Annotated in this window: 54 protein-coding genes (2 of these 54 running past the window's edge); 35 read left to right on the top strand and 19 right to left on the bottom strand. The window is 73.1% G+C overall.

The window, feature by feature from the left end; all coding sequences use genetic code 11:
- The 5 genes from ACQPYX_RS24430 to ACQPYX_RS24410 form a co-directional block, all read right to left on the bottom strand.
- Window positions 1-360, bottom strand: partial view of an SCP2 sterol-binding domain-containing protein gene (locus ACQPYX_RS24430; RefSeq protein ID WP_433799856.1) — the 5' portion only. Its footprint begins 54 nt before the window's first position; 360 of the gene's 414 nt are visible here — the first part of the coding sequence; its start codon is at window positions 358-360; its stop codon lies beyond the left edge, outside the window.
- Window positions 361-456: 96 nt separating this feature from the next.
- Window positions 457-1,086, bottom strand: coding sequence for a TetR/AcrR family transcriptional regulator (locus ACQPYX_RS24425; RefSeq protein WP_433799855.1), 630 nt, complete (start codon window positions 1,084-1,086; stop codon window positions 457-459).
- A gap of 90 nt (window positions 1,087-1,176) precedes the next feature.
- Window positions 1,177-2,343 carry an acyl-CoA dehydrogenase family protein gene (locus ACQPYX_RS24420; protein ID WP_433799854.1) on the bottom strand — a complete coding sequence of 389 codons (1,167 nt, stop codon included), beginning with the start codon at window positions 2,341-2,343 and terminating at the stop codon, window positions 1,177-1,179.
- Between the two features lie 20 nt (window positions 2,344-2,363).
- Window positions 2,364-3,548 (bottom strand): enoyl-CoA hydratase-related protein, encoded by a 1,185-nt coding sequence (locus tag ACQPYX_RS24415; RefSeq protein WP_433799853.1) that lies wholly within the window; start codon window positions 3,546-3,548, stop codon window positions 2,364-2,366.
- 95 nt (window positions 3,549-3,643) lie between these two features.
- Window positions 3,644-4,441, bottom strand: coding sequence for an SDR family NAD(P)-dependent oxidoreductase (locus tag ACQPYX_RS24410; RefSeq protein ID WP_433799852.1), 798 nt, complete (start codon window positions 4,439-4,441; stop codon window positions 3,644-3,646).
- Between the two features lie 153 nt (window positions 4,442-4,594).
- Here ACQPYX_RS24410 and ACQPYX_RS24405 point away from each other — a divergent pair, with 153 nt between their 5' ends.
- Genes ACQPYX_RS24405 through ACQPYX_RS24375 form a run of 7 tightly spaced genes read left to right on the top strand, consistent with a single transcriptional unit; the run spans window position 4,595 to window position 10,399 of the window.
- Entirely contained in the window at window positions 4,595-5,848 is a 1,254-nt protein-coding gene (locus ACQPYX_RS24405) for a cytochrome P450 (RefSeq protein WP_433799851.1), read from the top strand.
- A 41-nt stretch (window positions 5,849-5,889) separates the two neighbouring features.
- Window positions 5,890-7,179, top strand: coding sequence for an aromatic ring-hydroxylating oxygenase subunit alpha (locus tag ACQPYX_RS24400; RefSeq protein WP_433799850.1), 1,290 nt, complete (start codon window positions 5,890-5,892; stop codon window positions 7,177-7,179).
- Window positions 7,176-7,667 carry an aromatic-ring-hydroxylating dioxygenase subunit beta gene (locus tag ACQPYX_RS24395; protein WP_433799848.1) on the top strand — a complete coding sequence of 164 codons (492 nt, stop codon included), beginning with the start codon at window positions 7,176-7,178 and terminating at the stop codon, window positions 7,665-7,667. The genes ACQPYX_RS24400 and ACQPYX_RS24395 overlap by 4 nt, the downstream gene beginning before the upstream one ends.
- Before the next feature lie 13 nt (window positions 7,668-7,680).
- Complete coding sequence (locus ACQPYX_RS24390; protein ID WP_433799847.1) at window positions 7,681-7,902, top strand: hypothetical protein; 222 nt, start codon at window positions 7,681-7,683, stop codon at window positions 7,900-7,902.
- Entirely contained in the window at window positions 7,899-8,687 is a 789-nt protein-coding gene (locus ACQPYX_RS24385; protein WP_433799846.1) for an enoyl-CoA hydratase/isomerase family protein, read from the top strand. Before ACQPYX_RS24390 ends, ACQPYX_RS24385 begins: the two co-directional genes overlap by 4 nt.
- Window positions 8,684-9,487 carry an enoyl-CoA hydratase/isomerase family protein gene (locus ACQPYX_RS24380; RefSeq protein ID WP_433799844.1) on the top strand — a complete coding sequence of 268 codons (804 nt, stop codon included), beginning with the start codon at window positions 8,684-8,686 and terminating at the stop codon, window positions 9,485-9,487. Before ACQPYX_RS24385 ends, ACQPYX_RS24380 begins: the two co-directional genes overlap by 4 nt.
- Before the next feature lie 48 nt (window positions 9,488-9,535).
- The gene (locus ACQPYX_RS24375) at window positions 9,536-10,399 is read left to right on the top strand and encodes an SDR family NAD(P)-dependent oxidoreductase (RefSeq protein ID WP_433799843.1); all 864 of its coding nucleotides are present in this window, start codon (window positions 9,536-9,538) and stop codon (window positions 10,397-10,399) included.
- 1 nt (window position 10,400) lies between these two features.
- Here ACQPYX_RS24375 and ACQPYX_RS24370 read toward each other — a convergent pair whose 3' ends face one another.
- From ACQPYX_RS24370 to ACQPYX_RS24350, 5 genes are all read right to left on the bottom strand, one after another.
- Window positions 10,401-12,014, bottom strand: coding sequence for a class I adenylate-forming enzyme family protein (locus ACQPYX_RS24370; protein WP_433799842.1), 1,614 nt, complete (start codon window positions 12,012-12,014; stop codon window positions 10,401-10,403).
- Window positions 12,011-13,213 (bottom strand): acyl-CoA dehydrogenase family protein, encoded by a 1,203-nt coding sequence (locus ACQPYX_RS24365; RefSeq protein ID WP_433799841.1) that lies wholly within the window; start codon window positions 13,211-13,213, stop codon window positions 12,011-12,013. The genes ACQPYX_RS24370 and ACQPYX_RS24365 overlap by 4 nt, the downstream gene beginning before the upstream one ends.
- Window positions 13,210-14,301, bottom strand: coding sequence for an acyl-CoA dehydrogenase family protein (locus ACQPYX_RS24360; RefSeq protein WP_433799839.1), 1,092 nt, complete (start codon window positions 14,299-14,301; stop codon window positions 13,210-13,212). Before ACQPYX_RS24360 ends, ACQPYX_RS24365 begins: the two co-directional genes overlap by 4 nt.
- A 19-nt stretch (window positions 14,302-14,320) precedes the next feature.
- Window positions 14,321-15,634, bottom strand: coding sequence for a phytoene desaturase family protein (locus ACQPYX_RS24355; RefSeq protein WP_433799838.1), 1,314 nt, complete (start codon window positions 15,632-15,634; stop codon window positions 14,321-14,323).
- 70 nt (window positions 15,635-15,704) lie between these two features.
- A complete protein-coding gene (locus ACQPYX_RS24350) occupies window positions 15,705-16,238 on the bottom strand; it encodes a glutathione peroxidase (RefSeq protein ID WP_433799837.1) in 534 nt (177 codons plus the stop codon).
- A gap of 112 nt (window positions 16,239-16,350) precedes the next feature.
- Between ACQPYX_RS24350 and ACQPYX_RS24345 the strand changes: the two genes are divergently transcribed.
- The 3 genes from ACQPYX_RS24345 (at window position 16,351) to ACQPYX_RS24335 (ending at window position 17,676) form a co-directional block, all read left to right on the top strand.
- Window positions 16,351-16,749: a GAF domain-containing protein gene (locus ACQPYX_RS24345; RefSeq protein ID WP_433799836.1), complete on the top strand. Its 399-nt coding sequence runs from the start codon at window positions 16,351-16,353 to the stop codon at window positions 16,747-16,749.
- A 140-nt stretch (window positions 16,750-16,889) separates the two neighbouring features.
- On the top strand, window positions 16,890-17,324 hold the full coding sequence (locus tag ACQPYX_RS24340) for a hypothetical protein (protein ID WP_433799835.1): 435 nt from the start codon (window positions 16,890-16,892) through the stop codon (window positions 17,322-17,324).
- A gap of 91 nt (window positions 17,325-17,415) precedes the next feature.
- Complete coding sequence (locus ACQPYX_RS24335; RefSeq protein ID WP_433799834.1) at window positions 17,416-17,676, top strand: hypothetical protein; 261 nt, start codon at window positions 17,416-17,418, stop codon at window positions 17,674-17,676.
- A gap of 1 nt (window position 17,677) precedes the next feature.
- Here the strand turns inward: ACQPYX_RS24335 and ACQPYX_RS24330 are convergent, their stop codons facing one another.
- Both ACQPYX_RS24330 and ACQPYX_RS24325 read right to left on the bottom strand, forming a co-directional pair.
- Window positions 17,678-18,352 (bottom strand): DedA family protein, encoded by a 675-nt coding sequence (locus ACQPYX_RS24330; protein WP_433799833.1) that lies wholly within the window; start codon window positions 18,350-18,352, stop codon window positions 17,678-17,680.
- 88 nt (window positions 18,353-18,440) lie between these two features.
- Complete coding sequence (locus ACQPYX_RS24325; RefSeq protein WP_433799832.1) at window positions 18,441-19,718, bottom strand: cytochrome P450; 1,278 nt, start codon at window positions 19,716-19,718, stop codon at window positions 18,441-18,443.
- Window positions 19,719-19,875: 157 nt separating this feature from the next.
- Between ACQPYX_RS24325 and ACQPYX_RS24320 the strand changes: the two genes are divergently transcribed.
- The 4 genes from ACQPYX_RS24320 to ACQPYX_RS24305 all read left to right on the top strand — a co-directional run bounded on the left by ACQPYX_RS24320 (window position 19,876) and on the right by ACQPYX_RS24305 (window position 23,949).
- Window positions 19,876-20,523, top strand: coding sequence for a L,D-transpeptidase (locus ACQPYX_RS24320; protein ID WP_433799831.1), 648 nt, complete (start codon window positions 19,876-19,878; stop codon window positions 20,521-20,523).
- 43 nt (window positions 20,524-20,566) lie between these two features.
- Window positions 20,567-21,529, top strand: a complete 963-nt coding sequence (locus ACQPYX_RS24315) for an alpha/beta hydrolase (protein ID WP_433799830.1) — start codon at window positions 20,567-20,569, stop codon at window positions 21,527-21,529.
- A 61-nt stretch (window positions 21,530-21,590) separates the two neighbouring features.
- A complete protein-coding gene (locus ACQPYX_RS24310) occupies window positions 21,591-22,625 on the top strand; it encodes a helix-turn-helix domain-containing protein (RefSeq protein WP_433799829.1) in 1,035 nt (344 codons plus the stop codon).
- A gap of 145 nt (window positions 22,626-22,770) precedes the next feature.
- On the top strand, window positions 22,771-23,949 hold the full coding sequence (locus ACQPYX_RS24305) for a serine hydrolase domain-containing protein (protein WP_433799828.1): 1,179 nt from the start codon (window positions 22,771-22,773) through the stop codon (window positions 23,947-23,949).
- A gap of 43 nt (window positions 23,950-23,992) precedes the next feature.
- Here the strand turns inward: ACQPYX_RS24305 and ACQPYX_RS24300 are convergent, their stop codons facing one another.
- Window positions 23,993-25,429: an amidohydrolase family protein gene (locus ACQPYX_RS24300; RefSeq protein ID WP_433799827.1), complete on the bottom strand. Its 1,437-nt coding sequence runs from the start codon at window positions 25,427-25,429 to the stop codon at window positions 23,993-23,995.
- Between the two features lie 150 nt (window positions 25,430-25,579).
- Here ACQPYX_RS24300 and ACQPYX_RS24295 point away from each other — a divergent pair, with 150 nt between their 5' ends.
- The 10 genes from ACQPYX_RS24295 (at window position 25,580) to ACQPYX_RS24250 (ending at window position 35,320) form a co-directional block, all read left to right on the top strand.
- A complete protein-coding gene (locus ACQPYX_RS24295) occupies window positions 25,580-26,386 on the top strand; it encodes an IclR family transcriptional regulator domain-containing protein (RefSeq protein WP_433799826.1) in 807 nt (268 codons plus the stop codon).
- Between the two features lie 292 nt (window positions 26,387-26,678).
- Window positions 26,679-27,845, top strand: coding sequence for an FAD-dependent monooxygenase (locus ACQPYX_RS24290; RefSeq protein ID WP_433799824.1), 1,167 nt, complete (start codon window positions 26,679-26,681; stop codon window positions 27,843-27,845).
- Window positions 27,846-27,916: 71 nt separating this feature from the next.
- The gene (locus tag ACQPYX_RS24285; RefSeq protein WP_433799823.1) at window positions 27,917-29,059 is read left to right on the top strand and encodes a CaiB/BaiF CoA transferase family protein; all 1,143 of its coding nucleotides are present in this window, start codon (window positions 27,917-27,919) and stop codon (window positions 29,057-29,059) included.
- The gene (locus ACQPYX_RS24280; protein ID WP_433799822.1) at window positions 29,052-29,867 is read left to right on the top strand and encodes a citryl-CoA lyase; all 816 of its coding nucleotides are present in this window, start codon (window positions 29,052-29,054) and stop codon (window positions 29,865-29,867) included. Before ACQPYX_RS24285 ends, ACQPYX_RS24280 begins: the two co-directional genes overlap by 8 nt.
- Window positions 29,864-30,745 carry a dioxygenase gene (locus ACQPYX_RS24275; RefSeq protein ID WP_433799821.1) on the top strand — a complete coding sequence of 294 codons (882 nt, stop codon included), beginning with the start codon at window positions 29,864-29,866 and terminating at the stop codon, window positions 30,743-30,745. Before ACQPYX_RS24280 ends, ACQPYX_RS24275 begins: the two co-directional genes overlap by 4 nt.
- Entirely contained in the window at window positions 30,742-31,767 is a 1,026-nt protein-coding gene (locus ACQPYX_RS24270; protein WP_433799819.1) for a uroporphyrinogen decarboxylase family protein, read from the top strand. Before ACQPYX_RS24275 ends, ACQPYX_RS24270 begins: the two co-directional genes overlap by 4 nt.
- 103 nt (window positions 31,768-31,870) lie before the next feature.
- Entirely contained in the window at window positions 31,871-32,674 is an 804-nt protein-coding gene (locus ACQPYX_RS24265) for an alpha/beta fold hydrolase (protein ID WP_433799818.1), read from the top strand.
- Window positions 32,675-32,984: 310 nt separating this feature from the next.
- Window positions 32,985-33,737, top strand: coding sequence for a hypothetical protein (locus ACQPYX_RS24260; RefSeq protein WP_433799817.1), 753 nt, complete (start codon window positions 32,985-32,987; stop codon window positions 33,735-33,737).
- Window positions 33,734-34,249, top strand: coding sequence for a hypothetical protein (locus ACQPYX_RS24255; RefSeq protein WP_433799816.1), 516 nt, complete (start codon window positions 33,734-33,736; stop codon window positions 34,247-34,249). Before ACQPYX_RS24260 ends, ACQPYX_RS24255 begins: the two co-directional genes overlap by 4 nt.
- A gap of 270 nt (window positions 34,250-34,519) precedes the next feature.
- Window positions 34,520-35,320, top strand: coding sequence for a PrsW family intramembrane metalloprotease (locus tag ACQPYX_RS24250; RefSeq protein ID WP_433799815.1), 801 nt, complete (start codon window positions 34,520-34,522; stop codon window positions 35,318-35,320).
- Here ACQPYX_RS24250 and ACQPYX_RS24245 read toward each other — a convergent pair.
- Entirely contained in the window at window positions 35,317-36,780 is a 1,464-nt protein-coding gene (locus ACQPYX_RS24245; protein WP_433799814.1) for a carboxylesterase/lipase family protein, read from the bottom strand. The genes ACQPYX_RS24250 and ACQPYX_RS24245 overlap by 4 nt on opposite strands.
- 159 nt (window positions 36,781-36,939) lie before the next feature.
- On the opposite strand from ACQPYX_RS24245, the gene ACQPYX_RS24240 reads away from it, so the two are divergent.
- From ACQPYX_RS24240 to ACQPYX_RS24205, 8 genes are all read left to right on the top strand, one after another.
- Window positions 36,940-38,037, top strand: coding sequence for an alkaline phosphatase family protein (locus ACQPYX_RS24240; RefSeq protein ID WP_433799813.1), 1,098 nt, complete (start codon window positions 36,940-36,942; stop codon window positions 38,035-38,037).
- A 119-nt stretch (window positions 38,038-38,156) separates the two neighbouring features.
- On the top strand, window positions 38,157-40,550 hold the full coding sequence (locus ACQPYX_RS24235) for a xanthine dehydrogenase family protein molybdopterin-binding subunit (protein WP_433799812.1): 2,394 nt from the start codon (window positions 38,157-38,159) through the stop codon (window positions 40,548-40,550).
- A 66-nt stretch (window positions 40,551-40,616) separates the two neighbouring features.
- On the top strand, window positions 40,617-41,678 hold the full coding sequence (locus tag ACQPYX_RS24230) for an N-acetyltransferase family protein (RefSeq protein ID WP_433799811.1): 1,062 nt from the start codon (window positions 40,617-40,619) through the stop codon (window positions 41,676-41,678).
- Between the two features lie 33 nt (window positions 41,679-41,711).
- Window positions 41,712-43,688, top strand: coding sequence for a glycosyltransferase (locus ACQPYX_RS24225; protein ID WP_433799810.1), 1,977 nt, complete (start codon window positions 41,712-41,714; stop codon window positions 43,686-43,688).
- A gap of 118 nt (window positions 43,689-43,806) precedes the next feature.
- Window positions 43,807-45,549, top strand: coding sequence for a carbamoyltransferase family protein (locus tag ACQPYX_RS24220; protein WP_433799809.1), 1,743 nt, complete (start codon window positions 43,807-43,809; stop codon window positions 45,547-45,549).
- On the top strand, window positions 45,546-46,559 hold the full coding sequence (locus ACQPYX_RS24215; RefSeq protein WP_433799808.1) for an LLM class flavin-dependent oxidoreductase: 1,014 nt from the start codon (window positions 45,546-45,548) through the stop codon (window positions 46,557-46,559). The genes ACQPYX_RS24220 and ACQPYX_RS24215 overlap by 4 nt, the downstream gene beginning before the upstream one ends.
- Complete coding sequence (locus ACQPYX_RS24210; protein ID WP_433799807.1) at window positions 46,556-48,130, top strand: amino acid adenylation domain-containing protein; 1,575 nt, start codon at window positions 46,556-46,558, stop codon at window positions 48,128-48,130. Before ACQPYX_RS24215 ends, ACQPYX_RS24210 begins: the two co-directional genes overlap by 4 nt.
- Complete coding sequence (locus ACQPYX_RS24205; protein WP_433799806.1) at window positions 48,130-48,390, top strand: acyl carrier protein; 261 nt, start codon at window positions 48,130-48,132, stop codon at window positions 48,388-48,390. The genes ACQPYX_RS24210 and ACQPYX_RS24205 overlap by 1 nt, the downstream gene beginning before the upstream one ends.
- A 41-nt stretch (window positions 48,391-48,431) precedes the next feature.
- Here the strand turns inward: ACQPYX_RS24205 and ACQPYX_RS24200 are convergent, their stop codons facing one another.
- The 3 genes from ACQPYX_RS24200 to ACQPYX_RS24190 form a co-directional block, all read right to left on the bottom strand.
- Window positions 48,432-49,208, bottom strand: coding sequence for a VWA domain-containing protein (locus ACQPYX_RS24200; RefSeq protein ID WP_433799805.1), 777 nt, complete (start codon window positions 49,206-49,208; stop codon window positions 48,432-48,434).
- 125 nt (window positions 49,209-49,333) lie between these two features.
- The gene (locus ACQPYX_RS24195; RefSeq protein WP_433799804.1) at window positions 49,334-50,254 is read right to left on the bottom strand and encodes an AAA family ATPase; all 921 of its coding nucleotides are present in this window, start codon (window positions 50,252-50,254) and stop codon (window positions 49,334-49,336) included.
- Window positions 50,255-50,288: 34 nt separating this feature from the next.
- Window positions 50,289-51,407, bottom strand: a complete 1,119-nt coding sequence (locus ACQPYX_RS24190) for an NDMA-dependent alcohol dehydrogenase (RefSeq protein WP_433799803.1) — start codon at window positions 51,405-51,407, stop codon at window positions 50,289-50,291.
- Window positions 51,408-51,576: 169 nt separating this feature from the next.
- On the opposite strand from ACQPYX_RS24190, the gene ACQPYX_RS24185 reads away from it, so the two are divergent.
- From ACQPYX_RS24185 to katG, 3 genes are all read left to right on the top strand, one after another.
- A complete protein-coding gene (locus tag ACQPYX_RS24185; RefSeq protein WP_433799802.1) occupies window positions 51,577-52,908 on the top strand; it encodes an ammonium transporter in 1,332 nt (443 codons plus the stop codon).
- 83 nt (window positions 52,909-52,991) lie between these two features.
- Window positions 52,992-53,462, top strand: a complete 471-nt coding sequence (locus ACQPYX_RS24180) for a Fur family transcriptional regulator (RefSeq protein ID WP_433799801.1) — start codon at window positions 52,992-52,994, stop codon at window positions 53,460-53,462.
- A gap of 22 nt (window positions 53,463-53,484) precedes the next feature.
- Window positions 53,485-55,665, top strand: coding sequence for a catalase/peroxidase HPI (gene katG, locus ACQPYX_RS24175; protein ID WP_433799800.1), 2,181 nt, complete (start codon window positions 53,485-53,487; stop codon window positions 55,663-55,665).
- 64 nt (window positions 55,666-55,729) lie between these two features.
- Here the strand turns inward: katG and ACQPYX_RS24170 are convergent, their stop codons facing one another.
- Both ACQPYX_RS24170 and tsaA read right to left on the bottom strand, forming a co-directional pair.
- Complete coding sequence (locus ACQPYX_RS24170; protein ID WP_433799799.1) at window positions 55,730-56,524, bottom strand: MOSC domain-containing protein; 795 nt, start codon at window positions 56,522-56,524, stop codon at window positions 55,730-55,732.
- Between the two features lies 1 nt (window position 56,525).
- Window positions 56,526-56,697, bottom strand: the end of a protein-coding gene (gene tsaA, locus ACQPYX_RS24165; RefSeq protein ID WP_433799798.1) for a tRNA (N6-threonylcarbamoyladenosine(37)-N6)-methyltransferase TrmO. It continues 245 nt past the right edge of the window; only the last 172 of its 417 coding nucleotides appear in the window; its start codon lies off the right edge, out of view; its stop codon occupies window positions 56,526-56,528.

Genomic DNA, 56,697 nt, shown 5'->3' with positions numbered 1-56,697 from the left:
GTGCAGCTTCTTCGCCAGCGGTGCGAGGGCGAGCAGCTTGGCGACGTTGCCTTCGACCTTGATCTTGTTGCGCGCCATCGCGAAGGGGAGGTTGACCTTGCCCTGCCAGTAGGCGTTGGCCGTCTCGGTCGTCATCAGCAACGCGGCGTCGGGGGCGGGCGCAGGGGTGGCCTCGCCACCCGCGTAGACCTTCCCCTCCCGCATGTCGATGATCAGGGACGAGTCGGGTTCGGAGCAGCGGGTCTCGAACACCATGCCGGTGGCCGCCATCTTCGGGCCGAGCTCCGGATCGGCGAACGCCCGCTCGAAGATGCCACCGACGTAGGTGCGGAGCTCGTTCTCGTCCGCGAAGCCCGGCATGTCGACTCCCTCTCGAGGCGGATGTGACGCGGCGACCGACGCCGCTCGGCCGGACCCAAGCAGTTTTCTATTCGCCGGTCAATTTTGCGGGCGCGGTCAGGGCCGGAGGGCGTGCAGCACCATCGACTGGGCGACGACGATCAGGTCGTCGATCGGCCCGCGGTCCGGGTCCCACCACTCCGCACACCAGTTGAGCGCACCCATCACGAGCATGCGGCCCAACGACGGGTCGACGTCGTCGCGCAGCAGCCCGGCCTGCGCGAGGTCCGCCACCAGGCCTCGCCAGACGTCGAAGTAGGCGGTGAGGACGTCGAGGGCGGGGCGGCTGATGTCCGGCGGGACCTGGTTGGTGTTGCGGATGAAGGCCCGGGCGTAGTCGGAGAGTTCCAGCTCGTGCCGCAGGTGGGCCTCCACGGCCGTGGCCAGCCGGACCGAGGGGGAGCTGTCCGCCGGCAGCGCGGCCAGTCGCTCGGTCAGGTAGCCGACCATCGCCTCCGCGCCGGCCGTCAGCACCGCGCCCACCAGTTCCTCGCGGTGGGCGTAGTAGTAGTAGATCGCGGGGGCCTGGACGTGGGCCTCCTCGGCGATGTCCGAGAGCCGCGTGCCCGCGTAGCCACGCTCCGCCAGCACCTTGGCCGTCGCGTCGAGCAATCGGGCGCGGGTCCGGGCGGACTTCGGGACCGACTCCTCCGCGGTCTCGGTACGGGTCTTCGTCCGTCGGGCCATCTCGAAAGGATATTCGACTCTGCTCCGGGGCGGCCGGTGGTCGGGTGACGTTCAGGTGTCCCGGTGCAGGGGTGTGGACGGCACGGGGACTCAGTAGGAGGCGGGCAGCCCGAGGCTGCGCTGGGCGACGAAGTTCAGCACCATCTCGCGGCTCACCGGCGCCGTCTTGAGCATGCGAGCGACGAACCACAGGTCGGACAGGCCGTACTCGAGGGCCAGGCCGTTGCCGCCGTGGGTCTGCATGGCCTGGTCGAGGGTGCGCAGCGAGGAGTCCGCGGACGCGAACTTGGCGACGTTCGAGGCCTCGGCCGCGTCGGCTCCCGCGTCGAAGAGTTCCCCGGCGCGGAAGGTCATCAGGCGGGAGAGCTGGGTGTTGATGTAGGCCTCGGCGAGCGGGTGCGCGACGCCCTGGTGCGCCCCGATCGGGGTCGACCACACCTGGCGGTCCCGGGCGTACTGCGTGGCCTTCCCCAGGGCGTACAGGGCGATCCCGTTGCTGATGCACGCCGCGGTGATCCGCTCGGGGTTGAGCCCGGCGAAGACCTGGCGCAGGCCGTTGCCCTCGTCGCCGATGAGCGCGTCCCGGCCGACCCGCACGTCGTCGAAGAACACCGTGAACTGGTGCTCGGGCTGCTGGAGCGCGCACGGGATGTGCTGCCAGGTCAGGCCAGGGGTGTCGGTGGGGACCACGAAGAGCGAGAGCGGGTGGCGCCCCGACGGGCCGGCCTCCGGGGCGCGGGTGACCACGAGCACGGCGTCGGCCTGGTCGATGCCCGAGGTCCAGTACTTGGTCCCGGACAGGCGCCACCCGTCCCCGTCGGGGTGGGCGGTCGTCGTGATCGCGTGGCTGTTCGAGCCGGCGTCCGGCTCGGTGATCGCGAAGGCGACCTTCAGGCTGCCGTCGGCGATGCCGGGCAGCCAGCGCTGCTTGAGCTCGTGGCTGCCGTGCCGGTCGATGATGGTCCCGCAGATGGCCGGGGAGATGACCATCATCAGCAGCGGGCAGCCCTGGGCCGAGGCCTCCTCGACCACCACGGCGAGGTCGGACATGGTGCCGCCACCCCCGCCGTGGGCCTCGGAGAGGTGGACCCCGAGGAAGCCCGCGGCGCCGAGGTCGGCCCACAGCTCGTCGGGCTCCTCGTGCTTCGCGGCCTTCTCCATGAAGTACTCGTGGCCGTACTTGCCCACGAGTCGCCCGACGGCCTCCCGCAGGGCGGCGCGCTCCTCGGTGTCGGCGACGATCGAGGACGTGTTCATGCGGTGCTCCAGACGTGGATCTACCGACCGGTGAACTTCGGGCGGCGGCGTTCGACGAAGGCGGTGACACCCTCGAGGGTGTCGGCGGTCCGGCAGGCGGCGACGATGCTGTCCTCCTCGGCGGCGTGCTGGTCGCGCAGCGTCGCGTCGGAGCTCTGCCGCAGCAACCGGCGCATCGCCCCGAACGAGCGCGTCGGACCCGCGGCGATCTGCTCGGCCACCCGACGGGCCTCGGCGTCGACGTCGTCGGCGGGGACGACGGTGGTCACGAGGCCCCAGTCCTGCGCCTCGGCGGCGGTGAGCCGGCGGTTGGTCAGGAACATCTCCTGGGCGCGGCGCAGCCCGATCATGCGCGGCAGGTACCAGGAGCACCCGCCGTCGGAGACCATCGCGATCCCGCCGTACCCGGCGGTGAACTTCGCGTCCTCGGCGGCGACGACGATGTCGGCGGTGCACACGATCCCGAGGCCGCCCCCCGCGGCGGCGCCCCGGACGGCCGCGATCACGGGCGCGTCGAGCGAGGCGAGGCGGTCCAGGGCCGCGTGGAACGGGCTGATCATGGCGCGCAGCGTGTCGGGCAGCGCCTCCGACGGGGTGTCGGTGAACACGGTGATGTCCCCGCCGACGCTGAACATCGGCCCGGCGCCGGTGATGAGCACCGCGCGCAGCCCGTCGTGCTCCGCGAGGAGCGTGACCGCCCGCAGCAGGTCCTGCGTCACCGCGGGATCGATGGCGTTGCCCTGCTCGGGGCGGTCCAGGGTGATCGTCGCCAGACCCTCGACGATCTCGAGGCGCAGGGTGGTGAACGGCGGTGCCGCGTCGGCCCACCGAGCGGTGTCGGTGTACTGGTCCAGCGCGGTGATTCGCCCGTCGGACACCGTCACGACGTGGGCGAAGGCGGCGTCCACGGGCGCGCCGCCGCGACGCCCCCGGCCGGTGTAGCGGCCGGTCACGAGCAGGCGGCCGTCGGTCAGCGCGACGACGTGCTCGGGCTCGGCCCGGGCGGCGAACTGCCGCCCGATCCCGCCCCAACCGTCGCGGATCATCGCGTCGGCCCCGCGGTGCTCGCCGCCGACGCCGCCGGGCATCCCCTCGGCCAGTCGGCCGACGAAGTCGGGGTGCACGAGCTCGGTCAGCGCGTCCCCGTCGCCGGTGGCGAGGGCGACGTACAGCCGGCGGACCACGGCAGCCGGATCCTCGGACACGGCCGTGCTCGTGGGGTGATCCACAGGGCCTCCCAGTCGCGGTTTCTAACGGAGAGTAGGTTTTCCGCCCGCGTCGCGTCAACCGCCGTGGCCCGTCACGGCATCGTCGAACCGCCACCCACGGCGATCACCTGGCCGGTCACCTGTCGGGCGACCGTCTCCGAGGCCACCCACGCCACCGCGTGCCCGATGTCCTCGGGGGTGGTCAGGCGGCGCAGCGCCTGGGTCCGCACGATCGAGTCGACCTGATCGGGCGGGAAGAGGGTGTCCCGACCCACGGCCCACACGCTGTGCTCGCCGACGGGCACGTCCTCGGGCGGCAGCACGATCCCGGGGGCGACCACGTTCGAACGGATGCCGTAGCGGCCGTTCTCGCGCGCGATCGAGCGGGCCAGTGAGATGAGGGCCGCCTTGGTGCTGCCGTAGATCGCCTGCCGGACGGCCCCGAAGGCCGCGTCGCTGGAGAGGAAGACCAATGCTCCGCGTCCCGCCTCCTGCATGAGTGGGAGGACCGCCTGGCTGCACGCGACGGCCGCGAGCAGGTTCAGGTCGATCGTGCGATGCCAGAGCTCGGGGTCGGTCTGCTCGGTGAACCAGCCGGGCCTGCTCCAGCCGGCGTTGTTGACGAGGACGTCGACGCCGCCCCAGAGCTCGACGGCGTGGTCGACGACCCGTCGGCCGGCGTCGGGGCCGGTCAGGTCGATCGTCAGGGTGCGGGCGTCGGCGGCGCCGCGGTCCGACGCCTCGGCGGTCACCCGCTCGGCCTGCTCGCCGTCGACGTCGACCACCAGGACCCGCGCGCCCTCCGCGGCGAAGACGTGCGCGATGCCCCGTCCGATGTTGGCGGCCGCGCCGGTCACGACGACCCTGCCCCCCGCGTGCCCCAGGTCCATGCCGCTCCTCCGGTGGTCGACGCCCGCACGGTTTCGACGCCAGGTTAAACGGCCTCCGGCCCGGCCTGCCCTTCCTTGACACGGCCGATCCGCCGTGGTGTCCTCTGCCGGTTAATTGAGGTTAAAAAGCTGCTGTCAGTGCGAGGGGGAGCGATGGTGCGGACCCGGCCCGCCTACGACCCGGTGTCGGTCGGCTCGCTCGACTTCTGGGCGCTGACGCCGCGCGAGCGCGATCGGCGACTGCGCACCCTGCGCGACGAGCGCCCGGTCAGCTGGCAGCGCCCCGCGGAGGGCTCGATGCTCCCGCAGGAGGACGGCGCCGGCTTCTGGGCGGTGACCCGCCACGCGGACATCCAGGCCGTGAGCAAGGCTCCCGCGGACTTCTGCTCGGGGCAGGGCGTGATGATCGAGGACGTCCCGGACGACATCCTCGAGGCGGCCTCGTCGTTCCTGGCCACCGACGCCCCCCGGCACACCGCGCTGCGGCGGCTGGTGAGCGCGGCGTTCACCCCCCGCCAGGTGCGGCGCATCGACGAGCAGATCCGCGACCAGGCGCGGCGGATCGTCGACGAGCTGATCGAGGTCGGGGACTGCGACTTCGTCGACGCGGTGGCCCGCCGGCTCCCGATGTGGACGATCTACGAGATGTGCGGGTTGCCCGAGGAGCACCGGCTGTCGGCTGCGCACGCCGCCGACGGGATGGTCTCCTGGTCCGACGAGGAGGTCCGGGCCGGCCGGGAACCGGCCGAGCTGCTGAACGACTCGCTGATCACCCTGATCTCCATCGGCATCGAGCTCGCCGAGGACCGGCGGGCGCACCCGCGCGACGACCTGATGACGAACCTCGTCCAGGCGGAGGTCGCGGGCGAGAAGCTCACCGACGAGGACATCGCCGCGTTCTTCGTCCTGCTGTCGGTGGCGGGCAACGACACCACGCGCAACACCATCACCCGGACCGTGCAGGCGCTGACCGAGTTCCCGGACCAGCGCGCGATCCTGGCGCAGGACTTCGAGGGCACGATCGGCACGGCCGTCGAGGAGTTCGTCCGGTGGGCGAGCCCGGTCATGACCTTCCGGCGGGTGGCGACCCGCGACCTCGAGCTCGGTGGTCAGCTCATCGCCGAGGGCGACTGGGTTGTCATGTACTACGCCTCGGGCAACCGGGACGAGCGCGTCTTCACCGATCCGCACCGGTTCGACGTGCGCCGGGCGCCGAATCCGCACGTCGGCTTCGGTGGTGGCGGGCCGCACTTCTGCATGGGCAACGTCCTGGCGAAGACCCAGCTGCGGGCCATCGTCGGCGAGCTGCTGCGCCGCGTGCCCGACCTCGAGGCCGGGGAACCGGTCCAGGTGGTCGGCAACTTCGTGGACGGGGTCAAGGCGATGCCCTGCACGCTCCACCTCTGAGACCGCGGGAGGGACACGGGGATGAGACGAGAGGAAGCACAGTGACGGTTGACGTCCCCCACGCGTCCGGCGCGCGGGGTCCGGCCGCGGCCTACGACGACCTGATCGCGCCACGGCGCGTCCACGGATCCCTGTACACCTCGCCCGCGGTCTTCGCGGACGAGCTGGAGCGGATCTGGTACCGCACCTGGGTCTACGTCGGGCACGTCAGCGAGATCGCCTCGCCGAACGACTACGTGCGCAAGACCATCGGCCCGCAGGACGTCATCATGTCGCGCGGCGCCGACGGCGAGGTGCACCTGCTGCTCAACCGCTGTGCGCACCGCGGCAACCTGGTCTGCGAGGCGTCGTCCGGGAACTCCAGTTCCTTCCGGTGCCCGTACCACGGGTGGACCTACCGCAACGACGGCGACCTGCTCGGCTACCCCTTCCACCAGGGTTACGGCGGACGGCACAAGCTCGAGCTGGGCCTCGGGAAGGTTCCTCGGGTCGGGGTGTACCAGGGCTTCGTGTTCGGCAGCTTCGCCGAGGACGGGCCGAGCCTGCTGGAGCACCTGGGCGAGGCGAAGGGCGAGATCGACCGGCTCGTGCGGCTCTCACCCGAGGGCGAGATCGAGCTGACGGCCGGCTTCCTGCAGCACCGGGCCCGGGCCAACTGGAAGCTGCTCGCCGAGAACGAGACCGACGGCTACCACCCCCAGTTCGTGCACGCCTCGATCTTCAGCGTGGCCGAGAGCGGCATCGGCGCCCTCTACGGCGAGAAGTCGACGGCGGTCACGCGGGCCCTGGGCAACGGGCACAGCGAGAACGACCTGCGCCCGGAGTTCCGCCGGCTCGGCGTGCCGCTCGGGTGGTTCGGCACCACCGAGGAGAAGGTGCCGAACTACGCGGCGGCCATGCGCGAGCGCCACGGCCCCGCCGCCGAGGACATCCTCGTCGAGGGCGCGCCGCACGTCATGATCTTTCCGAACCTGTTCATCGCCGAGATCCAGCTCTTCGCCATCCAGCCGCTGGCTGCGGACCTGACGGTGCAGCACGTGACGGCCGTGCAGTTCACGGGCGCGCCTGAGATGAACAAGCGGATGCTGCAGCAGAGCATCGGGTCGGTGGGGCCGGCCGGGATGCTGCTCGCGGACGACACCGAGATGTACGAGCGCAACCAGGCGGGGCTCGCCGAGCTGCGCCCCGAGTGGCTCGACATCCGGCGCGGCGTGGACCGCGAGGAGGTCGACGAGCGCGGTCTCACGGTCGGCGCGGCCACCGACGAGACCGCGATGCGCGGGTTCTGGTCGCACTACAAGGACCTGATGACCGAGGAGCGGGGCCGGTGAGCCACGGGCGCACCGAGGTCGACCGGCCCGAGGCCGAGGACTTCCTCTACCGGGAGGCGCGGTTGGCCGACGAGCACCGCTACGACGAGTGGGAGGAGCTGTGGACCTCCGACGGTCTGTACTGGGTGCCGGCGAACGACGACGACGCCGACCGGATGACCCGGATCTCGGTCGTGCACGACAACCGCAACCGCATCGCGACGCGGATCGCGCAGTTCAAGACCGGGCGGCGGCACTCCCAGATCCCCCGCTCCCGCCTGCGGCGGGTCGTCTCCAACGTCGAGGTCCTCGGCCACACCGACGACGGCGACGTGGTCGTCGGCGCGAACTTCGTGCTCGTCGAGTCCCGCGAACGCGGGAAGGAACTGTGGGCCGGGCGCTACACCTACCACCTCCGCCGCGTCGGGGACGGGCTCGCGATGTCCTACAAGAAGGTCGCGCTGGTGGACAACGCGCGGCCCCTCGCGACCATGTCCTTCCTCGTCTGAGGGGGCGGGACGGATGCAGATTCCTCCCGACGTCGTCGGCAACGAGTTCGCCGAGGTCGCCGTCCGCGTCGACACCGAGGCCAACAGCCCCCGGCTCCGCCTCGAGGACCTGAAGACCGGCCGGGTGCGCTATCTCGACGCCCTCGAGCTCGAGACCCTGGTGTGGCTCCCCGACGGACATCTCGCCAAGCTCCTCGATCCGTCGGCCGACCGCTGGCGCGAGGACAACCCGTGATCCCCGCCGAACAGGCCCCCGTGCTCTACGACGTCGAACGGCGGGGTGAGGCGCGCATCGCGCGCCTCACCCTGAACCGACCGCACGCGCGGAACGCGATCACCGTGGAGCTGGCGGTCGCCCTGGGCGACCGGCTGGCCCGGGCCGCCGGCGAGGCGGACGTCGTCGTCGTCCGCGGCGCGGGCGGCCACTTCTGCGCGGGCGGCGACTTCGCGGAGGTCGCCCGGTTGCGGGAGCAGGGCAGCGAGGCGCTGCGGCCCCTCTTCGAGACCTTCATCGGGGCCTGCGAGTCCATCGCGACGCTCCCGGTCCCGGTCGTCGCGGCGGTCGAGGGCTACGCGATGGCCGGCGGCTTCGAGCTGATCCAGTCGGTCGACGTCGCGGTGGTCCGCTCCGACGCCGTCCTGGCCGACAACCACGCGAACTTCGGCATGATCCCCGGGGGCGGCGGCTCGCAGCGCCTGCCCCGGATCGTGGGCGTGCCCCGCGCCCTGGGGCACATCCTGCTGGGGGACCGGCTCTCGGGCGACGAGGCCGCACGGTGGGGTCTGGTCTACCGGTCGGCGCCCCCCGAGCGGTTCGAGGAGACCCTCGACCAGATCGTCGCGAACCTCGCCGGGAAGGACCGGAACGCGCTGGCCCGGATCAAGCACCTCGTGCGCGCCGGCCTGGACGCGCCGCTGGCCGAGGGCCTCGCCACCGAGGTCGAGGCGACGCTCGCCCACCTCGGCGGGGCGCAGGCCCACGCCGGCATCGACCGTTTCCTCGGGAGGGAGTCCTCGTGAAGCTCATCGAGAGCGGCATGGTCCTGCTCGACCTGGACGACGACGGGGTCGCGCACCTGCGGCTCAACCGTCCGGAGGCCGCCAACGGCATGAACGTGCCGTTCCTGCGGGCGCTCTACGACGCCGTCATGGTCGCCACCGGGCAGCGCGGTCTGCGGGCCCTGCTCCTGACCGGGGAGGGGTCCCACTTCTGCGCGGGCGGCGACGTCAAGACCTTCGCGGCGAAGGGCGAGGCCCTGCCCGACTACCTGCGCGAGGCCACCGCCTGGCTGCAGAACGTCGCGCAGGGACTGCTCGCCCTCCCCGTCCCGGTCATCACCGCGGTGCACGGCTTCGCGGCCGGCGGCGGGGGGCTCGGCCTGGTCTGCGCGTCGGACCTCGTCGTCGCCGCCGAGTCCGCCCGCTTCATGTCCGGGGCGGTGCGGGTGGGCATGGCCCCCGACGCGGGATCGTCGGCGACGCTCCCGCAGCTGGTCGGGGTGCGGAAGGCCATGGAGATCCTGTTGCTCAACCCCACGCTCACGGCCACCGAGGCCGCCGAGATCGGCCTGATCACCCGGGTCGTGCCGGACGACGAACTGCAGCGGACCGCGCTCGACATGGCCCGCACGGTCGCCGACGGGGCGCCACGGGCGCTGGGCGCGACCAAGCGTCTGGTCTGGTCGGGCCTCGGCCACCGGGTCGAGGCCCAGCTCCCCGAGGAGGCCCGCACGGTCTCCGAGCTGTCGGGGACCGCCGACGCCCGCGAGGGCCTGGCCGCGGTGCTCGAGCGGCGCCGTCCGACGTTCACCGGGACCTGAGCCCACTCCGGTCCCGTTCCGTCCACCACCACGAGGAGTTCGCACGTCATGGCAGGAGTCGAGGGTCGCGTCATCGCCGTCACCGGGGCGGGCAACGGTCTGGGCCGGCAGTACGCCCTGGTCCTGGCCGCGGCCGGCGCCCGCGTCGTCGTCAACGACCTCGGCGGAGCCCGCGACGGCAGCGGCGGGGGCTCGAGCGCCGCGGACGCCGTCGTCGAGGAGATCCGCGCGGCCGGCCACGAGGCGGTCGCGAACTACGAGAGCGTCGCCACCGAGGAGGGCGGCGCCGCGATCGTCCGGAGCGCCCTCGACGCCTTCGGTCGTATCGACGGCGTCGTCGCCAACGCCGGCATCCTGCGGGACAAGGCGTTCCACACGATGACCGCGCAGGACTGGGACGCCGTGCAGCAGGTCCACCTGGACGGCGGGTTCCACGTCCTGCGGGCCGCGTGGCCGCACTTCCGGGAGCAGCGGCACGGCCGGGTCGTGGTGGCGACCTCGACCTCCGGCATCTACGGCAACTTCGGCCAGGCGAACTACGGCGCGGCCAAGGGCGGACTGATCGGGCTGATCAACACCCTCGCGATCGAGGGCGCGCGGCACGGCATCCTCGCCAACGCCATCGCGCCGATGGCGGCCACCCGCATGACCGAGGACATCGCGCCGCCGGAGGTGCTCGCCGCCCTCGACCCCGCCCACGTGGCGCCGGTGGTCGGCCACCTGCTCACCGACGAGTGCACCGAGACCGGTGCGGTGCTCGTCGCCGGGGGCGGCCAGGTGCACCGCGTCCGACAGTTCCGGTCGAAGGGCGTGACGTTCGCCGAGGTCCCGACGATCGAGCAGGTCGGGGACCGGTGGGCGGACATCGTCGACCTCGACGGCGCGGTCCCCGGCACGAACCCCGTCGGATGACTCAGAGCTCGTCGAACTCGCCCGCGAGCGCCTGCTCGACGATGCGGAACTTCTGGACCTTCTGGGTCGGCGTCACCGGGAACTCGGACGCGACGAACCAGCGCTCCGGCAGCTTGTAGGGCGACAGGCGGGTGCGGCAGTGGGCCTCCAGGGTCGCCCGCAGATCGGCCGGTCGCTCACCCCGCACCCGGACGGCAGCTCCGACGATCTCGCCGCTGCGCTCGTCCGCCAGGCCGAAGACCGCGGCGTCGAGCACCGCCTCGTGCTCGACGAGGCAGGACTCGATCTCGGCGGGGGCGATGTTCTCGCCCTTGCGGATGATCAGATCCTTCAGGCGGCCGGTCAGGCGGACGTAGCCCCGGTCGTCCATCGCGCCGAGGTCGCCGGTGTGCAGGAAGCCGTCCCGGTCGACGGTGGCGGCGGTCGCGTCCGGGTCGTGCAGGTACTCGATCATCTGCTGGTAGCCGCGGGCGCAGATCTCGCCGGGTTCGCCGAGCCCGACGACCGCCCCGGTGTCCGGGTCGACGATGCGGACGTCGACCTGCGGCAGGGGACGGCCGACGGTCTCCAGCTGGTCGGCCCGCGTGTCACCGGGCCGCGTCGCGGTCAGCACCGGGGCGAGCTCGGTCTGACCGAACAGGTTGATCACGCTCGACCCGAAGACCCGCTCGGCGGCCTCGATCATCGAGGGCGGGACGTTCGCCGCGCCACCCATGACGGTGCGCAGCGTCGGGGCCGGCTCGTCGCCGGTCCGCTGGGCCTCGAGGAGGGCGCCGAGGACGGCCGGGACGTAGAACAGGACGGTCGCCGCCTCCCGTCGCATGAGGTCGAGGACCGGGCCCGGCGCGAACTGCTCGACGAGGATGGCCGTCCCGCCGATCCAGAGCGGCCCGAGCGTCCCGATCACGCACGACGCGGTGTGGAACATCGGCAACGGGTTCACGCACACCGCGCCGGCCTCGGCCCCGACGACGTCCAGGGTCAGCCGGGCGACGTTCACCAGGGACCGGTGTCGCAGCAGCACGCCCTTCGGCCGTCCGGTCGTCCCGGAGGTGTACTGGAGCATGACGGGCAGGTCGGGGTCGGTCGGGGCCGCGGCGACCACGCGCTCGTCCGCCACCTCCGCGCGCCACCGCCCGGTCTCGGCGAGACCGATCACCGTCAGCTTCGGGAACGTCCGGGCCATCTGCCCGGCCACCGCGGCCATGTCGTGGTCCCGACTGCGGTCGGCATGGAGCAGGACCCGGGCGCCGGAGTGGCGCAGCGCGTACTCGAGCTCCGGCTCGCGCAGGACGGGATTCAGGGCGACCAGGGTGACGCCGGCCAGGGCGGCGCCGTACTCGACGACGGGCCACTCCACGACGTTCGGAGCCCAGAGGGCCACGAGGTCGCCGGGACCGGCCAGGTCGGCGAGGGCGGTGGCCACCCGGAGGGCCTCCTCGCGCAGCTGCCCGTACGTCATCCGGACCGGTTCGCCGGTCCCGTGCCGGGTGCCGATCAGGGCGAGTCGGGCCGGATGCTCGGCGGCCCGCTCGAGGAGCAGCCCGCCCACGGTCCGCTCGACGAGCGGGATCGAGGTGTCGGCCGCGTGCTCGGCGCGGTTCCCGGGACTCACGACGACCTCCGGGTCCGTCGGAACGGGAGGTCCTTGCCCTCCTGGGGCTCCCGGGGCAGGCCGAGGACCCGCTCCCCGAGGATCGTGCGCTGGATCTGCTCGGTCCCGCCCGCGATCGACAGCGACGGGGCGTACAGCTCGCCGTAGGCCCACAGCTCGCCGCCATCGTGTCCGCGCTCCCACGCGACGGCGTCCGGTCCCGCGATCTCGAGGGCCAGGGCCGCGACCCGCTTGGCGACCCGCCCGGCCGCCAGCTTCCCGATCGAGGCCAGGGGTCCCGGGTCCTTCCCGACCCGGACCTCGCCGGCGATCCGCCGGGCGAACAGGTCGACCTGCTGCTGGGCGGCGTAGACCTCGCCGATCGCGCGGCGGACGCCGGGGTCGGCGGCGAGACCGCGGCGGCGGGCGAGGGCCACCACCGCCTCGACGGTGACCGGCGAGGCGATCGGGTTGTCCGCGAGTGCGACGCGTTCGTTCGCCAGCATGAGGGTGGCCGCCCGCCACCCACCGCCGACCTCGCCGACGACGGAGTCGCCGCCGAGGTGCACGTCGTCGAGGAAGACCTCGTTGAACTCGCTGTCCCCGGTCGCCTGCCGCAACGGGCGGGTCGTGACGCCGTCGGCCGCCATGTCCGCGACGAACATCGTGATGCCCTGGTGCTTGGGCCGGTCGGGATCCGTGCGCGCGAGGAGCAGACCGCGATCGCTGTGGTGCGCGTAGGTGGTCCACACCTTCTGACCGTTGACGACCCAGCCCGTCCCGTCGGGGACGGCGGCGGTCGCGAGGGAGGCCAGGTCGGACCCGGCGCCCGGCTCGGAGAACAGCTGGCACCAGACCTCGTCGGCCCGCAGCATCGGCGGGAGGTGGCGCCGTCGCTGCTCCTCGGTACCGAGGGTCAGCAGGACCGGGCCGCACATGCCGAACCCGATGGTGAACACGTCGGAGAACGTCTCGTAGCCGCGCGCCGCCTCGTCGAAGGCCCGTCGGGCGCCGGCGTCCAGGCCGAGGCCGCCGTACTCGGTCGGCCAGGTGATCCCGGCCAGGCCGGCGTCGTACAGCGCGCGCTGCTGCTCCCGGGCGGCGGCGACGTAGTCACCCGGGGCCCGCGAGCGGCTGGGCACCGCGTCCGGGCGCCGGCCGTGCTCGGCGAACCACGCGGCGGCGCGCTCGCGGAGGTCGGCCGGATCGAGGGTCGTCACGATGCCTCCTGCGCGGGGTCGGCGACGAGGCCCGCGGTCGTCGCGAGCCGGTCGGCGTGGGCGGCGACGTCCGCGAACAGCACCGCGGAGGCGCGCGCCCGCCGGAAGTAGAGGTGGGCGTCGTGCTCCCAGGTGTAGCCGATCCCGCCGTGCACGCGGATGGCGTCGCCGGTCACCGTGCGGAAGGCCTCGGAGCAGGTCAGGTGCGCCACGTGGGCCGCGGCGTCGAGGTCGGTGGCGGGAGCGGTCCCGGCGGCGGCGAGCGCGACGGCGTGCTGCTGCACGGTGCGGGCGAGCTCGACCTCCACGAGCATGTCGGCGAGCAGGTGCTTCACCGCCTGGAAGGACCCGACGGGTCGGCCGAACTGGACCCGGTCGCCGGCGTGGGCGGTGGACACCTCGAGCATGCGCTCGGCGCCACCGACCTGCTCGCAGGCCACGAGGACCGCGGCCAGCGCGGTCACCGCGTCGGACCAGCCGGGGTCGACGTCGAGCGTCCGCGCCCGGGCCCCGGTGAGCTCGACCCGGGCCTGGCCGCGGGTGAGGTCCATGGTCTCCAGCGCGGTGACGGTGACGCCGACCGCGGTCAGGTCCACCACCGCGCCCCGGTCCGCGGCCACGAGGACGAGCAGATCCGCGGCGTGCGCCTCGGGGACGTGGAGGAGTGTTCCCGTGACCGTCGCGTCGCGCAGGTCCCACCCCGCCGGTCCGTGACCCCCGGGGAGGTGCACCGCGGCGGTCCGCGTCCCCGCGGCCAGGTCCGGGACGAGGTCGTCCGCCACCGGACCCCCGGCCGCCTCGAGGGCCAGGGCCGCGAGCACGGTCGTCAGGAACGGCGAGGGGAGGTTCGCCCGCCCGATCTCCTCGAGGACCACCGCGAGTTCGAGGATCCCGAACCCGGAGCCTCCGCGGGACTCGGCGACGGCGAGGCCGGGCAGGCCCAGCTCGTCGCTCATCCGGCGCCAGAGCGCGTCGTCGTACCGGCCGGTCCCGAGCGTGGCCCGCACCGTCGCGCTGTCGGCCGACTTCTCGAGCAGGGCGCGGACCGCTGAGCGCAGCTCCTCGTGTTCCTCGGCGTACACGGTCATGGGCGTCTCCTGGCCGGGGTCAGACGCGGGCGCCGACGGGGAACCGGGCCGTGGCCTCGTCGACGACGAGCTTGGCGGTCTCGGCGCAGGCGGTGGTCCCGCCGTTGGCGTACTGCTTGACCGCGTCGCCGACGTTCCACAGGTTCGCGATCGGGGTGCCGTGCCCGATGTCGTGGCCGGCGACCGCGCGCTGCGGCGGCCAGTCGTCCCGCCAGACGGTCGTCGAGAGCACGCGGGCGCGCTCGAAGCCGGGGATGTGGTCGCGGAGGTCCTGGCGCAGGAGTTCGATCTCCTGCTCCTCGTCGAAGTCGCCCGTCGCCGGCTGGGGCACCGACGTCCCGTTGTAGAGGTTCCAGCCCTCGGGGGCCATCTCGGGGCAGGTCGCGGTGAAGTTGGCGACGTAGGCCATCCGCCGGGTCTTCGCGAAGCTCAGCATGCCGGGCGCCTCGACGAGGTCCTCCTGGCTGGCGAAGTTGAGCACGATCATCGAGCACGGCGTGGTGTCCACGGTCGAGACGTAGTCCGACGGCAGCCGGTCGCGACCCACCAGGTCGGCCGTGGCGGCCGGCCCGACGTCGCTGACGGCGAACCGGCACGACACCTCGACCTGCTCGCCGTCGCGGGCGACGACGGCGCCGGAGACCGAGCCGTCCTCGGCGAGCGTGACGCGGCGGACCTCGCTGTCCAGCCAGACCTCGCCGCCGTTGCCCTCGACGACGTCGGCCAGGGCGCGCCAGACGCCGATCGTCCCCTCGGGGCAGAAGCCGAACTTCTTGAAGGCGCTCCTGCGGGTGAAGTAGGTCAGGAACACCGTGGCCGGCAGTTCCTCCGAACTCACCGCGAAGATCGAGGCGCACATGTTCCGGAAGATGCCGTGCACGCTCTCGTTCGACGTGTAGCGGCGCAGCCACTCCGCCGTCGACAGCTGCGCGTCGGGCAGGCCGTCGTCGGTGCGGGCGGCCCCGAGGCCCTCGAGGACCTTCGCGCCCTGGCGGGTCAGCTTGCCGAGCAGGAATCCCCACCCGCCGCCGGTGACGTCCACGTCCTTGCCGCCGATGCGGTAGAGCAGGGACGTCTTCGGGCGGCGCACGTCGAACCGGGCGCCGACCTCGGCGAACGTCTCCTCGGTGATCCCGCCGAACTCGATGACGATGGCGCCGTTGTTCACGGCGAAGCCGTCGATGATCTCGGTCGAGGCGCGCCCGCCGACGCGATCCAGGCGCTCCACCACGAGGACGCGGTACCCCAGGTGGGAGAGCCGGGCGGCCGCGAACAGGCCGCCCGCGCCCGCCCCCACCACCAGGGCGTCGTAGTTCCTGTCGGGCTCAGCCACCGGACCTCCTCGTCATCGATCTTAATCTAGATTAGAACCGAGATTCGGATCGTGGCGCAAGGGTCGGGCGTCAGAGGAGGCGCTCCAGGTCCGCCGCGATGTCCTCGGGCGGCACGGGCGGCTCGTAGCGGCGGACGACCCGGCCGTCGCGGTCGACGAGGAACTTGGTGAAGTTCCACGCGACGTCGCCGGCGGCCTCGACGGGCTGGAGGCCGGAGATGGTCTCGTAGAAGCTGCCGTAGGCCGGGCCGAAGTCCCCGGGCGCCTCGGCGCGCAGGAAGGCGTAGAGCGGCGCGGCGTCGGGGCCGTTCACGTCGACCTTCGCGAGCACCGGGAACGTGACGTCGTAGCTGACGCGGCAGAACTCCTGGATCTCCGCGTCGGTGCCCGGCTCCTGACCCAGGAACTGGTTGCAGGGGAAGCCGAGGATGGTCAGTCCGCGGTCGGAGTAGGTGCGGTGGAGCTTCTCGAGGCCCTCGTACTGCGGGGTCAGGCCGCACTTGCTCGCGACGTTGACGATGAGCAGGACCCGGCCCGCGTACTGCCCGAGGGAGAGGGCGGCGCCGGTGTCGTCGGAGACGCTGAAGTCGTGGGTGGTGGTCACCGCTGCGAGTGTGCTCGTGCCGCGCTGACGGTGGGCGCCGACCCCGACGCTCCGTAGGATCGCCCGCGACACGTCCGGCGTCGAGGTCGCCGGCGTCCGAGGAAGGGGTGGCGTGCGCGGGGGCACCTCCAGCAACGCGATCGCGCGGGCACGACTGCTCGACCCGGACGCCGACGCGGCCGTCGACCGCCTCGCCCGCCTGGCGGCCTCCGTCACCGGCGCGACCTCGGGCGTCCTCTGGCTCGTCGAGGACGGACAGGTGGTGGTCCGCAGCCGGCAGGACGAGCACGGAGCGGTGCCCGGCGGCCGGTCGTCGGAGGAGTCGGTCGACCGGTCCCTCTGCGAGGCGGTCCTGGCCGCCGGCGACGCGGTGTGGTCCGAGGACACCGGTGACGCCGGCGGGCCCGTCGCGGCCGACGGCATCCGGGCGTGGGTCGGACTCCCGGTCCACGACCCGTCCGGGGGCGTCATCGGCGTGCTGGGCGCCCTCGACGTGGGCGCCCGGCCGTGAGCACGTCCCGCCACGCGGCCCTGTCACGGGGCGGGAGCGCCGCGAGCGCGGGTGCACCCGTGGCCGGCGCCCGCTACCGTGGCGGCCGAGGTCGACCGTCCGGCCCGAGTCCCTGGCCGGACGACCGAGGGAGCTGGACGGTGGCAGAACCCGCCGAGTGCACCTTGCTGGAGTTCCTCGACGGCCCGCAGACGGAGCCGCCGGCGGAGTGGGTCGCCGCCGCCACCGACCGCGACGGACCCGACTGTCGATCGGATCGGGCCGAGCAGGCTCTCGTCGTCCAGCACGACGCGGAGGCCACGGAGCGGCGCATCGAGGGCCTTCGTGCTCGTCCCGACGCGTCGTCGCGGGACGACGAGGTGGTCGCGGTCCTCGTCGCCGCCTTCAACGTCAGTCGGGCCCGGGCGTTCGAGTGCCTGATGTGGGTGAGCGAGGAGACCGGGACGCCTCTGCCGACCGTGTCCGAGCAGTTCATGGCCCGGGTCGAGGTCCTCGGGTCGAACGCGCACGATCGGGAGGCGCTCCTCGGGCTGCTGTCCAGGCTCGCGGGCGCCGTCAACTCCCCGGCCCGCTGAGTCGGGACCCGCACCTCACAGACGACGGGTTGCGTAACATCTGATCGCGTCCGTCCGATCAGTCGGAGGTCTGCGGGAGAACGGGGTGGGCGTGGCAGCAGAGAGTCCCGCGGGCGGCCCGGACCGGGCGTTCGTGGTCGTGGTCCACGATCCGGTCACCGACGAGGTGGACGCCTACGGCCCGACGGGGGAGTGGGACGCCCTGCTCGATGCCGAGCGTCGTCGTCGCGAGCTCGACGCCGAGGAGCTCGACGACGTGCACGTCCTGCTGGTCCCCCTCGCAGCGGGGGCGTCGCGGGCGTCGTCGGCCCGTCCCGCCCCCGTCGTCGTGGCCGAGCCCGACGGGTCGTGAGCTAGGAGCCGCCCTCGGCCGAGGCCTCCCCGATCGTCGGGCGTCCGGTCGGCGACGGGTCGCCGTCGTCGGAGAGGGCCGCGACGAGACGTCGGCGGACGACCCGCCCGACGACGAGTCCGAGGACCAGGGCGACCGCGAGTCCGACGTAGGAGAAGCGCTTGAGCCACTGCTCGGCGACGATGCCCAGGAAGTAGACCGCGGTCACCGTCCCGACGGTCCAAAGCAGGCCACCGAGGACGTTCGCCGCGAGGAACCGGCGGTAGGGCATCCGCAGGACGCCGGCGAGCGGTCCGGCGAAGATGCGCAGGATCGCGATGAAGCGTCCGACGACGACGGTGAGCATCCCCCAGCGGGCGAAGGCCCGTTCGGCCAGCGCGAGGTGGGTCGGTCCGAAGTGGCGGGGGAACCGGCGGGAGAGCAGGTCGAGCAGTCGGCGTCCGTAGCGGTGCCCGAGCCCGTAGCCGATCGAGTCCCCGACGACGGCCCCGACGAGCGCGGCGAGCGCGACCCAGACCGGCGAGATCGCCATCTCCGGCCGCGAGGACAGCAGTGCGGCGCCGACGAGGACGATCTCGCCCGGCAGCGGGACGCCGAGGCTCTCGACGCCGACGACCACCCCGACGACCACGTAGACCGCGAGCGGTGGCAGCGCCAGCCACTGGTCGACGTGCACGGTGTCCTCCCCGGTCCGGTGGCTCGTCCGACGACCATCGTGCCGTAGGTCCCGATCCCGGCCCGGCCCCGCTGTCCGAGGTCGCCGGTCAGGCGCCGACGATCGCTGCCAGCGGTAGCCGGGTGTACTCGCTGAGCAACAGCGACCGGCGGCGCTCGGCTCCGGGGAGTCGACGCAGAGCGGGCGCGCGGTCGGCGAGGACCTCGAGGGCCACCCGGGCCTCGAGGCGCGCCAGCGGTGCACCCAGGCAGAAGTGGACGCCGCCGGAGAACGCGAGGTGCTCGTCCGCCGTCGTCCGGGTCGGGTCGAAGACGTCCGGGTCGGTGTGGACCGCCGGATCGCGCCCGGCGGCCCCGAGCAGGGCGAGCACGGTGGAGTCGGCGGGGACCGGGGTGCCGGCGAGGTCGACGTCCTCGTGCGGCACCCGGGCGGTGAACTGCACGGGCGGGTCGAACCGGAGGGTCTCCTCGACCACGCCGGCCGCGGTGGACGGGTCGTCGACCAAGGTCGGCCAGGTGTCGGATGCGAGCAGCGCCACGACGGCATTGCCGATCAGTCCGCTCGTCGTCTCGAAACCCGCGAGCAGGAGCAGGACCGCGAGACCCACCGCCTCGTCGTCGTCGATCTCCGCGGCGGCCAGGGCGTCGAGCAGATCGCCCCCGGCCTCGTCGGGACGACCCCGGCGGCGCTGCGCCAGCAGGCCGGACATCAGCCCCCGCAGCTCACCCGTCGCGCGCTCCAGGCGGTGCAGCGCCCGCAGCGACCGGACCCCGCCGAGTCCGGCGCCGACCGCCTGCCCCCAGTGCGCGAAGGTCTCCGCGTCCGCGTCGGGGACCCCGAGGAGATCCGCGATCACGGCGACGGGGAGCGGCACGGCGACGTCCGCGACGAGGTCGAACCGCTCCTTCGCGACGGCGGCGTCGACGAGCCGTTCCGCGGCCGCACGGACCAGGCCCTCGCGGGCGGCGATCCGGGCCGGCGTGAACGCGGGGGCCACGAGCCGGCGCAGGCGGGTGTGGTCCGGGGGATCGAGCCCGAGGATCGAGAGGTCGACCGGTTCGAGGAGCGGATCGCGCTCCCCGGCCACGGCGCCGCCCGGGGTGCCGCCGGCGCGGGTGCGGACGCCGTAGCGGCGGTCGCGCACCACCTCGCGGCACAACTGGGCGGTCGACACGACGAACACCCCGCTGCGACTGGCGAAGGGTTGCGCCCCCTCGCGGAGCCGACGGTGCTCCAGGTCCGGTCGGTCGGACCACGGCCGGTACATCAGGCGCAGCAGGGGGTCGCCGCTCCAGGCCAGCACCCGGCCGCCGCTGCGGATCGCCGCCAGGCGGCCACCCAGGAGGACGTCCCGTCGCAGGTCCATCGGCGCCTCCTCGTCGGGAACCCTGCCACGACGGATCGCGCGAGCCGACCCCGACCGCGGGCGCTCCACCGCCCGGAGCAGTGCCTCGTGACCGATTCGCCCGGTCGGCGGGGTGCAGGACCCGGGTCCCCCGTCCGATGGAGGGGGGACGGCGGATGTGGCGGGCCCCCGGCCCGCCCGGCTCGAGGAGGTCGACCCCATCAGCGACGACACCACACCCACCGGTCGGCATCGCCGCCCGGTCGAGGGCCGGTCCCCGCGACCCTGGTGGACGGGCGCGGCGCTGACCGCCGCGGTGCTCGTCGTGGCCGGGGCGTTCGCGGTGCCGGCGCTGGCCGACTCCGGCGTCGAGTCGAATCCCGTGGCGCGAGCCGCGCACGCCGAGGCCGCGACCCCGGGTACGCCCTGCTCGGTGTCCGCCCGCGCGTGCGTCGACCTCGAGACGCAGCGCGCGTGGCTGATCCGGGACGGGAAGGTGGTGCGCGGCCCGATGACCGTCTCCACCGGTGGCGAGGGCTATGCGACCCCGGTCGGGCACTCGCTGCGGGTCTACCGCAAGGAGGCCGACCACGTCAGCGGCGAGTCCCGCACGCCCGACGGGCGCCCGGCGCCGATGCCGTACTCCGTGTTCTTCAACGACGGCGGGATCGCCTTCCACGCCGGCGACCCGGCCCGGTCGTCCGCGGGCTGCGTGCGCATGGAGACCGACGACGCGAAGGCGACGTTCGCCGAGCTGCAGGAGGGCGACAAGGTGCAGGTCGTCGAGGGCTCCGTGGAGCGGGCGGAGCGTGCCGAGGCGCGATAGTCCGGACGTCGACCCGGAGCGGCCGGCCCGCCAGAGTGGTGCCGTGGACACCGTGCGGCGGCCCGAGTTCGACCCGGAGCTCAAGGCCGGGCTCGCGATCGTCGGGGGGATGTTCCCTCCGACGATCACGCCCGACCTGCTCGGGTTCATGCGCCGTTCCTATGCGTCGCTCCCGATCGCGGACACCCTCCGGGCCCGGCGGATCGAGCGCCGCGACGAGGTCATCCCGGGCCACCGCGGCGATCCGATCGAGGTCTCGGTGCTGCGTCCGGCCGACGTGTCCGGCCCGCGACCGGGCGTGCTGTTCATCCACTCCGGCGGGCTGATGTTCGGCGACCGGTTCAGCGGGGCCGACCTGGTGATCGACTGGATCGACCGGCTCGGGGCGGTCCTCGTGACCGTCGAGTACCGCCTGGCCCCGGAGTACCCCGATCCCTTCCCGCGCGAGGACGTCTACGCCGCGTACGACTGGATCGTCCGCGGCGCCGACCGGCTCGGCGTGCGCCGCGACCGCATCCTGGTCGCCGGCGCGAGCTCCGGCGGCGGGCTCGCGGCCGGGCTCGCCCTCGCCGCGCGCGACCGTGGGCACCAGCGGGCCTGCGGTCAGGTCCTGGACTACCCGATGCTCGACGACCGCGGCCTTGGCACGTCGGTCGGGCAGTTCGACGGCGTCGGCGTGTGGGACCGGGTCAGCAACGAGACGGGGTGGTCCGCGCTCCTGGGGGACGCCCGCGGGGGTCCGGACGTCTCGCCCTACGCCGCGCCGGGGCGCGCCGAGGACCTCGCGGACCTGCCCCCGGCGTTCGTCGACGTGGGTGCGGCGGAGATCTTCCGGGACGAGGCCATCGCCTACGCGGACCGCATCTGGCGCGCCGGCGGCGACGCGGAACTGCACGTCTGGGCCGGCGGATTCCACGCCTTCGACATTTTCGCGCCGCACACCGCGGTGGCCCGCGGGATGGTCGGGGTGCGCAACGCGTGGGTCGAGAAGGTCCTCGCCGACTGATCTCGCGACGTGACCGGCGCCACCGTCGCCTAGGCTGGGATCCGAGCACGGGGGTGGTCGGATGCAGGAGCTGTTGGGTCGGATCGCTGCCCTCGATCCGGGCGCGAGCCTCGCGCTGCGCGTGATCGCCTGCTTCGACGAGCTCGTCGTCGGGAACGTCAACACCCGGGCCCTGCTCGGGGCGGCGGCGTCCCTCTCGGGCTGCGAGGTCGGCTTCCACCAGGCCGCGACCGGCGCGACGATGCGGGTCTGCCCCCGCGGGGAGCTGACCCGGGACCGCGACACCCCGCCGCCCGACGCCCGCCCGATCGCCGACGGGCTGTCCGTCTGGCTGGACCGCGAGGGCGTCCCGCACGTCAACGACGAGATCATCCTCGAGCGCCTCGGCCTCGCCCTCCGCATCCGGCACGGGCGGGACCGGCAGGACACCGACCTCCGGCGCAACCTCGGGCAGCTCCTCGACCCCGGGCTCCCGCTCGCCACCCGCCGTCAGGCCGCCACCGCGCTCGGCCTCCACCCCGGCCGCCGCTACCGCGTGGTGGCGGCACCGCTGTTCGCGGTGTGGACCGAGCACCCCGGCGGGATCGAGGACGTGGTCGCCACGCCGTTCGGCACCATCCACGCGTCGGTGGTCCGCGCGGACGGTCCCGTCGGGACGGCCGATCCGTCGGGAGTGGGGGTGGCCGCGGAGGTCGACCACCTGCACACGTCGTTCACCACGGCCCTCGTCGCCCTCCGACTCTGCGAGCGGCCCGCGACGACGACCGTCTCCGCCGACGACTTCGGCGGCCTCGTCAGCGTGCTCGCGAGCATGCCGCCCGACGCGGAGGTCCCGGACGTCGAACTAATCGACACGGTGACCGGGTTCCCGTGGGGCCGGGCGACGCTCGACGCCCTGGTGCGCGCCGGCACCGTCCGGCAGGCGGCCCGGCTCGCGGGCGTCCACCACAGCACGATGCAGAGCCGGGTGGAGACGGTCGCCGGCCTGCTGGGCTTCGATCCGTTCGACGGTCTCGGCCGGACGCGGCTCGGGCTCGCCTACCTCGTGTGGCGACTGCGCCACTCCCGCGTCCTCGACCTGCCCGCGCCGACGTAGACCGCCACCTGGCGGTCGCCGACGACCGAGTTGCGTCGTCGCGTCGGTTCCCCCGCGCTGTGGGCCGGGCCACACTGCGTTCACCGTGGTCGCCGGTCCTCCCGTGCCGTCGACCGAAGCGCTCTCGACTCCGTGGAGGCCCTCCGTGACCCGCTCCATCGACGGCTCCGGTATCGACCGGGTCCTGTCCGACGCCATCGCGAACGGCGCCGTCCCGCACGTCGCCGCGATCGCGGCCGACCGCGACGGGGTGATCTACGAGGGCGCCGCGGGCGACCGCATCGCCGGCAGCGGCGAGCCCGTCTCGACGAGCACGCACTTCCGGATCATGTCGATGACGAAGATGGTCGCGACCACGGCGGCACTGCAGCAGATGGAGAAGGGGCTGCTCGACCTGAACGCTCCGGTCGAGTCGTACGTGTCCGACTTCAGCGGCGTCCAGGTCCTCGAGGGCTTCGACGGCGACACCCCGAAGCTGCGTGAGCCGGCGTCGAAGGCGACCGTGAAGCAGCTGATCACGCACACGTCCGGGCTGGGCTACTGGTTCTGGGACGAGGGGATCAAGCGCTACGAGGAGGCCACCGGGACGCCGAACGTGGTGCCGGGCGACATGGCGGCGTTCAACGCCCCGATGGTCTGCGACCCGGGTACCCGCTTCGTCTACGGCATCAACACCGACTGGCTGGGACGGGTGGTCGAGGCCGTCGCCGGGACCACGCTCGACGTCGTGGTGAAGGAGAACATCACCGGCCCGCTGGGCATGGACGACACGATGTTCGCCCTCGACGACGCGCGGCAGGGCAACAAGACCCCGGTGCACGCGAAGGGCGAGGACGGGACCTGGGGCTCGATCGGCAACGTCCTGCCCGACGACCCGTCGTGGTGGGCCGGCGGGCACGGCCTGCACTCCACCCCGCGCGACTACATCCGCTTCGAGCGGGCGCTGCTGCGCGGCGGCGAGCTCGACGGCGCGCGCATCCTGCGCCAGGAGACGGTCGACGCCGCCTTCTCCGACCAGCTCGACGGCGCTCCGATGCCGACCGAGATCCCCACCGCCGACCCGCCCATCACCGACTCCCTGACGCTCGGGCCGGGCTGGACGTGGGGCTACGGCCTGCTGATCAACACCGCCGACGTGCCCGGCGGTCGCCGGGCGGGCACCGGCGCCTGGGCCGGCTTGTTCAACACCCACTTCTTCGTCGACCGCACCACCGGCATCTGCGCGTCGATCTACACCAACTCGCTGCCGTTCATCACGCCCGAGGCGTGGGGCATGTACGGCGACTTCGAGCAGGCTCTCTACGCGGAGGTGCTCCGCTCGTGAGTAGTAATCCGTGTTCTGGCACGGATTACTACTCACGGGCGCGTCAGCGCACCTCGTGTGTGGAGGCCGACCGGTAGTCGGTGTAGGTGTACGGGTTGTCGAGCACCTTCGTCTCCGGGATCTCCGGGTTCATCCCGGCGGTCCAGGCCTCCTCGCCGAGGGTCGAGCGCAGGTGCTCGACGGTGGACTCCACGGTGCGGCGCGCGGCGGCGAGGTCGATCCCGACGAGGCGGTGGTCCCGCTTGACCACGCGCCCGTCGACGATCACGGCCTCGACGTCGCCACGCTGCGCCTGGAACGCCACGTGCCCGTAGGGCTGCAGCACGGGGAACATCACCGGCGAGTGCTCGTTGCGGATCAGCACGACGTCCGCCTTCTTCCCGGGCTCCAGGCTGCCCAGGTCGGCGCGCCCGAGCGCGGCCGCGCCGCCACGGGTCGCCCAGTCGACGACCTGCTCGGCGCGCAGCGACGCGTGGGTGACCGTCTCGCCCTTCGCGTGCGCCTCGAGGTGCTCGCGCGAGCGGTCGGCGCCCAGCGTGGTGCGCATGGCGGAGAACAGGTCGCCGCTCCACCACACCGTGGTGTCCATCGACAGCGACACCGGGATGTCGTGGCTGCGCAGGGCCCAGGTGGGCGGGTAGCCCTGGCCGGCCGACTGCTCGCTCTCGGTCGACACCGAGACGGAGCCGCCGGTCGCGGCGATGCGGTGGTAGGAGTCCGCGGAGAGCGTCGCGGCGTGCACGTAGACGGTCTCCGGGGTCATGAAGCCGTGGTCGTGCATCAGGCGGATGCCGTCGTCGTTGGTCGCGCCCCAGACGCCGGCGTGCGTGGTCACCGGGACACCGAGCTCGCGCGCCACCTCGAACGCGGGCTTCTCCGGGAACGCCGGGTCGCCGGTGACGTCGAAGGCGAGCTGGAACCCGAGCAGGTCGCGGTCGCCGCTCATCCGCCGGTCCACGAAGTCCCGGAACTCCGCGGCGGCGGTCCAGTTCGCGGGGGCGTCCTGGATGTTGCCGTAGGCGAGGACGAAGCGGCCGGGCACGGCCTGCAGCGCGTCGACGGCGGCGTCGGCGTGCTGGGCGGTCTGCAGCCCGTGCGACCAGTCGACGGTCGTCGTGACGCCCGCGTCGACGGCCTCGATCGCCCCGAGCAGGTTGCCCGCGTGGACGTCCTCCGGGCGGAACGCGCGCCCGTGCTCGAGGTAGTACCAGACGAAGTACTGGGTCAGCGTCCAGTCGGCGCCGTAGCCGCGCATCGCCGTCTGCCACATGTGCCGGTGCGTGTCGATCATCCCCGGCATGACGATGCCGCCGCGGGCGTCGATCTCCTCGGTCCCCTCGGGCACGTCGAGCTGCGCCCCGACCGCCGCGATCCGGTCGTCGACGACGAGGACGTCGGCGTCGGTGAGCACCGTGTGTGCGGCGTCGAGGGTCAGCACGGTGCCCCCGCGCAGGACGACGGGGCGGCGGGCCTCACTCATCGTGCTGGCTCCCTCACGGTCGGACAGGTGTCCGTAGGTCGGTCAGATGACACAGGTCACTGTGCTCAGCGATGGTTGCGGTGTCAACCGGCGCCGCCGCGTCGTCGGGAAGGGGTCGCGTGTCCGCCTGGCGGACGTACAGTGCGCAGCGTGCCGCGCGAGGGAGCAGGACCCGACTTCATCGAGGCGCTCGCGCGCGGGCTGGACGTGATCGCGGCGTTCTCGCCGACGCGACCGGAGATGACGCTGGCCGAGGTCGCGGCGGCGACGGGCCTCGCGCGACCGACGGCGCGGCGCATCCTGATCACGCTGACCGAGCTCGGGTACGTCCGCGCGGGGGAGCGCGGTCACGTGCTCACGCCGCGCGTGCTCGACCTGGGGGTGGCCTACGTCGGGTCGATGGGGCTGTGGGACGTGGCGCGCCCGCACCTGGAGGCGCTGTCGGCGCGGACGCACGAGTCGTGCTCGATCGCGCAGCTGGACGGGTCGGACATCGTCTACGTCGCGCGGGCCTCGGTGCCCAAGATCGTGTCGCTGGCGGTGACGATCGGGACGCGGTTCCCGGCGCTGCCGACGTCGCTGGGCAAGGTGCAGCTCGCGGCCCTGGCCCCCGAGGAGCTGGACCGCGTCCTGGCCGAACCGACCCGGTCCGGGCTCACGCCGCGGTGGCAGCCGGCGCCGGAGGAGCGGGACGCCGCGCTGCGCGAGGTCCGGGCCCGGGGGTGGGCGCTGACCGACGAGCAGCTGACGCTCGGGATCCGGTCGGTGGCGGCGCCGCTGCGCGACGGGTCGGGGCGGGTGATCGCGGGCGTGAACGTCAACTGCCACGCCGCCGAGACGTCGGTCGAACGCCTCGTGGAGCACCACCTGCCGCTGCTGCTCGCCACGGCCGGGGAGATCAGCGCCGACTTCGCCCGCCGGCAGTCCCTGCCGCACGTGACGTTGCCGGCGTCGTAGTCGTCGCGCCCCTGCGGCTCCTCCTCGGCTCCTCCTCGGCTCCTCCTCGGCTCCTCCTCGGCTCCTCCTCCGGCCCCCCTTCGGTGGCAGCGAAGCGTCGTTGCTGTCATCCAGTGGCAGGAACGCCGCTTCGTCGCGCACGGGCACGATCGACGATGGCGGTCTGCACGCATCCAGTGGGAGCAGCGGGACATCGTCGGCCGACCGTGGCACCGCTGTCACCCGCGGGCCCCGCTTCCCACGGGCCGGAAGTCGGGGCGCGCCGAGAGGACGGCAGGCGCAGGATCGGATCATGACCGACCCCGAGGTGGTGATCGTCGGCGCCGGGCCGGCCGGGCTGGTCCTGGCGTGGATGCTGCAGCGCGCGGACGTGCCGTACGTGCTCGTCGACCGGCAGGCGCGCGAGGAGGTCGGCACCCAGCCGAAGGCGGGGATCGTCGAGTACCGCACCGTCGAGCTGCTGCGGCGCGAGGGGTTCCCGCTGGACTTCGAGGTGGAGAACCGGCGCGTCGAGTTCCGTACCCCCACCACGCGGCACCTGTTCGACTACGCCGACCTCACCGGGGACCGGCCGCACTACGTCTTCCCGCAGCACCGGCTCGTCGCGGAGCTCACCACCGCCCTGCTCGACGAGGGCGCGCCGCTGCACTTCGACTGCCCGGTCACCGACGTCGACCCCGACCGGCCGAGCGTCACCGCCGGCGGCACCACCTACGTCCCGCGCACGCTCGTCGGGGCGGACGGCGCGGGCAGTGTGGTCGCCCGGGCCCTCGGCGACCGGGTCGAGGTGCTCGACCGCCCCCTCGCCTCGCGGTGGCTCGTCGTCTCCGCCCGCACCGCTCCGTTGGTCGGCCACACGATCTATGCCATCCACCCGCGGGGCTACGCCGCCCACCTGCGGCGCGGCCCGCAGGAGACCCGCTTCTACCTCGAGGTGCCGGCCGACGTGAGCGGCGCCGACCTCGATCCCGACGACCTGCGCCGCGACCTCGCGGAACGGCTCGGGGAGCCGGGCGCGCTCGACGGCGTGGAGATCAGTGTCGACGACCTCGACCTCCGCACCCGGATCACGTCCCCGATGCAGGCGGGACCCACCGTGCTCGTCGGCGACGCCGCGCACCTCATCACCCCGGCCGGCGGGAAGGGGATGAACCTCGCGGTCGCCGACGCCGTCGAGCTCGCCCACGGTCTGGTCGAGGCCCACCGCGGCGACGCCCGCCGCCTCGACGCCTACTCGGCCACCCGGCTGCCGGTCATCGCCGAGACCCAGGGGTTCTCCGACTGGTTCCTCCGCGTCCTGTCCGCCTTCTCCACCGACGCGCTCGCCGGCACCGGGTCAGCCGGGTTCGTGCACGCCCTGCGCGACGGCTGGGTCCGTCGGTTGCGCGACGACCCGCTGCTCGCGCGGTGGTTCGCGCACGCCTACGCGGGGGTCGACCCGGCGCCCGCCAAGCCTTGACGCCCGTCGTCGGGAAGGCTCAGGATCAACAGCGGACGACAGTCCGACAGACGGACAGAGGGGACCCTCGTATGGCTGGCCCGCTCGCCGGGGTGCTGGTGGCCGATTTCTCCCGGATCCTCGCCGGGCCCTACGCGACGATGCTGCTCGCGGACATGGGCGCCGAGGTGGTGAAGGTCGAGGGCCCGAAGGGCGACGACACGCGGACGTGGATGCCGCCGACCCGCGGGGAGACCTCGACGTACTACCTGGGGATCAACCGGGGGAAGCGCTCGATCGCGCTGGACCTGCGCGACCCCGATGACGTCGCGGTCGCGCAGGAGCTCGCCCGCCGCGCGGACGTGGTCATCGAGAACCTGCGCCCGGGCGGGATGCGCAAGTACGGCCTGGACTTCGACTCCGTGAAGGAGACGAACGCCGGCGTCGTCTACGCGTCGATCTCCGGCTTCGGCTCGGGCAAGGGCGCCCACGTCCCCGGCTACGACCTGATGGTCCAGGCCATCTCGGGGCTGATGGACCTGACCGGCGATCCCGACGGCGAGCCCTTCCGCGCCGGCATCTCCGTCTTCGACGTGATGGCCGGCAACCATGCCGTGATCGGCATCCTCGCCGCGTTGCGCCACCGCGACGCCACCGGCGAGGGCCAGCACGTCGAGCTCAACCTGCTGTCCTCGGCGCTGACCGGGCTGGTGAACCACTCCAGCGCGTGGGTCGCGGGCGGGGTGGTGCCGCACCGGATGGGCAACGCCCACCCGAGCGTGTTCCCGTACGAGCCGCTCGCGACGGCCGACGACGACATCATCATCGCGGCGGCGAACGACGGGCAGTTCCGCAAGCTGTGCGAGGCGCTCGGCATCCCGGAGGTCGCCGACGACGAGCGCTATGCCCGCAACGCGGACCGGACCGAGAACCGCGACGACCTGCGGCCGATCCTCGTGGAGCAGCTGACGCGGAAGAGCGCGGTCGAGTGGTTCGAGCTGCTGGTCGACGCCGGAGTGCCGTGCGGGCCGATCCAGTCGATCGACGGCGGGTTCGCGATGGCGGAGCGGTTCGGGCTCGACCCGGTCGTCGAGGTCGGCGAGGGCGACCGCGCGATCCCGACGACGCGGCACCCCATCCGGTTCTCCGCGACCCCGGCGGTCTACGAGCTGCCCCCACCTGAGCTCGACGAGCACGGTGACGAGCTGAGGAAGTGGCTGAGCACGGATGGCTGAGCACGAGTACGAGACCGCGCTCGGCGCGTCGTCGCCCGACCGGATCACCCTGCTCGGGCACGACCTGGTCGACGACGTCATGGGCCAGGTCGGGTTCGGGGAGCTGGCGTTCTGGCTGGCCACCCAGCGGCGGCCGTCGCCGGGGGAGACCCGGGTGTTCGAGGCCGTGCTCGCGGCGCTGGCCGACCACGGCTACACGCCGACGGCGATCGTCACGCGCCTGACGCACCTCTCGGCGCCGGACTCGGTGCAGGGTGCGATCGCGGCGGGTCTGCTGGCCGGTGGGTCGCGGTTCCTCGGGGTCACCGAGGACTGCGGCCGGTTCCTGCACGACCAGCTGGTCGCGCCGCTGCCGACCGACGACGCCGGGTGGGACGAGCTCGCGCTGCGGGTGGTGACCGAGCAGCGGGCGCAGAAGAAGTTCGTGCCCGGTCTCGGGCACCACGTGCACAAGCAGGGCGACCCGCGCACCCCGAAGCTGATGGCGCTGGCCGCCGAGGAGGGCGTGACCGGGCCGCACCTGGCGCTGTTCGCCGCGATCGGCCGGGTGCACGCCCAGGTGCTCGGCAAGCAGTTGCCGCTCAACGGCGCCGGGGTGTGCGGCGCGGTCCTGGCCGACCTCGGGCTGCCGCTGGAGCTGCTGCGCGGGTTCGCGCTGCTGGCCCGGACCGCGGGTCTGATCGGCCAGCTCGCCGAGGAGCTGCGCCACCCCGTCGCGAACGACATCTTCCTCTCGGTCGACCTGCACAACCGACCGGTGGACCCTGATCCCTACCAGCCGCCGTCCATTCCCGAGGAGCAGCGATGACGTCCTCCACCACGCCGCGGACCGTCACCGAGGAGACGATCACCGACGTCGCCGTCGAGCGGTGGGCCACGGCCCACGACCCGCGGACCGCCGAGCTCCTCACCTCGCTCGTCCGTCACCTCCACGCCTTCGCCCGCGAGACCCAGCTGTCCGAGGCCGAGTGGATGGCGGCGATCCGCTGGCTCACCCGCACCGGTCAGATCAGCGACGACAAGCGCGAGGAGTTCATCCTCGCCTCCGACGTGTTCGGGCTGTCGATGCTCGTCGTGCAGCAGAACAACCGGCTGCAGGAGGGCGCCACGCCCGCGACGGTGCTGGGGCCGTTCTTCATCGACGAGTCCCCGTCCCTCGGCTTCGGCGGCGACATGTCCGACGGCGTCGAGGGCACGCCGCTCTACGTCCACGGCGTCGTCCGCTCGGTGGACGGGGCGCCGATCCCGGACGCGGAGATGGACGTCTGGCAGGCCGACGCCGACGGCGCCTACGAGTCGCAGCTCGACGTCGACGAGGCCCGCCTGCGGGCGAAGTACCGCTCGCGCGACGACGGGTCGTACTGCCTGCGCACGATCGCGCCCAAGGGATACGCCATCCCCATGGACGGGCCGGTCGGCGAGCTCATCCACGCGACGGACATCTCGTGGATGCGCCCCGCGCACGTGCACTTCTGGATGGCCGTGCCGGGCTACGAGCCGCTGATCACGCACCTGTTCCAGGAGGGCGCCGAGTACCTCGGCACCGACGTCGTCTACGGCGTCAAGGAGGAGCTCATCGTCCGCTTCGTCGAGCGCGACCCGGGCCCCACGCCCGACGGCGGGTCGAGCGACGTCCCGTGGCTCGAGGCGGAGTACGACTTCGTGCTGCAGGCGGTGTCCTCGTGACCCTGCTGCCCACCTCGCTGGTCGGCTCGTACGCGCAGCCGGACTGGCTGATCGACCGTGCGAAGCTGGCGGGCCGCTTCCCGCCGCGGGTGCGGGCGAAGGAGCTGTGGCGGGTCGAGGAGCAGTTCCTCGAGCAGGCCCAGGACGACGCGACGCTGCTCGCGATCCGGGCCCAGGAGCGCGCCGGGCTCGACGTCATCACCGACGGCGAGATGCGTCGGGAGAGCTACTCCAACCACATGGCGACCGCGCTGGACGGGGTCGACATCGACCACCCGGGCACCGCGCTGGACCGCTCCGGGCACCCGAACCCGGTGCCGCGGATCGCGGGGGAGATCCGGCGGACGCACCCGATCGAGCGCCGGGACGTGGAGTTCCTGCGGGCGAACACCGACCGCACGGTCAAGATCACGGTGCCGGGGCCGTTCACGATGTCCCAGCAGGCGCAGAACGACTTCTATCCCGACGCCGAGGCGGCGGCGATGGCCTACGCGGCGGCGGTGAACGCCGAGGTCCGCGACCTGTTCGACGCCGGGGCGGACGTGGTGCAGATCGACGAGCCGTACATGCAGGCCCGCCCGGAGCCGGCGCGGCAGTACGGGCTGGCGGCGTTGAACGCCGCGCTCGAGGGCGTCATTGGGACGACGGCGGTGCACCTGTGCTTCGGGTACGCGGCGATCATCCACGAGCGGCCGGAGGGGTACTCGTTCCTGCCCGAGCTCGCGGGCTGTCCGGTGGACCAGATCTCGATCGAGACCGCGCAGTCCGGGCTCGACCTCGGCGTCCTCCGCGACCTCACCGACAAGACGATCATCCTCGGGGTGATCGACCTGTCCGACCCGGAGGTCGAGACCGCTGAGACCGTGGCCGGCCGCGTCCGTCGGGCGTTCGAGTACCTGCCGCCCGAGCAGATCGTCATCGCCACCGACTGCGGGATGAAGTACCTGCCCCGCGACGTCGCCGACGGGAAGATGGCCGCGATGGCGGGCGCCGCGTCGATCCTGCGGGCCGAGCTGGGCTGACCCCCACCCCCTCTCCCCACGTGGCAGCGAAGCGTCGTTGCTGTCATCCGGTGACAGCAACGACGCTTCGCTGCCGTCCGAGGGGTGCGCAAGACTGGCGATCATGGTCGAGCTGAACGTCGTCACCGCCGGGTCGGCGGACGGGCCGACGCTGGTCTTCCTGCACGGCGTGGGGAACAGCCTGCGGACGTTCACCTTCGCCGCCGACGCGCTCGCCGACCGGGCGCGCGTGGCGCTCGTCGACCTGCGCGGGCACGGCTCCTCGCCGCGCGTGCCGGGCGGCTACGACCTCGACGGGTACGTCGCCGACGTCGAGGCGCTGCTGGAGGGGACCGGTCCGGCCCTCGTCGTCGGGAACTCCCTCGGCGGGGCGGTCGCGTGGACGCTCGCGCAGCGCCGGCCCGACCTCGTCCGCGCCGCCCTCCTCGAGGACCCGCCGCTGCGCCCTGCCGACGTGGGCACGGTGGCGCCGATCTTCCAGGTGCTGCAGCGGCAGGTCCGGCGGTGGCAGGACGCGGACGTCGACGCGGCGACGGTGGCGGCGGCGCTCGGTGCGATGCCGGTGCTCGGCGGACGGCCGGCGTCGGAGGTCCAGGCGCCCGAGGTGCTCGACGCGCGCGCCCGCGGGCTGCTCGACGTCGACCCGGAGGCGCTCGGCGCCGTCGCCGACGGCTCGTCGCTGGGCGCGCTCGACCTCGCGTCCCCCGTCACCGTGCCCGTCCGCGTCCTGGCCGCGGGCGAGGGCACCGGGTCGGTACTCCCGGCCGACGCGGTCGCGGCGCTGGCGCGCACCCACCCCGACGTCTCGGTCCGCCGCCTCGAGGGCGCCGGTCACGTCATCCACGACGAGTCCGCGCACCGGGCGGACTGGCTGGCCGAGGTCGAGGCGCTGCTCCAGGCCGCGTGAGGTCCTACCCCTGACAGCGAAGCGTCGTTGCTGCCACTCGGCGACAGCAACGACGCTTCGCTGCCATGGGGATCGGGGGGTTCCCGACGACGGGTCGGTGCGGCACGGTGGCAGAGGGTGAGGGGTCGGGTCGACGTGCGGCGCAAGCACGATCGGGCGACTGTCCGACTACGGACGGCGTGTCGAGGTTTGTGGCATCCGGCTGACGTCCGTGTGACCTACACCATCGGCCGCTTGACGGCTGATTGATACCGCCCGTGAGCGGGACGACGCTCTGGGTCATGAACAGCCGCCCATCGGAGGGCATGTCATGACCACTGTCATCGTCGTCATCGTGGTGGTCGTCGTCCTGGCCGCCCTGGTCGGCGGGGGCCTCGCGATCGCCCGCAAGCGACGCTCCCAGCAGCTCCAGGAGGAGTTCGGCCCGGAGTACGACCGCGTCGTCCAGGGCTCGGACAGCAGGGGCGAGGCCGAGAAGGAGCTGGCCGAGCGTCGCAAGCGCCACCAGCAGCTCGACCTGCGCCCGATCGACCCGCAGACCCGCGAGCGGTTCCAGGGCGACTGGAAGCGCATCCAGGGAGAGTTCGTCGACGACCCGACGGGCGCGGTCGAGAAGGCCGACTCCCTCGTCACCACGATCATGCGCGAGCGCGGCTACCCGGTCGACGACTTCGACCAGCGCGCCGCCGACATCTCCGTCGAGCACCCGCGCGTGGTGGAGAACTACCGCGAGGCCCGCCGGGTCCGCGACGCGCAGCGCAACGGCAGCGCCGACACCGAGGACCTCCGCGGCGCTGTCACGTCCTACCGGAGCCTCGTCGAGGCGCTGCTCGACGACCGCGGCGACCGGGGTCGCGACGGCGACCACGACCGCCACGACGACCGGGCCCACGACGACCGCGACGACCGGGCCCGCGACGACGACCGCTCGGGTCGCCACCGCGAGAACGGCCACCGCGCCGACGACCGCGACGACCGCGACGACCGCGGCCGCGCGGACGACCGCGACCGCCCGCACGCCGACCACGACCAGGCCCGCGACGACGACAGGAGCCGACGGTGAGCACGCACGCCGACACCAGCAGTGAGGACCTCGACGGTCGCCGGGACGACCTCGCCGACCGCCGCGAGGATCGTCGTGAGGACCCCCGCGACGACCGCCGCGACGACCGCCGCGACGACCGTGCGGACGCCGCTCGCGACGGGCACGCGGACACCCGCCGCGACGACGACGGACCCGGGCGGTACACCCGCCAGCACGGCGACCACGCCGGGCAGCACGACCACGACGCGCGGGACGACCAGGGCGTCTCCGTCCTCGACCCCACCGCCTCCGAGCGGCTGCGCAACCGTTGGCAGGAGGTGCAGGCCGGCTTCGTCGACGAGCCCCGCCAGTCGGTCACCGAGGCCGACCAGCTCGTCGGCGAGGTGCTCGACGAGGTGAGCCGCGTCTTCCGCGACCAGCGCTCGGAACTCGAGGCCGAGTGGAGCGGCAACGCCGAGCCGGGCACCGAGGAACTGCGCCAGGCCCTGCGCCGCTACCGGGAGTTCTTCGACCGGCTGCTCTCGCTGTAGACCACCCTCCCCGACCGCCCGGGACGTTGTCGCCGCGTCCCGGGCGGTCCCCTGTCCAGGGACGCCGGGCCGATCTCTCGGGTAAGCAGTTGATCATGACGAGCGCGACACCGGCGTCCGTCGCGCTCGGCATGATCAACTGCCTAGCGTCGGGGACGCCGGGGCGAACGGCGCCGATCGCGCACCCGACGTCGGGAATGTGCCGTTCCTGCAGGTGAAGCGCCGTCCCCAGGACTTGGGCCGTCGGCGTCGCGACGACATGATGTCCCGGTGACCGCTGTGCAGCCCACCGCCCGCGTCGCGCGGTGGATGTGGATCGTCGTCCTCGTCGTCGGGATCGTGCTCTTCGAGCTGGTCCGGCGCACCGTCGTCGACACCCTGAACCCGAACTTCCTGCCCTCCCTGATCCTGCTCGGCGCGGCGGTCGTGCCCGCCTCGTTCCTGACCTTTGTGGCGTCCCGCCGGCTGCCCACCGACGTCGGGACCGGCCCGCTCGCGCTCGCGGCGCTGCTCGGCGGGGTCATCGGCACGGTGGTGGCGGGGACGCTCGAGTACGACGCGCTGCAGCGCCTCGGCGGGCTGCCGATGCTCGTGGTCGCGGTGATCGAGGAAGCGGCCAAGCTCGTCATCCCGGCGTTGATGCTCGCCCTCCCGCGCTTCCGGCACGGACCCGCGAACGGGCTCGTCCTCGGCGTCGCCTCGGGCGCGGGCTTCGCGGCCCTGGAGACCATGGGCTACGCGCTCACGACGCTCGTCGCGAGCCGGGGCAACATCGCCGCCGTCGACTCCGAGCTGCTGCTGCGCGGCCTGCTGAGCCCCGCGGCCCACATGGCGTGGACCGGGCTGACCGCCGCCGCGCTCTGGCGCTGGGCGCGCCTCGGGCACGGCTTCTGGTGGTTCGTCGGGACCTACCTGGTCGCCGTCGTCCTGCACACCGTCTGGGACTCCGTCGGCGGGCTCGTGGTCTACATCGTCCTCGCGGTCGTGGCGTTCGTGTTGCTGCTCGTCACCGCGCACCGGCTCTCGCACGCGGCCGCCCCGCGCACCCCGGCGCACGCGGCGGCCGCCTAGAGCAGCGGCAACGGGCCGAACTCGTGGCCCGCCCACGACGCCGCCGACGTCTCCTCCGGGTAGGGCGCGACGACGGGCTCCGCGTCCACCACCCAGGCCTGCCGCGACCCGTCGTCGTACGCGGGCCACCCGGGCCCCTCGCCGCGGGCGAAGGCGGTCCACGCGGCGCGCATCGCGGCCGAGGCCGCCTCGACCGCCGGGCCGGGCTCGGGGCCGAGGAGCGTCGTCGTCAACGGTCCGGCGAACACGCCGAAGACCAGCGGCACGTCCAGGGCATGGCACGCGCCCAGCCGGGGCGTCTCGAGCGTGAGCTCGTAGACGTACGAGCGGCCGGTGTGCTCCTGCGCGATCCGCAGGGACGGCATCCGGAACAGCCAGTCGGACTGCACGAGCTCGAACAGCTCCTCCGCCGAGGCGTCGGGGTGCGCGGCGCGGAAGGCCCCGGCGTCGGGGGCGAAGGCGGCGACGGTCCGCTCGGCCATCTCGGGGGTCACCGCGCCGAGCAGGCCGCCGAGGCCGAGGAAGAGCCGGAACTCGTCGCGGTTGTGCCCGACGATCACGTCGACGTCACGGGCGGCGCCGTCGCGCAGGGCCTGCCACGGCGTCGTCGGGAGGACGTCGCCGTCGACGACGGGGGAGAACGGGGTCGGCGTCAGCGCGAGGAGGCCCCAGCGGTCCCGGTGCTCCCGCATGACGAGCCCGTCGGCGGCCGTGACGAGCGCGCCGGGCTCGACGTCGCGGAGGGCCTCGACGGTGGGCCGGCGGTCGAGCCGGGCGGCGATCGTCGTCATGACGTCGGCCGCCAGCCCGGGGGAGAAGAACGTGCCGGGCACGCTCTGCGCGATCGCGCGGCGGAAGAGCCCCGCCGCCCGCGGCATCGCGAGCAGGGACGCCACCGCTCCGGCCCCGGCCGACTCCCCGAACACCGTGACCTGCGCCGGGTCGCCACCGAACGCCGCGGCGTTCCCGCGGACCCACTCCAGCGCGGCGACCTGGTCGAGCAGCCCGCGGTTGGCGGGAGCCCCCTCGATCGCGCCGTAGCCCTCCACGCCGATCCGGTGGTTGAAGGTGACCACGACGACGCCGTGGTCGCGGGCGAGCACCGTCCCGTCGTACCCGGGCTCGGCCGAGCTGCCCGCCCGGTAGGCGCCGCCGTGGATCCACACCATGACCGGCCGCCGCGCGTGCGTGTCCGCGGACCAGACGTTGGCCGTGAGCCAGCCCCGTCCGTCGTCGGGCGGGGCGACCGGGTCGGCCCCGGCCGCCGACATCGCCGACTGCGGCGGCACCGGGCCGAACGCCGTCGCGTCGAGCGTGCCGGTCCACGGCTCGGGCGGCTGCGGGGCGGCGAAGCGCCGGGCGTTCACCGGCGGCGCGGCGAAGGGGATCCCGCGGAACACCGCCAGGCCGTCCTCGTCACGTCCGCGCACCCGACCGGCCGTCGTGTCGATCTCGATCACGCCGCCGAGCCTCGTGCGCGGTCCGGCGCCCGGGCAACGAGGCGTCCGACCACCGGAAGCGCGGCGACGAGACGTCACCCGTCGGGCCGGCCGACGGGGTGGGAGCCGGACCGGTGACGTCTCGGCAGGCCGGCGAGCGGGGCTGCCAGGATCGGGCGCGTGGTCGGACTCGACGCGGTGCTCCCGGCGATGCTGCGCGCCCTCGGCAGCCCCCTTCCCGACGACGTCGCGGGGGACCCGGCCCTGCCGCCGGCCCGGCAGGCGGTGCTCCTCCTGGTCGACGGGCTCGGCCGGGAGCTGCTCGACGCGCACGCCGCGGACGCCCCGTTCCTGGCGGGCCTGGCCGACGCCGGGCCGCTGCAGGTCGGCTTCCCGAGCAGCACCCCGATCAGCGTCACGAGCCTCGGGACCGGTCTGCCGCCGGGTGCGCACGGCACCCTCGGCGTGCGCTTCCGCGTGGACGACGTCCTGCTCGACGCCCTCACCTGGACCCGCGGCACGCAGGACCTGCGCGAGCGCCTCGTCCCCGAGCGGGTGCAGCCGCGCCCGACCGTGTTCGAGCGCACCGACGTCGCCTGCACCGTCGTCTCCGACCGCGCCTTCCGCGAGTCCGGGCTCACCCGCTCCGGCCTGCGCGGCGCGACCTACCGGGGCGTCGGCTCGTTCGGCGACCTCGCCGCCGAGGTCGTCGCGGCCCCGCGTGGGCTCGTCTACGCCTACCACGCCGACCTCGACCAGCTCGGTCACCTGCACGGCCCCGGGTCGCTCGCCTGGCGCATCCAGCTGCGGGTGATCGACCACTTCGTCGGGATGCTCGCCGCCGACCTGCCGCCGGGCACCCTCCTCGCCGTCACGGGCGACCACGGGATGGTCGAGGTCGACCGCCGGTACGACGCCGACACCCACCCCGACCTGCGCGCGGCCGAGCCGCTCGTCGGCGGGGACCCGCGCGCCCGGCTGCTCTACTGCCGTCCCGGCACCGTCGACGACGTCCGTGCGGCCTGGACCACCACCCTCGGCACGGACGCGCTCGTCGTCGGGAAGGACGAGGTCCTCGACCAGGGCTGGTTCGGCCCGGTCGACGGGGCGGTCCGTGCCCGGGTGCCCGATCTCGTCGTCGCGATGCGGGGGACCGCCGCCGTGGTGCGCACGGTCGACGAGCCCGTGCTCGCCCGACTGCCCGGCCAGCACGGGTCCACGACGGACGCCGAGCGGCTCGTCCCCCTGCTCGTGCGACCCGCAGACGCGGACGACTGATCGCGCACAACTCCGCGCGTGAGGGCTCTCCCGGCATGCGGAAACGTCCTGTGCAGGGGGTCACAGTATTCGTCTAGTGTCCAAGGGGAGGACCCTTGATCACGACGTAGGGAGCACGTGTGTCCGTCACGACCCATTCCGGCGGCTCGATCCTGGGCCACCCGGTCAAGCGCACCGAGGACCGGGAGCTGATCACCGGGGCCGGGATCTACACCGGGAACATGCCCGTCGAGGGCGCCCTCCATGCCTTCTTCGTCCGCTCGCCGATCGCGCACGGCACGCTCGGCGACATCGACGTCGACGAGGCCAGGGGCATGCCGGGCGTCGTCGCGGTGTACACGGCGGCCGACCTCGAGCTGAACGACCGGCCCGGCCTGCCCGGCGTGGTGCCGGAGACCATGAACCGCCCGCTGCTCGCCAAGGGCAAGGTCCGGCACGTCGGCGACATGGTCGCCGTGGTGATCGCGGAGACCGCGAGCGAGGCGATCGACGCGGCCGAGACCGTCTTCCCCGACATCGACCCGCTGCCCGCCGTCACCGACATCGAGGCGGCGATGGCGGAGGACGCCCCGCTGCTCTTCGAGGGCACCGAGTCGAACGTCGTGGCGGGCGCCGGCACCGGCGAGGTCGAGGGCATCTTCGACGACGCCGACGTCGTCGTGAAGGCCAAGTTCTACAACCAGAAGCTCGCGGGCGTCCCGATGGAGCCCAACGCCGTCGTCATCGCGCCCGGCGAGGACGGCAAGCTCACCTTCTGGGCCTCCACCCAGACCCCGCACGGCCTGCGCGACCAGATGGCGGGCGACCTCGGCCTCGACGGCGAGAAGGTCCACGTCATCGCCCCGCGCGTCGGCGGCGGGTTCGGGCCGAAGGCCTTCGCCTACTCCGAGTACTCCGTCATCGCCCGGGCGGCGCAGAAGCTGGGCCGCCCGGTCCGCTGGAACGAGACGCGCTCCGAGAACATGCTCTCGATGGTCCACGGCCGCGCGCAGGTCCAGTGGGTCGAGCTCGGCGTCAAGAAGGACGGGACGTTCGTCGGTCTGCGCGCCACCGCGGTCGGCGACGCCGGGGCCTACCCGGCGATCGGCACGGTCCTCCCGAGCCTCACGCAGCTCCTCGCACAGGGCGTGTACGACCTGCCGGCCATCGACTTCACGTGGAAGGCCGTCGTCACCAACACCACCACGGTGGGCGCCTACCGCGGCGCCGGGCGGCCCGAGGCCACCCAGCTGCTCGAGCGCATCATCGACATGGCCGCCGACGAGATCGGGATGGACCCGCTCGAGATCCGGCGCAAGAACTACCTGCAGCCCGAGCAGTACCCGCTGACCACCCTCACCGGCGCGAACTACGACACCGCCGAGCACGAGAAGGCGGCGGCCGCGGCCAAGGAGGCGGCGGGCTACGACGCGCTGCTCGCCGAGCAGAAGCAGCGCCGCGAGTCCGGCGACCGCGTGGCGCTGGGCATCGGCGTCGGCTCCTACGTCGAGGTCACCGCCCCGCTCGGCCTCGACGGCGAGTACGGCTCGGCGCAGGCGCACCCGGACGGCACCTTCACCGTCATGGCCGGCACCTCGGCCCACGGCCAGGGGCACGAGACCGCGTTCTGCCAGCTCGCGTCCTCGGTGCTCGGCGTGCCGATGGAGAAGATCAAGCTGGTCCAGTCGGACACCGAGCTGGTCCGCAGCGGCGCCGGCACGCTCGGCTCGCGTTCCCTGCAGACCGGTGGCACCGCGATCCACAACGCCTCGCAGGAGCTGGTCGCCGAGGCCCGCGAGATCGCGGCGCACCTGCTCGAGGCCGCCGTCGAGGACATCGAGCACTCCGACGACGGGTTCGGCGTCCGCGGCATCGGCGACAAGGTCATCTCCTGGGCGCAGGTCGCCCAGGCCGCGGAGGACGGCTCCGGGTTCGAGGACGGCAAGGGCCACGAGCTGCGCCAGGAGCTCGACTTCAAGGCCGGCGACTCCACGTTCCCGTTCGGGACGCACATCGCCGTCGTGGAGGTCGATCTCGACACCGGCATGGTGCGCCAGCGCCGCCACGTCGCGGTCGACGACTGCGGCATCATCCTCAACCCGATGCTGGTCGCGGGGCAGCAGCACGGCGGGATCGCGCAGGGCATCTCGCAGGCCCTCTACGAGCGGGTGACCTACGACGAGGACGGCAACCCGACCTCGGGCAACCTCGCCTCGTACACGATCCCGAGCGCGGCGGACCTGCCGTCGTTCGAGGTCTCCAACACCGAGACCACCACGCCGCTGAACCCCATCGGGGCCAAGGGCATCGGTGAGTCCGGCACGATCGGCTCGACCCCGGCGGTGCACAACGCCGTGATCGACGCCGTGTCGCACCTGGGCGTCCGGCACATCGACATGCCGCTCACCCCGGAGACGGTGTGGCGCGCCATCCACGGTGCGACCGGGTCCGACCCGGCGAACCGTCAGCAGGCGGGCCCGGAGTACGCCGGCAAGGCGATCACCGAGGACACCCCGGACAGCGCGCAGGCGTGACCCGGTCCCGACGGCGGGTGGGGCCCGACCCCGCCCGCCGTCGTGGGCGTTCGTAGAGTGCCGGGGATGGCCGGTATCCGCGCGCTGCAGCCCAGCGACCTCCCCCAGGTCAGCACCCTGTTCGCCCAGGTCATGGGCGGTGCCTCGGCGGAGGACGTCGCGCCCTACTTCCGGCGGATCCTCGTCGGGGACCCGTGGGCGGACCCGGAGATCCCCTCGCTGGTGCACGAAGGACCCGACGGCGGGATCGTCGGGTTCATCGCCGCGAGCACCCGACGCATGGTGCTCGACGGCCGCAAGGTGCGGATGGCCGTCAGCAGCAACCTCGTCGCGCACCCCGACTGGCGCACCAAGGGCGTCGGCGCGCTGCTGAACCGCAAGCTGCTCGGCGGACCGCAGGAGTTCACCGTGGCCGACCGGGCCAACGACGACTCCCGCGGCCTCTGGCTCGGGCTCGGCGGCCAGGAGCTCGTCGGGCAGTCGGTCGCGTGGTTCCGGGTGCTCTCGCCCGCCGCGACGGCGGGATCGCTGGTCGAGCGCCGGTCGGCGCGGCTCGGCCGGGCCGCCCGGCTGCTCTCCCGCCCGGTCGACGCCGTCGGCGGCCGCCTCGTGCCGCCCCCGCCGCGGCCCACGGGGTCGACCGAGGAGCTGACCCCAGAGGTCCTCGCCGAGCAGGTCGCGACGGCGGGCCGCCGGTTGCGCCTCCGCCCGGACTACGACCCGGAGTACCTGGAGTGGGTCTTCGCCGAGCTCCGCCGGCTCGGGCGCGGCGCGCTGTCGGCGCGCCTGGTCCGCGGGCCGCAGGGCCGGGTGCTCGGCTGGTTCCTCTACCTGCTCCCGCCCGGAGGGGTGGCCGAGGTGCTGCAGGTCGGCGTCACCGGCGCCGACCCCGACCCGGTGCTCGACCACCTCGTCGCGCACGCGGCGGGTCAGGGCGCCGTGGCGGTGCAGGGCCGCCTGGAGCCGGCGACGGCGGGCCTCATCGGCCGGCCGGGCGTGCTGGTGCGCAAGAACGCGCGCGCCCTCGTCCACGCGGAGGCCAACGTGCTCGGCCTGCTCAGCTCCACGACCTCGCTGTGCAGCCACCTCGACGGCGAGTGGCTCGTCTCCCACGCCGCCCGCCAGTAGTCGGCCGGGACGGCCGTGACACGATCGACGACCGTGTCCCGGGAACTGGCGGTCTGCATCGTCTCCTACCGGCGGGCGGACCTGCTGGACCGCGCGCTCGCGAGCGTCGACAAGTGGCTCCCCGAGGCGCGCGTGCACGTCTGGGACAACGGGTCCTCCGGCTCGCCCGCGGTCCGGGAGCTGGCGGCCTCCCGCCCGGACGTCACCTGGACCTTCTCCGAGTTCAACCTCGGCTACATCGCGGCCATGAACAAGCTCATGGCGCAGGTGCCCGACTGCGACGTCCTGCAGCTCAACCCCGACGCCGAGCTGCTCGGCCCCTGCACCCGGGCGCGGGCGGCGCTGGCCGAGCCGGGCGTCGCCGTCGTCTCGCCGACCGTCCTCGACCCCGAGGGCCGCGACCAGCCCTGGGACGTCGCCCACCGCGAGCAGGGCGTGGTGCGCAACCTGCTGAACTCCGCGGGCTACGCGAAGCGCCTCCGCGGCCACCGTGTCAGCGACCTGTACCCGAGCGCCCCCGAGCAGGTCGACGGCTACCTCACCGGCTGCGCGCTGTTCATCGCCCGCGACGCCTGGACCGCGCTCGGCGAGTTCGACGAGCAGTTCTTCGTCTACGGCGAGGACGCGACCTGGCAGCCGAACGCCCGACGGCACGGCTGGGAGCTGCGACTCGTCGACGACCCCGCGGCCGGCCCGCAGGTCCGGCACTCGTCCGGCGGGACGGTGGCCGACGACCCGCTCGCCTCGATGCGCGGGTCCGACCTGCTGCGCTCGGCGCAGGTCATGGTGCTGGGGCTCGAGCACAACGCCGGGCGCGGCTCGCTCTACGCCGCCGGCTCGACGCTGCTCGACCGCGTCCAGCGGTCCAAGCGCGGCCCGCGGCGCGCCCGCCTCGACGCCCTCGCCGCCCGGGCCGGGGGGCGGCCCGCCGTCGTGGTCATCACCAACGGGCTGCGGCCGGGTGGGGCCGAGCGGCAGCGCGTGGTGCTCGCCAACGAGCTCGTCGAGCGCGGCCACCCGGTGACGCTGGTGTGCCTGCAGCACCTCGGGCAGTACATCAGCGAGCTCGACCCGCGCGTCCGCATGCTGATGCAGCCGTGGTGGCAGCCGGTGGTGGACGTGGCCGCCACCGACGAGGCGATCGTCGTCGGGGGGTGCACGAAGACCGAGATCGGGTTCGCGACGGCGTGGCGGGCGCTCGGCCGGGTGACCGGCCAGAAGCGCTCCTGGATCCCCGCGGCGCACGACCCGGCCGAGCTCGACCGGCCCACCTACTCCGAGGCGCAGGCCCGCGCGCTGCGCACCGCCGACGGCCTCCTCGTGCTCTCCCGGCAGCACCACGCCGACCTCTCGCGCCACCAGCGGTTGACCGAGCGGGTCATGGTCGCCCCGAACGGCCTCACCCCGGGGACGCCCCTCGGCGAGGTCCCGACGACGGGTCCGGTGCGGTTCTGCATGCTGACCCGCCTCAAGACCTACAAGAACACGACGCTGCTGATCCACGCCCTGGACGCCCTCGCACGGCCGGACGAGTGGACGCTGGACATCTTCGGCGTCGGCCCCGACGGGGCCGCCATGGAGGCCGAGACCCCGGCCCACCTGCGCGGGCAGGTGCGCTGGCGCGGGGTGTCCCCGGGCCCGGACCACGCGTTCGCCGAGACCGACGTGCTCTGCGTCCCGAGCGGGTTCGAGGCGTTCCCGCTCGTGATGGTGGAGGCGATGACGCGCGGGGTGCCGGTGATGGCGTCGGCGAGCGGGTCGGTACCCGAGATGCTCGACCACGGCGCCGCCGGCGTCGTCGTCGAACCCGTCACCGTCGAGGCCTGGGCCCGGGCCCTGGCCGGCGTGCTCGACGACCGGGCCGAGCTCGCCCGGCTCGGCCGCGCGGGCCGCGAGCGGGCGCTCGCGCTCTACACCGACTCCGCCATGGTCGACGCCTACCAGCGCGCGTTCGTGACCGTGCTGGGCCACGGATTCCCCGGGATGGACCAACCGGCCGCCACGGTGTGAACAGGCTGTGGGGTCGGCCCTTCGATATCGGACAACCCTGACCCCCCGATGAACCGGGAGTCTCCTCGCACGTCATAGTGAGCGAACAATCCGCACGTAGCCGTGGAGGAGCTTGTCGATGATCGTTCTCGGACTCAGCGGTCTCCCGAATTCGCAGCGGAGACTGCGCGAGACCACGCCGGACATCGACCCACTCGACGCGCGGATCACCCAGGGACTCGACAGCGCGGCGGCGATCATCGTCGACGGCGAGCTGGTCGCGGCCGCGTCCGAGGAGCGGTTCGACGGTGACAAGGGCACCGGGGCGCTGCCGCGCCAGGCCATCGCGTGGTGCCTGGCCGAGGCCGGCGTCGGCGCGGACGACGTCGACGTCGTCGCCCACGGGTTCGACTACGACCGGCACCGCCGGGCGTTCGTGCTCGCCCGGCAGTACTTCGACGAGGTCCTGAGCTCGCAGACCGTGCGCGACGCGCTGACCGAGGCGGGCTGGCCGCAGCTCGCGGCGAAGCTGACGCCCGTCGAGCACCACCGCGCCCACGCCCTCTCGGCCGTCGTGCCCAGCGGCTTCGACCGCGGCCTCGCGGTCGTCTCGGACGGCATGGGGGAGGTCGATTCGTTGTCGATCTTCCGCTTCGTCGGGACGGAACTGGAGAAGCTGCACACCCAGCCGATCGCCTCGTCGCTGGGGATTCTGTATTCGATCGGGACCCGCTTTCTCGGTTTCCAGTTCAACAACGACGAGTACAAGGTCATGGGGCTCGCGCCCTACGGCGACCCGTCGCGTTATCGCGAGGTCTTCCAGAAGCTCACGCGATTCGATCATGACAAGGGCTCGGTGGTGATCGACTGGCCGAGCGGGGCGCTCTCGGACGCCGAGCACGGCTACCCCCAGGCGCGGGCGCTGCTGGAGGAGCAGACCTTCACCCCCGCCGTCCCCGACGGGTCGATCCAGCGCGACGAGGCGGACTTCGCCGCGTCGATGCAGGAGTGCCTGACCGACCTGCTGGTCGACCTCGTCGGCCACTGGCTCGAGCGCTCCGGCGAGACGAACCTGGCGCTCGCGGGCGGGACGTTCCTCAACTGCAAGTCCAACCAGTCGATCGCGGACCTCCCCGGGCTGCAGCGGCTCTTCGTCCAGCCGGCCTCGGGCGACGACGGCACGTCGCTCGGCGCCGCGTACGCGGTGGCGGAGGACCTGAAGCCCGTCGCCACGCCGTTCGACCCGTACCTGGGCGCGCGGTACTCCGCCGACGACGTCCGGGCGGTCCTCGAGGCCCGCCCCGACCTGCGGTGGCGCGAGGTCGGGATGACCGACGAGTACCTCGACGCCGCCGCCGAGGACATCGCCGCCGACCGGATCATCGCCGTGTTCCACGGCCGGATGGAGTTCGGGCCGCGCGCGCTGGGCAACCGCTCGATCGTCGCCCGGCCCGACGGTGACCGGATCAAGGACCGGATCAACTCCGCGGTGAAGTTCCGCGAGGCGTTCCGGCCGTTCGCGCCGGCCGTCCACGTCGACGACCGGGACCGGCTCTTCGTCACCCGCGGCTTCGACCCGGACCACTACATGCTCTGCACCGCGCAGGTGCGCCCGGAGGCCAAGGCCGCGCTGTCGGGCATCGTCCACGAGGACGACTCGGCGCGGATCCAGACGGTGACGCCGGCGCTGAACGCCACCTTCGCCGCGCTGCTGGACAAGGTCCGGGACCGCACGGGCACCGGGTGCGTGGTGAACACGTCGTTCAACGTCAAGGGCCAGCCGCTGATCATGGACCCGGCGACGGCGGTCGACACGTTCGCCCGGATCGCCCTGGACCGTCTCTACATCGAGGGGTTCGTGGTGGAGGGGACGACCTCGTGACCTCCGGTGTCCAGATCTACTCCACCTGCCCGCAGTCGAAGGACGTGCCGGCGGCGGAGTACGCGCAGGCCGTGGCCGACGTGGCGCGCTGGAGCGAGGCCGCGGGCTGCACCGGGATGCTGGTCTACACCGACAACGGCATCGCCGACCCGTGGCTCGTCGCGCAGCACGCCCTCGCGGCGACCGAGCGGCTCGCCCCGCTGGTCGCCGTGCAGCCGGTGTACATGCACCCGTTCACCGCCGCGTCGATGGTGAGCTCGCTGGCCTACCTGCACGGCCGGTCGGTGCACCTGAACATGCTGGCGGGCGGGTTCCGCAACGACCTGCTCGCGCTCGGCGACCCGACCGAGCACGACGACCGCTACGCCCGCACCACCGAGTACACGCAGATCCTCATGGCGCTGCTGCGGGGCGAGACGGTCACCCACGAGGGCCGCTGGCACCAGGTGCACAACCTGCGCCTCGCGCCCGCGCTGCCTGCGGAGCTCATGCCGGAGGTGCTGATCTCCGGGTCGTCGCCGGCCGGCCGGGCCGCGGCCGAGACCCTCGGCGCCGTGCCGATCCGCTACCCCGAGCCGCTCGGCCGCGAGACCGGGGAGGCTCCCGAGGGCGGGGGCGTCCGGGTCGGCATCGTCGCGCGCGAGGACACCGCGGACGCGTGGAAGGTCGCCGAGGAGCGGTTCCCGACCGACCGCAAGGGCCAGATCGCGCACTCGATGGCGATGCGCGCCAGCGACTCGTCGTGGCACGCCCAGCTCTCCGCGGCCGCCCGCGGCCAGGAGGTCGTGGACGACGGCTCGGGCGAGCCGGACCCGTTCTGGCTCGGACCGTTCCAGAACTACCAGACGTTCTGCCCGTACCTGGTCGGCTCGTACGACCGGGTCGCCGAGGCCGTCGCGCACTACGCGGGCCAGGGCACGCGGGTCTTCGTGCTGGACATCCCGCCGTCGGCCGAGGAGCTCGACCACATCGGCGAGGTGTTCCGCCGGGCGGGGGTCGTGGCGCGATGACCCGCCTCGAGGACCTGCTCACCACCTCGGCGGAGCGCTCGCCCGGCTCGACCGCGCTGATCGGTCCGGACGGGGTCGAGCGGCTGACCTACGCCGAGCTCGACGCGACCACGAACCGGATCGCCCGCGCCCTCGTCGACCGGGGCGTGCGGCCCGGGGACCGCGTGGGCGTGCTCGCGGCCAAGACCCCGTGGACGATCGCGTCGCTGATCGGGACGCTCAAGGCCGGCGCGGTCTACGTGCCGGTGGACTCCGCGTCGCCCGCGACCCGCGTCGCGCGCATCATCCGCTCGGCCGAGCCGTCGGTGCTGCTCGCGGACGCGACGGCGACGAAGCTCGTCGACGGGCTCGTCGAGGAGGGGCTCTCGGACCTGACGGTCGGGTCGCTCGAGGCGCCGCTGGCGGGGGAGCGCTTCACGAGCGCGTTCGACCGGGCCGAGGTCGCCGCGCTGGAGCCGACCGCACCGGTCGTCGGGAAGGACCCGCTCGCGCACCTGCTCTTCACCTCGGGATCCACCGGGATCCCGAAGGGCGTGATGATCACGCACGACATGGTGTCGGCGTTCGTCGACTGGGCCCTCGGGCACTTCGGGACGAAGCCCGGCGACCGGATCTCCGGGCACCCGCCGCTGCACTTCGACCTGTCGACGTTCGACATCTACGCGACGCTCGCGGCCGGGGCGGAGCTGCACCTCGTGCCGGCGTCGTTGGGTCTGGACGCGCGGAAGACGGCGGCGTTCATCCGCGACCGCGAGCTGACGCAGTGGTTCTCGGTGCCCTCGGTGCTGACGTACCTGGCGCGGTTCGACGCGGTGGCGCAGGACGACTTCCCGGCGCTGGAGCGGCTGCTGTGGTGCGGCGAGGTGCTGCCGACGCCGATCCTCGCGCACTGGATGCGCAAGCTGCCGCGGGTGCGCTTCACGAACCTGTACGGGCCGACCGAGGCGACGATCGCGTCGTCCTACTACGACGTGCCCGAGGTGCCGGTCGACGAGTCGGTGCCGGTGCCGATCGGGGTGCCGTGCGCGGGCGAGTCGCTGATCGTGCTGGAGGACGGCAGGCCGGCTCCGACGGGGGAGATCGGCGAGCTGTACATCGGCGGGGTCGGGTTGTCGCCGGGTTACTGGCGCGACCAGGAGAAGACCGACGCCGCGTTCGTCACCGGCCCGGACGGCGAGCGGATCTACAAGACCGGCGACCTGGCCCGGGTCGACGCCGAGGGCGTGGTGCACTTCCTGGGCCGGACCGACTCGCAGATCAAGTCGCGCGGGTACCGGATCGAGCTGGGCGAGATCGAGACCGCGGTGAACACCGTGGCGGGGGTCAAGGAGTGCGCGGTGGTCGGCGTCGACCTCGGCGGCTTCGAGGGGACCACGATCTGCTGCGCCTACTCGGTCGCCGCGGGTGCCGAGCTGGCGGTGAACGACATGCGTCGGGCCGTGGCCGCGCTGGTGCCGCGCTACATGGTGCCGGCGAAGTGGCTCGTCCTCGACGAGCTGCCCAAGAACGTGAACGGGAAGATCGACCGGCCGGTGCTGCGTGAGCGCTTCCGGCCCACGGAAGGCGCGTGATGACCACGGACACCCTCGAGACACTGCGCGCCCAGGTGGCCGAGGTCGTCAGCGACCGCGCCGGGATCGACGTGCCCTCCGTCGAGGAGGACCTGCTCGAGGCCGGGCTCATCGACTCGCTCGCGCTGGTCACCCTGATCGTGGCGCTCGAGGAGAACTTCGGCGTCCAGCTCCCGCTGGACGACTTCGACATCGAGCGGTTCCGCTCGGTGGCGTCGATGGCCGACTTCCTGGCCGAGATGGGGGCTACGCCCATGTGAGCACTTTCCGTGGCTCCAGCCACGGAAAGTGCTCACATGAGCTACGCGTCCAGCAGACGCGCCAGGGCCGCCGGGGCCTCCGACGGGTCGGCCATCGTCTCCACCCGCGCCCCGACCGCGGCCGCCAGCGCCTCGGCGTCCGACGAGTCGTCGGCCGGGGCGAGGATCAGCAGCTCGTCCAGGGACGCGGCGAGGGGCACCGGGTCCTGGTCGTCGGTCGCCCGGCAGTCCGACAGCAGCACGGTGACCCGCCGCGAGGAGCGGGCCGCCACGAGCTGGTCGGCCGCCGCCCGCATCGCGGCCGACAGTCCGGTCACCCCGTGGCCGCGCAGGGCCAGGAGCTGGTCGACGAGCGTCTCCGGCGGCGTCGGCTGGTGCAGCCCGCGCTGCACCGTGGCCTGCCGCTCGAAGGACACGACGGCGAACTCCTCGGGCGCCCGCCACGAGCACGCGGCGGCGGTGAGCGCCGCGGCCGCGAGCCGGCCGCCCGTCATCGACCCGGAGGTGTCGACGAGCAGGCACAGCGCGATGCCGGGCTGCGCCCAGTCGATCGCGTGCAGGTCCTCGAGGTGGGGCGGCAGGTTCGCCGCCCGCGCCTCGACGAGCGCCTCCATCGACGCGTCCACGTCGATGTCGCCACCCCGGTCGGCCGGGCGGAGCCGGAGCTTCGAGGAGCCCCGGGAGCGCGACGGCCCGACCTTCGAGCGTTCCAGCAGGATCGTGCCCGCCAGCCGGCGTGCCTTCTCCCGCAGCGTCTCGTCGGTCGCCTTCGTCATGTCGACGACGAGTTCCATCGCCGCCCCGGGGTCCTCCCGCATCAGCGCGTCGAAGGCCTCCTGGTCGATCTCCCCGACCTGCGGCGAGACCGACTCGAAGTCCTCGTGCCGACGGGCGAGGTCCGACCGCGACGACTTCGGCGCCGCCTTCTGCCGGGACGGCTTGTCTACTCCGCTGCCCGCGCCGGGCGGGCTCTGGCTCCCCCCGACGCATCATCGTCCCCGGAGGACTCGGGGTCGGACTCCGACGGCTCCCGGCCGAAGACCGCCTCGTAGAGCTCGCGGATGATCTCCTCCGGCGTGCGCCGGGCGGACTCGATGACCTTGATGCGCCCGGACAGCGCGACGGTGGCGGCGTCGAGCCCGACCCGCCAGTCGTCGACCGCCCGGTCGCGGGCCGCGGCCAGCGACACCGTGACCCGGGCGAGGTCGATGGCGCCACGGACCGACGAGCCGGTGCGCAGGTCCTTGTGGTCCCGGGTCCGGCGGACCAGGTCGACCGCCTTCTCGCGCCAGCCGTCCGGGGTCACCGGGGCCCGGCCGGACACGATCTGCGTCTCGTCCGCCGCGGACTGGTAGCCCATGGCGATCCGGCAGGTGCGGTCGTGCAGGGCCGCGGAGATCCGGGCGGTGCCGACCGCGTCGTACGGGTTCATCGCCGCGACCATGCGGAAGCCGGGTTCCGCGGCGATGCGCCCGAGCCGGGGGACGTGCAGTTCGCCCTCGCTCATCACCGTGATGAGGACGTTGAGGGTCTCCTCGGGGACGCGGTTGAGCTCCTCGATGTAGAGGAGCCCGCCCTCGCGCAGCGCCGAGACCAACGGTCCGTCGACGAAGATCTCCTCGACGTAGCCGTCGGCCAGCACACGGGCCGGGTCGAAGTGCCCGACCAGCCGTGCCGGCGTCAGCTCGGCGTTCCCCTCGACGAAGTGGAAGCCGATGCTGCGGGAGTGCGCGACCCCGCGCAGCAGGGTCGACTTCCCGGTGCCCGGCGGGCCCTCGAGGACGACATGGGTACCGCCGTCGAGCGCGGCCTGGAGAAGCTCGGTCTCCCGGCCGCGTCCGACGGTGGCGACGGTGTCCGCCAACGTGCTCGTACTCCGTTCCTGGGGGTCGGTGCCCTCAGTGCTCGTGGATGAGGACGCCGCGGACGTTGTCGCCGTTCAGCAGGGCGTCGTAACCCTCGTTGACCTGCTCCAGGGTGTAGGTCTTCGTGATCAGCTCGTCGAGCTTGATGTCCCCGCTCTGGTACATGCCCAGGATCTTGGGGATGTCCGTGGTCGGGTTGCAGTCGCCGAAGAGCGTGCCCTTCACCGTCTTCTTGAACAGCGTCATGATCGAGCCCGGCAGCTGGACGTTCGTCTCGGTCAGCTTGTTCAGGCCGGTGAGGACGACGGTGCCGCCCTTGCCGATGGCGTCGAACGCGCCGGTGACGATCTCCTGGGTGACCAGGCCCGCCGTCACGACGGCCTTGTCGGCGCCGTTGCCGTTGGTCATCTGGCGGGCGAGGTCGGCGGCCTCCTCGATCGAGCCGACGGCGTGCGTGGCGCCGAGCTCCATGGCCTTCTCCCGCTTGTTCTCCAGCGGGTCGACGGCGATGAGGTTCTTCGCACCCGCGAAGCGCGCGCCCTGGACGGCGTTGATGCCGATGCCACCGACGCCGGAGACGATCACGGTCTCACCGGGCTGCACGTCGGCCGCGTAGACCGCCGAGCCCCAGCCGGTGGGGACGCCGCAGCCGACCAGGACGGCCTTGTCCAGGGGCAGCTCGTCGTCGACCTTGACCACCGAGGTCTGGCTGATCGTCCCGTACTGGCTGAACGTGCCGATCATGCACATCGCGCCGTAGTTCTTCTCCGGGCCGGGGCCGGTGAAGGGGAAGCGGCCGCTGGGGAGCTCGCCCGAGAGGATGTTCGCGCCCATGTCGCAGATGGCCTGCTGACCGGTCGCGCACCAGCGGCAGACGCCGCAGTTCGGGATGAAGGAGCAGACCACGTGGTCGCCGGGCTTGACGCGCGTGACGCCCGGACCGACCTCCTCGATGATGCCCGCGCCCTCGTGGCCCAGGACCATCGGCAGCCGGGCCTCGAGGTCGCCGTGCGCGATGTGGACGTCCGAGTGGCAGAGACCGGCGTAGGTGTACCGGATGAGGACCTCGCCCTCCTCGGGCCCCGCGAGGTCGAGCTCGACGACCTCGATCGGCTTGCCGGTCTCGTAGACCACCGCGGCCTTGGTCTTCATGTACGTCCTCCTCGACGTGACTGCGAAACCATGTCGCTCGCGACATGTGACGGGGGCGACTCTCACAGATCCCAGGGCACCTCGCCAGTCCCGACACCGCCTTCGGCGAGCGTCATACTCGTGTCACACGTCGAGGACACGGATGTCATCTCCGTGTCACACTCCGGCCGTGATCGACTCGGGCAGCACCGCCTGGATGCTGGCGTCGACCGGCCTGGTCATGCTCATGACGCCGGGGCTCGCGCTCTTCTACGGCGGCATGGTCCGGACGAAGGCCGTCCTGAACATGATGATGACGACGTTCGTCTGTCTCGGGGTCGTCGGCATCCTCTGGGTGGCCTTCGGGTGGTCCCTCGCGTTCGGCTCCGACTCCTTCGGCGGGCTCGTCGGCGGCTTCTCCGACGCGGGGATGCGCCACCTGGACACGGCCGTGCTCGGCACCGGGTCGAGCGCGGTGCCCACCGGCGTGTTCGCCATGTTCCAGCTGATGTTCGCGATCATCACGGTCGCGCTGCTCGCGGGCGCCGTCGCGGAGCGGGTCCGGTTCTGGCCGTGGACGCTGTTCGTGGTCGTGTGGGTCACGCTGGTCTACATCCCCGAGGCGCACTGGGTGTTCGCCATCGACGGCGCCGTCGCCCCGGACGCGGTCGGCGGCTGGATCGCGAACCGGCTGCACGCGCTGGACTTCGCGGGCGGTACCGCCGTCGAGATCAACTCGGGCGCCTCGGCGCTCGCGCTCGCCCTCGTCGTCGGGAAGCGGCGGGGGTGGCCGCGGGACCCGGTCCGGCCGCACAACCTGCCGTTCGTGCTCCTCGGCGCCGGGCTGCTGTGGTTCGGCTGGTTCGGGTTCAACGCCGGCTCCGCGCTCGGGGCCACGGCCACGGCGGGTACGGCGCTCGTCGCGACGATGCTCGCCGGCTCGGCCGCCGTGCTGTCCTGGCTCGTGGTCGAGCAGATCCGGGACGGGAAGCCCACGTCGCTGGGCGCGGCGTCCGGCGCCGTCGCGGGCCTCGTCGGGATCACCCCCGCGTGCGCGTACGTCGAGCCGCTCGGAGCGGTGGCGATCGGGCTGGCCGCGGGCGCGATCTGCGCCTGCGCGGTACGGCTGAAGTTCCGCTACGGGTTCGACGACTCGCTGGACGTCGTCGCGGTGCACGGCGTCGGCGGCCTCGTCGGGATGCTCCTGCTCGGCGTGCTCGCCTCGACGGCGACCAACCCGGCCGGGGCCGACGGGCTCCTCTACGGCGGCGGGTTCGGCCAGCTCGGGAAGCAGGCCGTGGCGGTCGTCGCCGTGCTCGCCTACTCGTTCGTGGTCACGGCCCTCATCGCGTGGGCCGTCTCACGCACGGTCGGCCTGCGGGTCGACCGCGACGTCGAGGTCGAGGGCGTCGACGAGGCCGAGCACGCCGAGAGCGGCTACGACTTCTCCCCGCTCGCCGTCGGTGCGAGCAACCGGCGGGTCGGCGAGTCCTTCCTGGCAGGGCGGCGGCCGGAGGGCTGATCCACCCCGCCGTCACCCGCGCGAAATCTGCCGATCGCCGCGGAAACTTGATCCGTTCCAGTTTGGCTGGCACTCTCGGGGCCGTGTCCACGCCGACCGGGTACGAGCGCCAGGTGCGCGAGGCCGGTCTGCGCGTGACCCGTCCGCGCGTCGCGGTCCTCGCCGCGGTGCACGATCACCCGCACCTCGACACGGAGGAGATCATCGGTCTCGTCCGGGCCGACCTCGGGGCGGTGTCCCACCAGGCCGTGTACGACGTCCTGCGGGCACTGACCACGGCGGGGCTGCTGCGTCGCATCGAGCCCGAGGGCTCGTCGGCGCGGTACGAGACGCGGGTCGGGGACAACCATCACCACGTCGTGTGCCGGTCCTGCGGAGTCATCGCCGACGTCGACTGCGCCGTCGGGGCCGCTCCGTGCCTCACCCCGTCGCAGGACCACGGCTTCGTCATCGACGAGGCCGAGGTCGTCTTCTGGGGGATCTGCCCGGACTGCCGCAGCACCGCACACGTCACCACCACCTCTCAACCCTTCGGAGGGAACAGTCGTGTCTGAGCACGTCACCCGAGAGACGGACATGAACACGGAGGACGCGGGCGGCTGCCCCGTCCACGCCGGCCGGTTGGCGCACCCGACCGAGGGTGGCGGGAACGTCGACTGGTGGCCCAACCAGCTGAACCTGCGCATCCTGCGCAGCCACACCCAGGCCTCCAACCCGATGGACCCGGACTTCGACTACGCGAAGGAGTTCGCGACCGTCGACCTCGACGCCCTGGCCAAGGACGTCGACGAGTGCCTGACGACGAGCCAGGACTGGTGGCCGGCCGACTTCGGCACCTACTCGGGCTTCATGATCCGCATGGCGTGGCACTCGGCGGGCACCTACCGCCTGGCCGACGGCCGCGGTGGCGCCGGCATGGGCATGCAGCGCTTCGCGCCGCTGAACAGCTGGCCGGACAACGGCAACCTGGACAAGGCCCGTCGCCTGCTCTGGCCGGTCAAGCAGAAGTGGGGCCGCAAGCTCTCCTGGGCCGACCTGATGATCTTCGCGGGCAACCGTGCCCTCGAGATCGCCGGCTTCACCACCTTCGGCTTCGCGGGCGGGCGCCCCGACGTCTTCGAGCCCGACAACGAGACCTACTGGGGCCCGGAGAACTACTGGCTCGGCGGCGACCAGCGCTACACCGGCGACCGCCAGCTCGAGCAGCCGCTCGGCGCCTCGCAGATGGGCCTGATCTACGTCAACCCGGAGGGCCCGGACGGCAACCCCGACCCGCTGGCCGCCGCGCGCGACATCCGCGAGACCTTCGGCCGGATGGCGATGAACGACGAGGAGACCGTCGCCCTCATCGCCGGTGGCCACACCCTCGGCAAGACCCACGGTGCGGCCGACCCGGACCAGTACGTCGGCCCGGAGCCCGAGGGCGCCCCGATCGAGCAGGGCGGCCTGGGCTGGAAGCAGGAGTTCGGCAAGGGCAAGGGCCGCGACACGATCACCTCCGGCCTCGAGGTCACCTGGACCTCCACGCCGTCGAAGTGGAGCCACGGCTACTTCCAGAACCTCTTCGAGTACGAGTGGGAGCTGTTCAAGTCCCCGGCCGGGGCCTGGCAGTACCGCCCCGTGAACAACGGCGGCGCCAACACGGTGCCGGACCCGGAGACCGGTGAGCTGACCCGTCAGCCCACGATGCTGGTCACCGACATCTCGCTGAAGGTCGACCCGATCTACGGCGAGATCTCGAAGCGCTTCCTCGACAACCCCGAGGAGTTCAAGGACGCGTTCGCGCGGGCCTGGTTCAAGCTGACCCACCGCGACATGGGCCCGATCGACCGCTACGTCGGTGCGTGGACCCCGCAGGAGACGCTGATCTGGCAGGACCCGGTGCCCGAGCACGAGGGCCCGCTCCTCACCCACGAGGAGGCCGAGGAGCTGGAGAAGCAGGTCCTCGCGTCCGGCCTCACGGTCTCGCAGCTGGTCAAGGCGGCCTGGGCGTCGGCCTCGACCTTCCGCATCGGCGACAAGCGCGGCGGTGCCAACGGCGCCCGCGTGCGCCTCGACCCGCAGATCGACTGGGAGGTCAACGACCCGCAGGAGCTGCGCCGCACGCTGCAGACGCTCGAGGGCATCGCGCAGGCCAACGGGAAGGTCTCGCTCGCCGACCTGATCGTCCTCGCCGGTGGCGCGGCGATCGAGAAGGCCGCGTCCGACGCCGGGTTCTCGATCGAGGTGCCGTTCACCCCGGGGCGCACCGACGCCTCGCAGGAGTGGACCGACACCGAGTCGTTCACCTACCTCGAGCCGAAGGCCGACGGCTTCCGCAACTACCTCGGCAAGGGCCACCGGCTGCCCGCCGAGTACCTGCTGGTCGACCGGGCGAACCTGCTCAACCTCACCGCGCCCGAGATGACCGTGCTGGTCGGCGGCCTGCGCGTGCTCGGCGCCAACTCCGGCGACTCGTCGCACGGCGTGTTCACCGAGCGGGTCGGGCAGCTGACCAACGACTTCTTCACCACGCTGCTCGGCCCCGAGCTGACCTGGTCGAAGTCGGGCAGCGACGAGGGCGTGTACGAGGCCCGCGGCGCCGACGGCGAGGTGCGCTACACCGGCACCCGCAACGACCTCGTGTTCAGCTCGAACTCCGAGCTGCGTGCCGTCTCGGAGATCTACGCCGAGAACGGGGCCGAGGAGAAGTTCGTCCGCGACTTCGTGAAGGCGTGGGTCAAGGTCATGAACCTGGACCGCTACGACGTGAAGTGAGCTTCGCTCCTGTGAGTACTGATCCGTGCCCTGGCACGGATCAGTACTCACAGGCCGGAGGCACCTAGGACACGGTGACGGTGTCCCCGAGCGAGATCGTGCCGCCGCGCACCACCCGGGCGTAGGCACCCGCGCACGGCAGCACCCCGAAGCCCTCGACCTCCACGCGGTTCTCCTTCATCAGCGGCGTGATGGCCTTCGGGGCGCGGGGCAGGTCGCCGTGCTCCAGGGTCGGGACCGAGCACCGGGGCGTCGGCAGCACGATCCGCAGCACGACCTCGCCCACCTGCACCTCCCGGCCCACCCAGTCGTTCTCGGCGAACGGCTCGCCGTCGGAGGCGATGACCAGGTTCGGGCGGTAGCGCAGGGCCTCCATCCCGAGGTGCTCGAGGGTGGCCGTGGTGACCAGGTGCACCGGGGAGTGGTCGACGAACGTGTCGCCCTCGCTGCCCTGGCTGATCTCCAGCGTCGGCGCCTCGAGGTCGGCGTCCACGCCCTGCGCGAGGACCTCCTCCGGGTCGGGCCGCTCCACCGACGACCCCGACGGGCGCGCGGCCGACACCTCGACCGCGCGTCCGAGGTCCGCGCTGAGGACGTCGACGAGTCGCGGGTCCTCGGCGTCGATCGTCTCGCCGTCCGGGGTCGTCACCACGACGCGGTCGTCGTGCACCGCCGCCGTGTACTGCAGCAGGCGTCGCCAGTGGCGGGGCTGCTTGGCGGTGGCGACGTAGCCCGTCGTCGGGTCGATCAGGGCCCGCCACCGGTCGCTCTCCAGGCCGGTGGCCCCGACGACCGCCCGCTCGACCTGCTGGCCGAGCATGGACTTCACGGGATAGCGGGTCAGGGTCGCGACCTGCACGTCATCTCTCCTCGGGTCGGGGGTCCAGGGCACGCTTCACGTCGACGACGGGGGTGCCGTCGACCGCCTCGAGCGCGTCGATATGGATTCTCGTCGGCCCGTCGGTTCCCAGCACCCGCACGGTGTGCAGGCCCAGCGGATTGGGCCGGGCGGGGGAGCGGGTGCTGAACACG

Source organism: Actinomycetospora sp. CA-084318 (assembly GCF_050955885.1).
In the GTDB taxonomy this organism is placed as follows: domain Bacteria; phylum Actinomycetota; class Actinomycetes; order Mycobacteriales; family Pseudonocardiaceae; genus Actinomycetospora.
This window is presented reverse-complemented; position numbering and strand designations above follow the sequence as displayed.

Bases quoted from the DNA above. Each gene is read 5' to 3' on its own strand.
- ACQPYX_RS24425 (WP_433799855.1), bottom strand. From the start codon at position 1,086: ATGGCCCGACGGACGAAGACCCGTACCGAGACCGCGGAGGAGTCGGTC.
- ACQPYX_RS24420 (WP_433799854.1), bottom strand. From the start codon at position 2,343: ATGAACACGTCCTCGATCGTCGCCGACACCGAGGAGCGCGCCGCCCTG.
- ACQPYX_RS24410 (WP_433799852.1), bottom strand. From the start codon at position 4,441: ATGGACCTGGGGCACGCGGGGGGCAGGGTCGTCGTGACCGGCGCGGCC.
- ACQPYX_RS24405 (WP_433799851.1), top strand. From the start codon at position 4,595: ATGGTGCGGACCCGGCCCGCCTACGACCCGGTGTCGGTCGGCTCGCTC.
- ACQPYX_RS24390 (WP_433799847.1), top strand. From the start codon at position 7,681: ATGCAGATTCCTCCCGACGTCGTCGGCAACGAGTTCGCCGAGGTCGCC.
- ACQPYX_RS24375 (WP_433799843.1), top strand. From the start codon at position 9,536: ATGGCAGGAGTCGAGGGTCGCGTCATCGCCGTCACCGGGGCGGGCAAC.
- ACQPYX_RS24360 (WP_433799839.1), bottom strand. From the start codon at position 14,301: ATGACCGTGTACGCCGAGGAACACGAGGAGCTGCGCTCAGCGGTCCGC.
- ACQPYX_RS24325 (WP_433799832.1), bottom strand. From the start codon at position 19,718: ATGGACCTGCGACGGGACGTCCTCCTGGGTGGCCGCCTGGCGGCGATC.
- ACQPYX_RS24310 (WP_433799829.1), top strand. From the start codon at position 21,591: ATGCAGGAGCTGTTGGGTCGGATCGCTGCCCTCGATCCGGGCGCGAGC.
- ACQPYX_RS24300 (WP_433799827.1), bottom strand. From the start codon at position 25,429: ATGAGTGAGGCCCGCCGCCCCGTCGTCCTGCGCGGGGGCACCGTGCTG.
- ACQPYX_RS24290 (WP_433799824.1), top strand. From the start codon at position 26,679: ATGACCGACCCCGAGGTGGTGATCGTCGGCGCCGGGCCGGCCGGGCTG.
- ACQPYX_RS24285 (WP_433799823.1), top strand. From the start codon at position 27,917: ATGGCTGGCCCGCTCGCCGGGGTGCTGGTGGCCGATTTCTCCCGGATC.
- ACQPYX_RS24280 (WP_433799822.1), top strand. From the start codon at position 29,052: ATGGCTGAGCACGAGTACGAGACCGCGCTCGGCGCGTCGTCGCCCGAC.
- ACQPYX_RS24275 (WP_433799821.1), top strand. From the start codon at position 29,864: ATGACGTCCTCCACCACGCCGCGGACCGTCACCGAGGAGACGATCACC.
- ACQPYX_RS24265 (WP_433799818.1), top strand. From the start codon at position 31,871: ATGGTCGAGCTGAACGTCGTCACCGCCGGGTCGGCGGACGGGCCGACG.
- ACQPYX_RS24260 (WP_433799817.1), top strand. From the start codon at position 32,985: ATGACCACTGTCATCGTCGTCATCGTGGTGGTCGTCGTCCTGGCCGCC.
- ACQPYX_RS24230 (WP_433799811.1), top strand. From the start codon at position 40,617: ATGGCCGGTATCCGCGCGCTGCAGCCCAGCGACCTCCCCCAGGTCAGC.
- ACQPYX_RS24220 (WP_433799809.1), top strand. From the start codon at position 43,807: ATGATCGTTCTCGGACTCAGCGGTCTCCCGAATTCGCAGCGGAGACTG.
- ACQPYX_RS24210 (WP_433799807.1), top strand. From the start codon at position 46,556: ATGACCCGCCTCGAGGACCTGCTCACCACCTCGGCGGAGCGCTCGCCC.
- ACQPYX_RS24205 (WP_433799806.1), top strand. From the start codon at position 48,130: ATGACCACGGACACCCTCGAGACACTGCGCGCCCAGGTGGCCGAGGTC.
- ACQPYX_RS24200 (WP_433799805.1), bottom strand. From the start codon at position 49,208: ATGCGGGAGGACCCCGGGGCGGCGATGGAACTCGTCGTCGACATGACG.
- ACQPYX_RS24190 (WP_433799803.1), bottom strand. From the start codon at position 51,407: ATGAAGACCAAGGCCGCGGTGGTCTACGAGACCGGCAAGCCGATCGAG.
- katG (WP_433799800.1), top strand. From the start codon at position 53,485: ATGAACACGGAGGACGCGGGCGGCTGCCCCGTCCACGCCGGCCGGTTG.